We start from the raw sequence: 57,671 nt of genomic DNA, 5'->3' as shown, positions 1-57,671 counted from the left end.
TACGCTCGACGCGCATCGGCACTGGCATTCGGCAAACGTAGCTCCAGCATTCGTGCGCAGGCGTTTTCGATTTGCAAGCGCAAATCCGGATTATTCAATCGATAGGTACCCTCGAGCGGGTAAATCATTGAAATCAGGTCCCGGTGCCGCTCGCTGTATTGCAGGATCGGAAGGATTAATCGAGCGATAACGTCCGCTGCGCTCTCCTTGATCCAGACACTGTCATCGACGGTCCCCAGTGCTTCGGTAATGACGACCAACGCTTGGATATGGCGCTCGGCCAAGGCATCCAGAACGCTCTGCTTGTCAGGAAAGAAATGGTAAAGCGAGCCGATCGATGTGCCCGCGTCTCGGGCCAAGCCGTGCATAGTCACCCGAGCCGCCCCTTCGACCACAATCAAGCGAGCACACGCGTCTAGTATGGCGGTTACTCGCTCGCGGCCGCGGGCTTGCTGAGGCGTGCGCGGAGAAGAAGAGGAATTCTTGTCGGTCATGGGGGGGCAGTACGCATTCGGTCGTCCATCAGGATTCATTTATACTCCGGCAAATGAACTAATACTAGACTAAATCGTCTAGTACCCTGCAAGCTACCCCGTTGAACCCTTAATTTTTATAGAGATCATTGCGCTTGGCTGAGTATCTTGAACCGACGCCCAAATGGGAAGCCCATGAGCGGCCATCCATGCCCGGTTCTCCTTCCACACCTGCTCACACTCCACTCGTGCGAACAGCCTATGCGCTGGTCGCCATATTGCTGGGGATCACTGGCGGGTTGGGCAATGCGCTTATCAGTGCCAACCTTGGCAATATTCAAGGGTATCTAGGCTTGACGCCTACCGAAGGCGCCTGGTTACCGGCTGCCTATCTGATGGTCAACATGTCGACCGCTCTGCTGTTGATCAAATTTCGCCAGCAGTATGGCTTGCGTCGCTTCGCTGAAATCGGGCTGACTGTCTATGCCGTACTGACGGTTGCCCATGTGTTCGTCAATGGCTTCACCATGGCCGTATTTGTGAGGGCAGCCAGTGGTTTCGCAGGAGCCACTGTCAGCACGCTGGCTATCTTATATATGCTGCAGGCCTTCAAGAAGGCTGACATGGGCAAGGGCTTGGTCCTTGGAATCGGCATATCTCAGCTGGCCACGCCGCTGGCATGGTTGATTTCCCCCGCCTTGCTAGACATGGGCGAGTGGCATCGCTTGTATGTCTTTGAGGCCGGTCTGGCGCTTTGCTGCCTGGCCGCCGTGGTAGTACTCAAACTGCCTCCTGGAGAGCGAATCAAGGCTTTCGAGCCATTGGACTTTCTGACCTTCGCTCTACTCGCCCCTGCGCTAGGCTTGTTCGCCGCAGTGTTGACCCAAGGCCGCGTACAATGGTGGAACACCCAAAACTGGATAGGTTATGCGCTGCTCGTGGCCGTTGTATTGCTAACGGTAGCCATCCTGATCGAGTATTCGCGCAAGAATCCGTTACTGCAAACGCGTTGGCTGGCCTCTTTGGAAACGGTACGCTTTGCCTTGGGCGCCCTGATGTTGCGCTTTATCCTTTCCGAACAAACCTATGGCGCAGTTGGCCTGCTGCAGAACCTGGGCATGGCCGCCGAGCAACTGCAGCCCTTGTATGCAGTCATGCTTGCAGGGTTGTTAGCGGGAATCCTCACCAGCGCGCTGACCTTCAGCGAGAAAGCGGTGATACCGCAAATTCTGGTGTCTATCATACTGGTCGCAGTAGGTAGCTTCATGGATGCCGACGCCACCAACCTGACCCGTCCGCACAACATGTTTTTCAGCCAGTTTCTATTGTCGGTGGCTGCCGGGATGTTTATGGGGCCGCTGTTGCTTATCGGCGTCATGGCTGCGCTCAAGAATGGCCCCAGTTATCTGGTCAGCTTCGCAGTACTTTTTTCTCTGACTCAAAGTATCGGCGGCCTGGCAGGCCCAGCAGCTTTGGGCTCGTTTCAGGTGGTGCGGGAAAAGTTTCACTCGAGCCAGATTAACGAACATATCGACCCCACGGATTCGGTGGTCGCGCAGCGCCTGCAGATTCAAGGCCAAATTTACGCCAGCACTCAAACTGACCCCGCGCTACGCAATGCTCAGGGCATGTCGCAGTTAAGTCAGGCCGCTACGCGAGAGGCCAACGTATTAGCGTTCAATGACGTCTTTCGGGTGCTGGGCATTCTAACGATCAGCTTCCTGTGCTGGTCATTGGTGCATACCGTGCGAGCCGCTCGCGTGGCTCGCAAGACCGCGCCACCCGCCCCTCCTTCTTCCGCAGCCTTGTGACCCTATGAGCCAGACTGATCCAAGCGACCCGAAAAAAACCGCAGCAACCGCAACCTCCTCCGGCGAAGTAGCGGATGCCGGCGACTCCTCTGAGGGCCCGCCGAAGATTATCAAGCCTCGGCGCAGGACCGTCTTGCTGATGGCAGTGGTGGCTGGCGCCGCTATTGTGCTTATCCTCTATGCCTGGCAATTCTGGCCATTTAACAGTGCCATCGAAACCACTGAAAACGCTTATGTTCGCGGACAAATCACCGTTATGGCGCCGCAGGTCAACGGTTATGTAGCCCAAGTGTTGGTGCGTGATTTCGAGACGGTCAAGCAGGGACAGATATTGTTGCAGATTGACGATCGTATTTACCAGCAACGGGTCGAACAAGCGGCGGCGGACCTGGACGCGGGCGAGGCGGACCTGGAAAACTCCCTGCAAACTCAAGCCTCGGACCGGGCCACCCTCGCGTCGAGACAGGCGGAACTGTTTTCGGCCGAGGCAGAGCTTGATCGCGCGCGTGCCGACGAAGCCAGGGTCAATGAACTCGCCTCCCGAGGTTCGGTATCTATCCGCGAACGTGACCAGATCCGCGCGACGGCACGCGCAGCAGACGCGAACGTAAAGAAAGCCCGAGCCGCGATCGACATTGCCAAAGAAACGCTGAAGTCAACCCAGGTTTCCCGAGGCGTGCTGCAAGCCGCAGTCAGAAAATCACGGGCAGCCCTGCACCTGGCGCAGATCGATCTCGAAAACACGCGCATTCGGGCCCCGCGCGATGGGGTGCTCAGTGAAGTATCGGTGCGTCTTGGGCAATACGTCAGTGCCGGCTCGCAACTGCTTTACCTGGTCCCCGACCAGGTCTGGGTGACCGCCAATTACAAAGAAACCCAGGTTCATGCCATGCTGGTCGGCCAAACCGTTTCCCTTGACGTCGATGCTCTGGACGGTATGCGACTCACTGGACGGGTCGAGCGTTTCGCGCCGGCCACAGGTTCAGAATTCAGTGTTTTGCGTCCCGATAATGCCACTGGCAACTTCACCAAAGTCGCACAGCGTATTCCCGTGAGAATTGCCTTGGACGCCGATCAGCCTGATCTCCGACGGCTGCGACCAGGTATGTCGGTGGTGACGCATGTCGATACCGCCGGGCCGGGCGACGAGCGTAGCGCGCCATGAGTCGATCAACCTGCTGCACGTTGCGGTGCCTTTGGTTCATAGCATTGGCCACATTGGCAGGTTGCATGCCAGCCAAGGCACCCATGCCTGTGGAATCCAAGGTTTTTCCGCCTTCGCAATGGCGTGGGCAAACCGAGGTGCCGGGGCCGATCTCCGCGTCTTGGTGGCAAGCCTTCAACGACCCTGTCCTGAATGATTTGGTCGGTGCGGCCATGACGCATAACACCGATATTCTGACGTCAATCGCAAGGGTCGAAGAAGCTCGCCAGCAGACCGGCCTGACCCATTCAGCGCTGTTACCTACGCTTAACGGCTCGCTGGGTGCGCAGACGACACGCAACCTTGGTCCGGTCGGCATTGCCCACAGCCAATCGGTGCAACCCCAAATTCAGATGGCCTACGAATTGGATTTGTGGGGGCGGCTGCGCAACCTCGACCAGGCGGCGCAGTTGCAGTACCAGGCGAGCCGGACAGACTTGGACAATATTCATCTGTCAGTCGCAAGCACAGTTGCACGCGCCTACATTACCTTGTTGTCGCTAGACACGCAGCTCAAGGTCACCCGCGATACCGCCGCCTCGCGACGCGATGCGCTGATCGTAGCGCAGGACCGCGCAAACGAGGGCTATACCTCACAGTTGGAACTGACCCAGGCGCAATCCGAGTATGAGTCCGCCCAACAGATGATTCCGGAACTGGAACAAACGATCCGTCAGCAGGAAAATGCCATCAGCCTGCTCGCAGGAACCCTGCCAGGTTATGTATCGCGTGGCCGCCAATTCCAGCAAATCACACCGCCACGAGTACCCGGAGCGCTCCCTGCCGAGTTGCTGCGGCGCCGCCCCGATATCCAGCAAGCGGAGCTTCTGCTGGCGGCCTCGGATCTGAGTCTGGAGGCACGTCGCGACGAGTACCTGCCTCAGGTGCAACTGTCGGGGGGCATCGGCGGGCTCTATGTCAACTCGCTCAATTTCGACCCAGTCAAGGTATGGGATCTCGGGGCGAGCGTGCTCGCGCCGCTCTACAGTGGCGGTAGACTTGAAGCACAGGTTGGCGTCGCCACGGCGCAACGTGACCAAGCTGCCTACAACTATCGCGCCGTTGCACTCCGGGCATTTGGTGAAGTAGAAAACTCTTTGTCGGGTGTCAAGCGTTTCGAAGAGCAGATCGAACGCACACGCAGCAGAATCCAAACGCTCCGGCGCTCACTGGACATCGCCTTGGACCGCTATCAAGGCGGCTATTCTTCTTATCTGGAAGTCCTGGACGCTCAACGTAATCTGTTCAATACCGAGTTGACCGCTATCCAAGTCAGAGAAAGCCAACTGAACAACGTGGTTTCGCTGTACCAAGCATTGGGTGGAGGCTGGACCGGTATCTAACACAACGTATCAGCTCATCAGGGGTCTGGTTTCTCCAGAGCAGAAAATGGATCGTCCAGGTAGTGATGACCGGCTGTTACTGCATGGCATCTTGTCGATTCTGTGTTCCGGCGCTGCCTGGCATGATCTGCCGGAACACCTTGGCCTTTGGTCCACGGTTTATCAGCGTTTCCGTGACTGGCGCGACGACGGCACGTTTGATCAGGTGCTGGAACGTCTCCACATCCGATTGAATCAGGAGGGGCTGGTCGATCTGGACACCTGGATGATCGACTCCACCGCGAGACGTGAAACCCGGGCCTCTTCAGGCGCCGCGGAAAAGAGGTCTGAAGAAAAGAACCGCTAGGTCATGCCCTGGGGCGCAGCCGAGGCGGCCTGACCACCAAGGTCCACATGATTTGCGATGCCAACGGCGTGCCATTGCGCTTCATGCTTCGCGGCCTACCTCGATTGTTTGATCGGCCGAAGTACCGACAGCGCGACATCATTGAGCGAATGTTGGGCTGGCTGAAAGAGAACCTTCGAATCGGTACCCACTACGACAAGCTGGCTAGAAGTTTCGCTGCCATACTTGCGCTCGCCTGCACGCTGCGTTGCGTGCGGCAATACTTTTCGTACAAAACCAAGTTACCGTTTGTCGCGTCCGCAGGACTACTGTAGCGCTCAGCCGTCCACTGTTGACAACCCTTGGAGGCAGACCATGAACAAAAAACATCTAATAACCCTGGCTTGCGCAGGACTGCTTATGAATGCCCCTTTATCGGCATTCTCTGATTCGGCCAACACCGATCCTGGCAGTAATACGTCTGCGCCAAATGCCACGGGCACTGGGGTCGGTACCAATCCTGGCAACGAATCGGCACTTCCCCCAGGGACGAGCTCCGAAAAGGATGCGAACGGCAGTACGACGGACCCTTCTGCAGACGATTCGCCTGTCGGCACAGATAATCACGACTCCGCCGAAGGTGGGTCAAGTGGCGACGGATCTAGCACTGCCCCTGGCGGCTCTCCCGCGCCAAGCAAGACTCGACCGGCCCAATGAGCTAGGACGGGCCTGAAAAACGGCGGCCTGCTCGATGCAACTGTGCTGCCCGCCCCGCCTCATACGCCAGGGCTGAAACAGCCGGAGACCGTCAATAGCAATCACGGCAGGTGTAACAAAAGGTGCCCATCCAGGGCAAGGAACTATATACTTACCAGGTAGCACCCTAACTGTTAGCTGGCTAAGAGTTTGTTTTCAACAAACTTAGGTATTGAACATGAAAACCAAGAAAGTGGCGTACACCACGGTGTGCGGGTTTGCAGTAGCTGTGGCGCTGCCTGCTCACGCAGAATTTTTCTCACCCCATTCCCGCTGGATGACAGGTGATTGGGGGGGTGTGCGCACTGAGCTGCTCGAGAAAGGCTATGACTTTCAATTCAGCTATCAGTCGGAGAGCGCTGCGAACCTGTCGGGAGGATACGATCACGACCATACTGCGCGCTATACCGACCAGTTCAATCTGGGTGGCGCTTTCGATCTTGAGAAGATCCTGGGGTGGCGCAAGGCAAATTTGCAATTGTTGATCACCGAGCGCAGTGGTCGTGACATCACCAATGATCGCCTGACGGATCCCCGCACGGGGACGATTGCATCTTCGGTGCAGGAAAATTACGGCCGTGGTCAAACTTGGCGCTTGACGACGCTAGCCTACCAGCAAAAATTCTTTGACGACGTGCTCGATATCAAAGTAGGTCGACTGCCGTTGGGCAGCGATTTCGACTCGACCGGTTGCGTCTTCCAGAACAACTCTTTGTGCGGCGGTCTCGTAGGCCATGCCTCGACCGTTTGGTACAACTCGCCTGTTAGCCAGTGGGGTGGGCGTATCAAGGTCAACTTCACCCCCGAAGTCTACGGTCAAGTGGGAGTCTACGAATACAACCCGAGCCTGCTGGAGAGCAACAATGGCTTCAAGCTCAATACCTCGGGCCGGGAAGGAACTACCTACATCACGGAGCTTGGCTGGACGCCGGCCGTGGGCGAGGCTGGCATGCCTGGCAAGTACATGGTGGGCGGTTACTGGAACAGCGCGACGGCCAATGATGTCCTGGAAGACCGCAACGGTAATGTCGCGCAGGCTTCCGGCAATTCGCCCGATCGCCTTGATGGACGATATGGCATGTATGCCTACGCTCGCCAACAGATCACCACAGTCGATGGCGATGTCAAACGCGGCTTGAGCGTGTTTGCGCATTGGGCGCAATACGACAAGCGCAGCAGCACGCTGGATTGGCAAGCGCAGGTGGGCGCAATTTATGCAGGCCCCTTCGACGCTCGTCCACAGGATGCCGTCGCAATCGGCTTCAGTGAGTTACACGTCAACCCGGCACTGTCGAAAAACCAGCGACTGCATAATGAGCTCAACGGCCTGGTCGATTATGACGATCGCGCCTTTCAACCCGTCCAGCGCGCGGAATATGCGGCGGAGATTCATTATGACTTCAAATTGACGCCATGGCTGATGATACGTCCCAATATTCAATATCTTGCAAATCCCGGCGGTGTCTATGAAGTGGACAATGCGACAGTGGTGGGCTTGACCGTCAACACCGTATTCTGATTGCAACGGCCAACAGTGTGGACATGTTGTAGTAACACCCTGGACCTCAAAATAGGTGAATTATGATACTTAGAATTACTGCCATAGTCCTGGCGCTTATAGGGTTTGCAACCTTATATATGGGAGGGCAGCTCGTTGCTGCTGGCGGCTCGCCAGCCTATGCCCTCATTGCCGTCTCCCTGCTGCTGACCGCCGCGCTGCTCTGGGCTCGCAAACGAGTAGCGTTGATATTCTATGCGGCCGTCATGTGGGCCATATTGATATGGATCATATGGGAGGTAGGATTCGACAAGTGGCAGTGGATCCCGCGCGGCAATATCTTCGCGCTGATTGGCCTCTGGCTGGCGCTGCCGTGGGTGACGCGCTCGTTGTACGCGGGCGAGAGCAAGTCCTTCCATCCGGTCTTGGGTGGGACGGTAGCGGTCATGCTCGCGTTGGTGATCGGGGTTATGTTTTATGACCCGTACCCGCAGGAAGGGGTTATGCCTAATGCCGCGACCAGCCAAAAGAGCGATGCGCCGTCCGATGACTGGGTTGCCTATGGTGGCACCAATGAAGGACAGCGGTACTCGAAACTGGACAAGGTAAACGCCAAGAACGTCGAGGATCTGGAGGTTGCCTGGGAATATCACACCGGTGATCTTCGGGATTCGGATAAAGACGCCAGCGAATACACTTTCGAGGCCACGCCGCTCAAGGTCAACAACCTTCTCTATCTGTGCACTGCACACAATGAAGTTCATGCCCTTGACCCAGTGTCGGGCAAGTTGAAGTGGAAATTCGAGCCGGAAAAAGAGCGCTCGTACCTGCAGCAACATCAGACCTGCCGCGGCGTCAGTTATTATTCGGCGGCCAGCAATGAAGCGTCTGCGTCTGCCGGCCAATGCCAAAAGCGTATTATCACCGCAACCGCAAATTCCAAGCTGATCGCCCTCGATGCCGACAGTGGCCAGCGTTGCGCCGATTTCGGCCAGGACGGTGTGGTCGATCTAACCGCTAACATGGGGCCGATTCGACCGCATGCACTGATGCAGACGGCGGCTCCCCTCGTAGCTGGCAACCTGGTGGTGGTCGGCGGCTCGGTGATGGATAACGGCTATCACAGCGGCAACCCGCCCGGCGTGATTCGTGCCTACAACGTCATCACCGGTGAGCTGGTCTGGAACTTTGATCCTGCCACTCCTGATCAAACGGCTCCCATAGACCCGGCTGGCCAGTATCAGCAAGATACCCCCGTCGCTTGGGGCACCCTCAGCGCTGATCTCAAGAACAACCTGGTCTACGTGCCCTTTGGCAATGCCTCTCCTGATGAACTGGGGCTGCAACGCACCGAAGGCAGCAACGTCGAGCGGTTCCGCGATGCGCTGGTCGCATTGGACCTCACGACTGGGGCTTTGAAATGGGAGTTCCAGACCTCCAATAACGATCTCTGGGACCGAGATAACCCGTCGCAACCTTCGATCATGGATCTCGGTCCGCAAGGGCAGCAGCAGCCGGCGATTCTTCTGCCGACGAAGGTAGGCAACATCTTCGTGCTCAATCGCCTGACGGGCGAGCCTATCGTACCTGTGGATCAGGTGAACGTTTCTGACAAGGGGGGCGTACCGGGTGAACGATTCGCGAAAACCCAGCCGGTTTCCCGTCTCAACTTCATTCCGCAGACACTGAAAGAAAGCGCCATGTGGGGCCTGACCCCTTTCGATCAGATGGCTTGCCGAATCGCCTATAACAAGTTGAATTACACGGGTGATCCATGGACCCCGTCCAGTGAAAAAGGCTCCCTTATTTTCCCTGGCAACATAGGCTCCTTCAACTGGGGTTCGATCGCAGTCGATCCCGAGCGCCAGATTGCCGTAGGTGCGCCGGTTCGCCTGGCCTACCAGTACACCCTGATCAAGCGCGAGGCCGACACTCAGCTCAAGCGCCTGTTCACCAAGGAAGACACGCCCTACTGGAACGAAAACTTCGAAGGCGATTACGCCATCCATATCCAGCAATTTGCATCCAGCCTCGGCATTCCTTGCCTCGCGCCACCATGGGGACGCATGGTAGGCGTTGACCTGCTGACCGGTAAGACACAGTGGATGCGACGCATCGGTACGAGCAAGAACTTGAAGACTTCTTTCCTGCCTATGCCGTTTCCTGTCGGTTTCCCAATGGGCATGGTCGCTCATGGCGGCCCGCTCCTGACAGCAGGAGGCCTCGTGTTCCATGGAGCGACTGCCGACAACTTCATCCGGGCCTATGACGTCAACACCGGGGAACAGCTGTGGCAATATGAACTTCCTGCCGGTGGACAAGCGACTCCGTCGACCTATTTGGGTGAGGATGGCAGCCAGTATATTGTCATTTCTGCCGGTGGCCATGGTTCATTGGGAACGACATTGGGCGACAGCGTCATCGCCTTCAAATTGAAATAAGCCAAGAGGAGGCCCTGCGCGGCAGGGTCTCCATAACGCCAAGGCGGGTCTAGCGCTACCGCAGCCTGTCGCTCGACGCTACGAGAACCAGAGACCTTTCCAGACTTCTTGCTCTCGAAACTGGCTTGTTGTAGCCGCCAAAATCATTACAGACCAGCTTGCCCGTCCAGTCTTTCAGGAAGTTGCGAGCATGCTCTCCGGCCCGGCTGGGGCTGAGGTCGTAAACCACCGCTGTCAAGTCCGATAAGTGGCTGTTGGTGTAGACCAAAACATAGGAACGACGGGTTTTCTTCGAGCCTCAAGCAAACATCTGCTCTTATGCGAAAGTCTCTTGGGAATCCTGGCTGTGAGGGAACCAGGCCTTTGCCAGCAAACGCAGCGATTGCTGACGGTCGGCCGGATCGTAGGTATAGGTCACGGTGATCAGTTCATCGGCGCCGGTCTCGTCGACGAAGGCTTGCAACTGGCGGACGGCGGTTTCCGGACTGCCGACCGCCTTGATGCGCAGGAAAGAGTCGGCGAAAGCGTGCTGCGCCGGAGACAACTGCGTGGGGTCGGTCGGTGGCTGCAGCGCCTGGCGGTTACCGCTGCGTACGCCGATGATCATGCGCTGGGCTGTGGTCCACTGGCGCTGCGCCTCGGCATCGGTAGGCGCCAGCACGACATTGATTCCTGCCATCACGTAGGGCCGCTCGATCTGCGCGGTCGGTGCGTTCGGGTTGAACGAAGATCGATAGACCCTGAGCACCTGCTCTACATCGTCAGGGGCGAAATGCGAAGCCACCGCGAGCGGCAGGCCAAGCTGACCGGCGATCGAGGCGCCCTCGACGCTGGAGCCTAAGATCCACATCGGCACGTGCGTGCCGGCGGCGACACCAGCCGAGACCGGAGCACTCTTGCCCATGCCGTCATCGCCGAACCAGCCAGTCAGGTCCAAGATGCTGCGTGAGATGGACTGCGAGTCTGAGCCGGAGCGACCCAGTAGCGACGCGGTCAATCCGTCCGTCCCAGGCGCACGACCGATACCTAGGTCGATCCGCCCCGGGAAGAAGCGCGCCAAGGTACCGAACTCTTCCGCAACCATCAGCGGCGCATGGTTAGGCAGCATGATGCCGCCCGAACCCAGCCGGATGCGCTGGGTCCGCTCGGCCGCCCTGGCGATCAGCAGAGCCGTTGCGCTGGCACCTAAAAGTGGCGTGTTGTGGTGCTCGGCGTACCAAAAGCGTTTGTAGCCCAATGCGTCAGCCAGCTTCGCACTGGCGATCGAGGCGTCGAGCGCCTGATCCAGGCTGTGGCCTTCACTGACACTTACCAGATCCAGGACATTGAGAGGGACACGTGCAGACATGTTCGAATCCTTGCGCTATAGAGGGCGCGGCCAGTTGGGAATGGATGGCATGGGTTGGGCGTTCATGTCCAATATGTAACATTGCCTAGGCAATGGTTGCAAGCGCATGGAAAATTTGAACATCGACATCAGCAAAACAGAGTTGATCGCGATAACGCCCAGTGTCGGGCACAGCTGCCCATGCCAATGCTTTGGCCGGTATCAGCAACGGGGAGGTCCTTGGCGAGCTCTAGCCGTCCGGCACAAGGTGCCGGACGGCATATAGGGTGGTTAAGAATGGACTTGCCTACCGGAGGCAGTGCGCGCTCACTGGCAGGTTTGATTCTTCGCAGATGGAACGGTAAGGAACGTGATACTGCCAGGCTCGAAAGCGAGTTCTCCTGCAGCAGTCGCGGAGCCTTCCATCGCTGGAAGCGCATCGTTGGCACCCAGCCGTAAGGGCGTACCATTCAGCGAGACAGCTTTATCTGTCAGGTTGGCTGCGGCCAACGTGTAGCGGTTTGACGCGACAGGGAGGTTAAGCGAGCGGGTCTTTTGGCGGTCCGTATTCAGGACGAGCATCCCTACACCACCGGGCACGTCGCGCAAACAATGCGCATAAACGTGCATGCCCGCCCGGTTAACAAATCCCGTGTCCAGCACCGTCGTCCCCATCAGGCGGCGCCAGAGCAGCGCACCCCAAAAGTTGGGCTTGGGCTCAAAAGTGTTTTCGTCCAGGAGTCCGTAATCGCTGGCGACCAGTGTGTTATGGAAGATGACATCCACTTCCTGACGGGCGAGTCGACCGAGCTGGTCCAGGTAGCGGAAGGTGTCCAGGAAGGTACCGCCCCAAGGATTGCCACCGCATGCTGCGTCTGCCGTTTCCGTGTTCCAGAAGGGCTTGCCGGGCATGCTCTTGTCGCGCACGCCCCGATAGTAGGCGAGCGTCTGGTCGGTGCGGCCCAGCCAGTCCTCGGATAGCGCCTGATCGGCGCTGGTCTGATGACCCATAGCGGTGCAGCGTTGAGATGCAGCGCCATAGTGGTGATAGGAGAATGCATCGGCCTCCCCTGTCGAAACAGCAAGCTCGGCCGCTGGCAGCACCTTCTGATTTCCGTACCCGCCCATTGCGACGGCCCAGTCAGCATTCGCTTCTCCGACAGAGCCTGGAGCAAGGAGCTTCGTGTCCGGATATTCTTTGCGCATGAATGCGTCGAATACCCGGTAGTCACGGCCAAACGCCGCCGCATCATAGCCTTCGGGGGCGCCGCCCATTGAAGCCATCGTGGGCTCATTCATATATTCGACTGCGGCGACGGTTCCACCATGCGCCTTGGTGAACGCGAGCCAACGGCGGGCTTGGTCGGGCTTCCAGACACCATCCGCCCCACGCGTGCCGACGCCTGTTGGCATCGAAGTGACAATAGGTGCGTCTACTGCCCGTGAAAAATCAATTCCCGCCAGCCACTGCTGACGTGTAAGCACACCACCATAGCCTTGGGGTGGATCCTTGGGCGGCGTGTCTGTGTCGGCGAAGTAGGTCGTGTTGGCCCATGTCCCGCTGATCCGCATGTAGGCCGGCCCAAGGGCCTGAGCCATTGCGCGCAACCGTTTGTTAGTGAGGTCAAGCGGGGGGCGGTACTGATAGAGGCCGGGATCCATTCCAGTAGGTGCATCGTCGTTCTGGATTTCACTGCTCGAAGCAGCGGAAGCTTGTCCAGCCTTCGTTCCAATTTCCTTGTACGGTTTCCAGAATTTGCCGCCGGTCACCTCTAACATCTCGACATTGTATGACTGATAGCGTTCGTCAATCGTGCCAACGCGCTTCATGGCGCCTGGGGTGAGTGGTTGAGCCGAAAGATCCTGCGCCGCCTGCGTCACCTGGGGCATGGCCACCATGGCAGCGAGCACAGCGCTCGTCACAGATGTCTTCAAAAACGGAATCATAAATTTACCTCTGGTGACGGACTCGAAAATTCAAGTGTGGGTGTGACACAGGATCGGCCGTCTCGTTCGCACAAACGATTCCTGAACCTAGGACCTAACTGGTGCTGTAGAGCGCGCGAATTGCGTATGGCGCATAGAAGAGGTCCAGAGCGAAGAGGTGTTTTCACCATAGCACGCCCCCTCCGGAAGACAGTGTTCCCTCGCTACTGAGACTGAACGAAAAACGCACATTTAATTGCTTAAGCAACGATTGCTCTCTAAACTCAATAACCTTTTCCCCTGACCACACTCTGCACGAACACTTTGAACAGGAAAAATACATTGCCGCATTCAGCCGCAGCTCTTTACGCATTGACCAACGCTCTACAGCCCGTCAGGCGCGCCTGGCAACAGGCCGCTGTGGTAGCTCTCGCTGACTCCGGACTTTCAGTATCGCTGGCTACAGCGGTGCTGCTGGTCCATCGCCTCGGCGACGGGGTGCAGCAAAAGGTGCTGGCTGAAGAGATAGGGGTTAATCCGGGGGCTATGGTGCGCACTCTCGATCAAGCAGAAGCAGCCACCTTGCTCCAACGCCGCGAAATACCAGGAAACCGTCGGGTCCGAGCGGTTCACATCCTCCCTGAAGGACGCCGCCTGGCGGTGAAAATGGAGCAAGCACTTGCCGATATGCGTGCCGCCGTGCTCGGAGACATTCCTGCACAGGATATCGAAACCACTACACGTGTTCTGCGACAGTTCGAAGAGCGGGCCTACGAACACCTGAAACAGTCATGGGCCAAACTTCCGTGACTATGGCTCCAGGAGCACTGCTGTTTTCGATAAAGTTGTTTATCGCAGCCATGCTTTCTTTTGTCATTGCCGTAAAAATCGGGCTGCCCCAGCCTTACTGGGCGGTAGTGACCTGTTGCGTGGTCATGAACCCCATGACGGGGGCGATTCGATCCAAGGCGGTGTATCGCTTTAGCGGCACGCTCTGTGCCGGTGTGGTAACCCTCGCCATGGTCGGACTTTTCGCCAGTACGCCACTGCTCCTTATTGTAGCCTCCGGCCTGGTGGCGACCGCCGCCTTCGGCTGTGCTTTTCTCGACCGAACGCCGCGCAGCTATGGGTTTCAACTGTTTGCCATCACCTTGATGTTGGTTGCGGTGGCCGGAGTCGATCATCCAGAAACGATGTTTGACACAGTAATCGCCCGGATCTGTGAGATTTGTATTGGCATCACATTAAGCACCTTGGTGGACAGCCTTATTGCCCCTCGCTCGCTGGCAAATACGTTACGCAGCAACCTGCATCGCTGGCTGGCCGACGTCGAGAGCTGGATCGTCGATGTGCTGGAAGGAAAAACCGGCGACAGCGCCAGCACTGTCGCCCATCATCGGCTACAGACCGTCCGCGACATCACCTCCCTGTCGCTGATGCTCACCCAATTGCACTACGACCCCACGGTCCCACGCCAGGACATCCAATACGCGCTGGCCATCCAACAGCGCCTGTTGCGCCTCGTTCCTCTGTTATCGGCAATCGAAACCCGTATCACTGCCCTCGGCGCTGACGAAGCCTCGGCGCTCGCGCCCTCCCTCGCCGAAGCCCTGAATGCCATTCGAGCGGGCGACACGGCAGCGAAAAACCTGTCCGAGAACATTTACGCGCTTCCCTTGATGGCAGATGAGCAACAGCCTTGGCAGTTGCTTGTTCATGAAAACCTGGCAGAGTTGCTCACCCAATTGCTGGCTATCTGGAGCGAGGTGCGAACTATCGACGCCGCACTGGACGGTGCTCGGACGCTCGATCCGGCGCTGCAAAGGCAGGTCGGCAATACCATTGCTTTTGCGCTAGCCCCGGACAAGGACTTGGCATTGCGCATTGCCGCCGCCATTCTCACCACGTATGTTTTACTGTGCAGCCTCTGGGCGGCGACCGGCTGGCATCAAGGTCCCAATACAGTGTTGTTGGGCACCGTCGCCCTGGCTTTTTTCGGCGGCGGCGACGAGCCTGGACGCGCCATCAGTATGTTCGGACGTTTTGGCCTGCTTTCGCTCACGCTCGTTGGCTTCCTTTGCTACGGGTTGTTGCCGCTGGCCCATGACTTTCCCACCTTCGTGTTGATGATGGGGATTTTCATGCTGCCTCTCGGCGTATGGGCGGCCACCAATCCCATGGCAATTCTGATACTCGCTCTGGGACTTAGCTCGATCAATCTACAGGGCCAGTACACGCCCCTCGATTTCGCCAGTTTTCTGGAATCCGTATTTGCCAATTTGCTCGGGATCTATACGGCGTTTCTCTGTTCCGGCCTGTTCCGCACCCTGGGCGCGAAACATGCGCTATCACGCTTTGTACGGATGGAAACCCTGGAAATCAGCCAACTGACTCAGAAAGCCAGCCAGAAAAAACGCGATGCCTATCTGGCTCGCACCCTTGATCGCATTTCATCCATTACCGCCCGTCTCGCGGCGGCGGGGCAAATTGATCGCAGCGTGAGGTTGCTGACACGCCTGAGCGTAGGTGTGCATGTAGCTGAGCTGAACATGGCCTCCCCCGCACTGAATAGCCGCCTGCGAATCTCCATTGAGCACCTACTTGACCGCGTCCGCATGGAAATCGACCGTCCACAGCCATCGAACGAACTGCTTGCTCTCATCGATGGCACGCTCACACTCTTCTGGCACCAACGGCCAACACTCGAGTGTTCAAACGCGACTCAGGCACTGGTCGGTCTGAGAGTCTCCCTGTTTGCTCAATCTCCCGCCTGGGTACCTGCGCCATGATTGGAGAAATCAACATCGCCGGCGTGTTCATTTCGCCGCTACTTCTATGCTTGGTTGCAGCCTTTTTCGGCCGGCTGATCGTTTCGAAATTACTGGAAGCAATTGGACTCTACCGTCACATTTATCAGCGCGCGATATTCGATACCTCTCTTTTCCTTCTGCTCATCGGTGTGGCATTCATCACGCTACGCGCACTCACGTCACCTTGAAAATCAGTCGGTAACTATGAACCGAGAAAAACTTCTATCGCTTCTGAAAACCACCTTGACGGTGTTCATCGCTCTTCTGGCGGCCCTGGTCCTATGGTATCTCTACAGTTACTACACATACGCGCCGCAAACCCGCGATGGGAAGATACGCGCCGATGTCGTGTCGCTGGCCGCCGATGTATCGGGCCGAGTCGAGGCCGTTTATGTCCGGGACAATCAAAGGGTGCGGCGCGGCGATCTGCTGTTTACCGTCGATAAGGTTCGCCTGAGCAATGCCGTGGAACAAGCGCAAGCCGCCGTTGCCACCGCGCAAGCCACCCTCAACGCCGCAGAACGCGAAAACCGACGGTATATGGCATTGGGAAATGCCGGCTCTAAACAGCAGCGTGACGAACGGCGAACCAAAGCGGAAGAATCTCGGGCCCAAAGTGCTCAAGCCATTGCAGACCTGAACCTGGCCCGCATCAATCTGGATAGAGCTGAAGTACAGGCTCCGGTCAATGGCATCGTCACCAACTTTTCCCTCAGACCCGGCGCCTACGCGACAGCCGGCCAGCCGCTGATGGCATTGGTCGACAGCGACAGCTTTTATGTGGCCGGTTACTTTGAAGAAACAAAGCTGGCACGCATCCAGCCGGGCGCCCACGCGACCGTTCATGTCATGGGTGAGGACCGGTCTTTATTCGGACATGTCGAGAGTACTTCCGCAGGCATTGAGGATCGAGAGCGCACCTCCACCTCGAACACCCTGCTGGCCAACATCAATCCAACCTTCAGTTGGGTCCGCCTGGCGCAGCGCGTACCCGTGCGGATCGCCATTGACGAGGTGCCCCAGGGCTTTGAACTGATTTCAGGACGAACAGTAACCGTGACCCTGGACGGAGCGGATGAGGTAATTGGCCTGGGGCGGAAATTTTGAGGTAGGTTTCGCAATGACGAGTGCGCTCCACCAACGTGCCTACAGACGAGGTGTCGGCCTTGCCCTTGATCAGGCCGCCTTCCCAATGCCCCGGCATCAGCCAGTCCTCGATCTCCGGCGGGGACATATGAATGCTGTCCCTCTCGAGAACCTGGCCGCGTCGACCCACGCCGCCAGGTCGCGATCTGCGCATCGTCTTGCTTTGGCGCAGGCATAGGAGCAGCTCCTTGCGCAGTTCACCGGCCGCCAAGGCATAAAGTAAAAATCGATGCTGTGGCTGATGGCAACGCTAGAGATGGTTGTTCCGGGTTGCAGGAATTCCTGAACCACTTGAACAGCGAGGGCACGCTATTCGTCTCGAACACTGCTGCTCGATCTGGCGGTATCTCGGAGCTCGTCCCTAGGCGCTACTATCGAAAGCAACAGGTCTGGGCTAGAGTCAATGAACCGTTATAAGCCTGAAGCGGAGTGACTTATGAGCGAACCACTTTCTCCTGCAACCATCGCCATTATCAAATCTACAGCGCCGGCGCTGCAGAAACATGGAGTTGAGATCACTACTCGGATGTATGAGCGTCTGTTCATTGATCCGGAAATCAAGGCGCTGTTCGACGAGGCGGCGCACAAATCCGGCGAACAACCCAAGCGTCTGGCGGCAGCAATCCTCGCCTTCGCGAACAATGTGGATAGGCTCGAGGCCATTGACAGTGCCGTAAATAATATCTGTGCCCGCCACGTGGCTACCCATATCAAAGCAGAGCATTATCCAGCCGTCGCTAACGCTCTGTTGCCGGCAATCAAGGATGTGCTGGGTGACGCAGCTACTGATGAGGTTCTAAACGCCTGGGGCCAAGCGTACTGGTTCCTTGCTGACCTTATGATCAGTCGTGAAAAAGCCCTCTATCAAGACGTTTCAGAATAACCGTCCGGCAAAGTCATCTACCCGTTCCCCCTAAGTGTGATGGTGTTCACTTAAAAATAGGTGGACTCCATTGCCTGATCTCTTTGCACAACTTCTCAACCCTACCCTCTCTCCGTCGATCATTTTCTGTTGGGCGGTGGGATGAATAACCAGCGATGGCTGCAGCCAGACACATCCATGAATCTAATAATGGGTTCGCAGTTTTATTCCGGACGCGGATAGAAAGCCTTCATCCCACTAACCCGGGCCGCCGGAGTGAGCATCGCCTTGCTCGATTTACTTACGTCCATAATGTACTTACTACCCGATGAGTTGCTCCCCCCGCTCTGCAGAATGCTACCCGCTAGCTATCTTGCGATTGATCGATGGTGAATACAGCCGAGCAGAGATAGTAGGTTGAGTTAAACAGCACGTCTGCTTCGCCGGACAAGCCAGAACCACCCTATGGGTGGTTCCTCTGCTCAGATCCATTCTCACCCAGGAATGCTTTCGGCCAAAGCGGACGGAGTAACCCGCGCGAGTCCTGTTCATGTGCACGGCCAACAGCTGCCGCAGCATCCTGTCCGAAGCCAGGGACGAATGTTGCCGCGCAGCCTTTGCACGTTGCAGCAAGTCGGTGTCTCGCCGAGGCCCTGTCAGCCTTCGGGCAGGCGCCGATGATTGCTTCGATTCGGGTAAGGCATCAACGCCCAGTCAGCACCGCCTGCCCGGTATCGTTCAAGGGTTGCTCATCAATCTGCGCCATGGTTAGGCGCGAGGTTTCCTTGAGCATCAGCGAGCATATCGCGACCAAGAGCAACGCCCCGGCGCCATATATCGCCACGCCTATGGGGTTGTTGTCAGTGAGGATCAAAATCGCCGTGGCAATGCTCGAAGCCGTACCTCCGCCCAAGGCAGCGCCGACCTGGTAGCTGGCTGAAATCCCTGAGTAGCGCATGCTGCGCGGGAACTGCTCACCCAGGAATGCCGGGATCGGCCCCTGTGTCGCGCCCATGAGGGCACCGGTCAGGCTGTAAGCGAACAGGGCGATGGCAAAGCTCCTCATCTCAACGAGCGCGAAGAAAGCGAACAGGCCAAGGGCCATGATCAAGGCGCCGAATACCATCACTGTACGCCGTCCCAGACGGTCCGACAGATGACCGAACAGTGGTGCCGACAGCACGATAGCGACCGATAACGTCAAATCGAACATCAGCGCCTGGGTGCTGCCATAGCCAACCTGGGTGGCGTAGGTCAGGAAGAAGGTGCTGCCAATGTACGCGATGGTGCAATAGCCGAAGGCAATCCCGGTGCACAACAGCAATTGCCGCGGCCGTTGACGCAACGCCTCGGCCAGCGGTGCGCGTACGGGCTTGGATGTCGGCGTTGCATCTAGCGCTGGAGCCTTGAGTCGAGCATACAGACCGATCAGCACCAGGCTACCGCCCAACCAGAACGGAATGCGCCAGGCGAAGTCCACCAGGTTATCGTTGGCGGCCGCACTGACGATGGCGAACACCGCCGCGCCAAGAATACCGCCGACCCCGATACCCATGCTGGTGAAGCTGCCCCATAACCCCCGCCTGCCAAACGGCGCGGACTCGAGACCAAACAGCGCGGCGCCGCCCCACTCACCACCAGCGGCGAAGCCTTGGACAAGACGCAGCAGCACCAGCAGTATCGGCGCGGCCACGCCGATACTGGCGTGACTCGGCAGGCAACCGATGAGGAACGTGCTCAAGCCCATGAGCAGCAAGGTGGTCACCAGGACTTTCTGGCGGCCGATGCGGTCGCCGTAGTGGCCGAACACCAGGCCGCCGAGGGGCCGTGCGAAAAAGCCGGCTCCGAAGGCGCTGAAAGCCACCAGGGTGGCCGTCAGGTGATCCATGTCGGGGAAGAACACCTGTGGAAAAACCAGAGCGGCTGCGGTGCCGTAGATGATGAAGTCGTAAAACTCCAAAGCCGTGCCGAGGCCGGATACGCAGAAGGTCCGAAACGCAGACCGGAAAGAAGCAGGGTTGGCGGGTTGCGCATGCATTGTTGTTGTTCTCGTTGTTCGGATGCCGCCCCGCACAGGCAGCGGCACCGGGTGGGCTCAGAAACGTTCGAAGCCAGCCTTGGCCAGTTGCAGCGGCGTGCCCGCCACGTACTCCAGACGGCAGTGCTCGGTGTCGATGCCGACGCTGAGCAAGGTCTGCCAACGCTCGGTGTCGGGCATGGTCATGTCCGGGTGGAAGCAGATCGGCGCGCTATCGCCGTCCGCACCGCACATGGCTTCGGCACGGGCGCGCAGATCGGTACTGTCCATCTGGCCAATCACCTGCTCCAAATGGCCCAGACGGCACTGGGTTTCGGCGCGGTCGGCGACCTGCTCACCCAGGCTCAGGCGCGGGTCGAGGAAGTGGTTGGTGTGCAGTAGCCAGCCATCCTCACGCGGCAGCACCAGCTCTGTGCGTGCAGGACTGAGCTCGATACTCGCAGCCCGCGGACTGCTGTCCTCGCGAGAGAACACCGTCAGTACCGTAGAGGCACTGACCCTCGCCGAGCGCGCGAGCTCGATGGCCTCATCGACACTGCTGGCCTCTTCAAGCAGACGCCGGGCGATAGCATGCACCGGCACCCCGCCGCCATCGTTGTCGCTGATGTGGTGGAGGATGTTGAAGTGCAGACCGAGGCCGGCACTGTTGACGCCGAGTTTGGCCAGCATGCCGAATTCGCAGAACAGCTTGACGTGCATGCCGCGCGCGGTATGCAGCGCCAGCATCAGGCCATGTGGGCAAAGGCTGTCATGCCAGTCCCAGGTCTGCAGGGTCTGCGGCGCGCGCGGACCGCGTGGGGCATGCACGGTGGTGGAGCACTCGCTGTGACGGGCGCGCGCCGCCAGCACTTCGGTACGGGCGTTCAAGCTCGCCAGTTGCCACTGCGGCAGGTCCGCGGCGCAGGCCATGGCGATCACTTCGCTGGCCAGGTCCGGGCTCCAGGCCTCCAGCGCTGCCAGACTGTTCTCTCCGATACGCTGTGCCTCGCGCACGGTGACACCTACTCGTGGGAAGAAGTCCAGGTACAGATTGGTGGTGTGACGGATCTGCTCGGCGAAGCGCTCGCCGATCTGGCGGCCGCGCTCGAGCGGGCTGCGGGTCTCGGTGACGAGTGTATGGATCTTCACTGCGGGGGCTCCTGATACAGCGGGCTGTAGTTAGCGACCAGAGCAAGCCTAACCAGTCCCACTCAGCCAATCATCGCCACCCGCCGCACAACTTTTGTGCCTGGGCGGAACAATTGTGTCTCGCGTCCTCGCTCACAGACCCTGACTACGCAGGTGCTCATGCAATAGCGCGATAAACGTCTGCACCTTGCGAGTGCTGCGGCGATGCGGCAGGTACAGCACATGGACCCAGGGTCCAAACGCACTCAACGCCCGCCAGTAATCCGGCATTACCTCCACCAGCTGTCCCTTGGCCAGGTAGGGTATCGCGCACCAGGTGGGAATGAACTGCAGCCCCTGGCCATCGAGCAAGCAGGCCAGCAGGAAGTCGAAGTTGTCGCTGACGAGCTTGGGTGTGGGCTGGCGCACGCGCAGTGTCTGGCCATCGCGTTCGACCCACCAAAAACTGCGGTTGAGCAGCGGATGGCGCAGCAGCAGCCAGTCGTGCTGAGCGTAATTCTCCAAGGTAATCGAGTCACCACGCGGGGCAAGATATTCGGGGCTGGCGCAAAGGATCACGCGGTTTTCGATCAGGGGTTGGGCGATGAGCTCGGGTTGGTCGGTGGGACCGTCACGCAGCGATAGGTCGTAGCCGCCATCGATCAGGTCATCGTTGGCATCGTTGAGGTTCACCTCCAGCCGTACCTGCGGGTGCTCGCGCATAAACCGGCAACAGACCTGATTGAGAAAGGCCGGACCGAACGACGGTGGCGCCGTAATGCGCAGCGTGCCGCGTAGCTCATGCTGCAGTTGCTCCACCTCTTCGGTGACCCGTTGCAAGTGCATCAGCGCCTGGCGGGCGCCCTCAAGATACAAGCTGCCAGCTTCGGTGAGAGCCATACGCCGCGTGGTGCGCTCAAACAGGCGCACGCCCAGTTCGGCTTCCAGATGCGCAACCGCCTTGGTGATGGCCGACGGCGTTTTGCCCAGCTGTTCGGCTGCGCGGCTGAAACTGCCTTGCTCGGCCGCAGCGACGAAGATGGTCAGCGCTGTCATTTTGTCCATGGTGTCTTCCTGTTCGGCACACATTCGAGCCTGCGAGAGGGCGGTGAGTATCGGCGCCTTTTCATCAAGCTGGCAAATCATGAGGATATGAATAGGTGCAGTCCGGACAGACGCTTGCGTCATTGCAATCTTGGATAACGCATTTGTTCCAGAGGGCAAAAAAAGTTGTGCCTGTCTTCGCATTTAATCGCCCTTGCGCCTTCGCTAGGCTGCCGATGAATCACAACAAGAACGAGGCACCGAATGAAGCAGCTGTTGAAAATTGCAATCAGCGCCGGGGTGGCATTCACGTCGCTTCCCGGCATGGCAGCGGTAGATCTGATCTTGCACAACGCCAAGGTCTATACCGCCGAGCCAGGTCAGCCGTTGCAGCAGGCCGTTGCCGTCGAAGGCGAGAAGATCGTCGCAGTCGGTTCCGACCAGGCGGTGCTGCGTCTGAAGGCCGAGGGGACGCGAGTCATCAACCTGGGTGGCAAGGTGTTGATGCCGGGCATGCTCGATTCCCACTCCCACGCCATCAAGGGCGGCCTGCAGATGGAGCTGGCCAACCTGGCCGGCGAGGAGATCCCCCTCGACGAACTGGAACAGCGCCTGCGCCAGTGGCGCGACGATGGCAAGGCACGCCGCGGCGAGTTTCTCAGCATCGGCGGCCTGCCTTCGACCTATTGGAATGACATCCCTGCCCTGGAACAGCGCTTCAACCACGGCGAATGGGCCGAGCAACCGATGCTCTTCGCTGCCTATGACATGCACACCGGCTGGGCCAACCAGGCCATGCTCAAGCGCGCTGGGGTCGATGCCAGGACGATCGCGGCGCTGCCAGTCGAAGCACGCAACACCATCGGCCAGCACAAGGACGGCACCCCCAACGGCTTCCTCGTCGATGCCAGTTACTACCCGGTGAGCGACTTGCTGCCGCCACTGCTCCACGACACACTGATGAGCGCTGGGCGCATGGCTCTGGAACACTCCAAGCAGTTAGGCATCACCGGTTGGATGGACCCCTTGAGCAATGAGTTGCCAGGGGCCGATGTGAAGAACAACTCGCTGGGCGTACTGCCAATCTACAAGGAGCTCTCCGACAAGGGCGAATTGACCGCCCACGTCGCCGCCCTGCTGATGGCTGACTCCAAGGCCCGCCCTGCCGACCTGGACGAACTGGACAAAGTGCGCCAGCAGTTCCTCGGCGTGCACAACCTCACCCTGCCAGGCATCAAGGTGTTCGCCGACGGTGTCGCCGAGATCCCGGCGCAGAGCGCTGCGATGCTCGAGCCCTACAAGAACTCCGGGCAACGCGGCGAGCTGCTGCTGGACCCGAAACATTTTGGCGAGCTGGTCAGCGCCGCCGATGCCCGTGGCTGGCTGGTACATGTGCACGCCATCGGCGACCGCGCGGTGCGCGAGACGCTCAACGGCATCGAACAGGCCCGGCATGACCGCAACAGCGGTATCCCCCACTCCATCACCCATCTACAGATGGTCAATCCGAAGGAGTACGCACGCTTCAAGGGCCTCGACGTGATCGCCTCGATGCAGCTGTACTGGGCCAGCGCCGATGCGTCCAACATAGACCTGGTCAAGCCGTACGTGGACGCGATGGCCTTCATGCACACCTTCCCGGCCCACTCGCTGCTCAAGCACGGCGCGATCATCGCCGGCGCCAGCGATTGGCCGATCACCACCCCGGACCCGTGGAAGGCGATCTACCAGGCCGTCAGCCGCAAGGGCCCCAAAGGCGTGCTCAACCCGAACGAAGCCATCGACCGCAAGGACATGTTCCAGGCCTATACCCTCAATGCCGCCCGGGCTATGCGCCTGGAGCAGAAGGTCGGCTCGCTGAAGGTCGGCAAACAGGCCGACATGATCGTCCTCGACCGCGATGTGCTCAGCGTCGATCCCGAGGCACTGCGCGAGACACAGGTGGTGCAGACCTGGTTCGCTGGCAAGCAGATCTACGCTCGCTAAGTTACCGGAACCGCGCAGCCCTTTTCGCGAGCAAGCCCTCGCCAGCTTGCCTGCGAAAGAAGCTGGCACCGACTGAACACAGCCAGCCGCCCTGATTGATTCGGAAAGCACACTTTCGGAGTCGGCTTTGCGCCACGAGCACGCCAGCACTCCTCCACCTCACCTAAAACAACAATAAACGGAACGTCTCCATGACCCCACGCAACCTCATCGCAGGCGGCCTTCTTTTCTGTGCGCCGCTGGCCCACGCCATCGACCTCGGCGAGCACTTCATCCTCGAGGCCAAGGCCGGTCTCTTCAGTGACTACCGTACTCGCGGCATCTCCCAGACCCAGAACGATCCCGCGCTGCAGGGCTCGCTGACTCTGCTTCATTCAAGCGGCCTGTATGTCGGTCTGTGGAGTTCCAACGTTGATTTCGGGTTCGGGAGCCGCACTCGCCAGGAGCAGGACTACTATGCCGGCCATTTTTGGCAGATCAGCGACGACGTCACCCTCGATACCTCGTACATCAAGTACGTCTACCCGCGACAGAGCGCTCTGAACTACGGCGAATACCATATGGAATTGCGTGCCTGGGGCGTGCTACTCGGTGGCAACTACTCGGACGACTTCAACCGTGACCAGTCGATGCTCTACAGCTACATCGGCTATGTTACGCAACTGCCCTACGACACCGGCCTGCAGGTGCGCTACGGCCGCAACGACTACAAGGACCCCAGCTGGTTCTCCGGCGACGGCGGCAGCCGTGGAGCCTACCAAGAGTGGGAGGTGAAGTTCAGCCGTACAATGCTGTCACTTGACTGGTCGCTGAGCTACATCGACACCGACCTGTCCCAGGCTGAGTGCGCCAACTACATGGGCTTCGAGGATGTCTGCACCGCCACCGTGGTGATGTCGATCGGCAAGGCGTTCTGACCGTCCTTCATACATCAAGTGCAAGGGCTGCCCGTATCACCTCGGCTGCCAACCGCACGACACGGTCGGCCCTCATCTTCTCTTTCCATGATGATTAGTGGCTTCCAGTATTCCGAGGATAGGTCACCCTCATTCCACTAACCCGAGCAGCCGGAGTGAGCACCGCCTTGCTCGATTTATCCACGTCCATTATATGGACGACTCCGACTCCTCGGATCAGCCAGTAATCAGCAATGATCCTTGCAAAGTTTTGAGCGAATGAACAAAAAGTCTGAATCAGTCGCGATAACCCGGCGCCACTCGGTCCAGCAATCTCAACAAAGCCGCCCAAGCCAAATGCATGCCATCCAGGTCACTCAACTCCCCCTCCTTCAACGGCCGCGTCGGTGCATTGAACTGTCGCTCCGTATGCACGCATACCTCATGGGGCGGCAGGATTACCTGCCCGGCCTGCTGCGCTGCAAGCTGTATCTCGCAGGCTTTTTCCAGGTAGTACATGCGCAGGAAGGCCTCGGCCACTGTACTGCCGACAGTCAGCAAGCCATGGTTGCGCAGGATCATCACCGAATTTTCGCCTAGGTCCGCCACCAACCGCTGCTGCTCGTCCATGTCCAAGGCGATGCCTTCATAAGCGTGGTAGCCGACCCTGCCGTAGAACTCCATGGAGATCTGGTTGAGGGGCAGCAGCCCGCAGTCCAGGGCCGCCACCGCACAGCCGGCACGGGTGTGGGTATGCAGCACACAGTGGGCGTCCTCACGGGCGCCGTGGATGGCACTGTGGATGACGAAGCCGGCCGGGTTGACCGGGTACGGGGCCGGCTCCACCGGGTTGCCGCGCAGGTCGATCTTTACCACCGTGGAGGCGGTGATCTCATCGAACATCAAGCCGTAGGGGTTGATCAGGAAGTGATGCTCCGGGCCAGGCAGGCGTACGGAAATGTGGGTGAAAATCAGGTCGCTCATGCCAAAGTGCGCGATCAGCCGGTAGCAGGCGGCCAGTTCCTGACGTAGGTTCCATTCGGCGGGGCTCATCGTTGGTGTCCTGGCTGAGGTAGGTTGGGGGCGCCATGCGCCCCAGGGAAGATCCATATCACCTGCTAGCCCAGGCGTTGAAGCGCTGCTCCAGCTCTTCACCATGATCCACCCAGAATTCCACGTTCATCGCCAGCGCGCCCTCAAGATTCTGAGGCGAAGTTGGCACCCAGCTAGCCAAGGTCGTATCAAGCTTCGCCGCGGCCTGGGTATTGGTCGGTCCATAAGGAATCTGCTCGACATAGCGCACCTGGGTGTCCGGACGGTTGGCATAGGCGATCAGTCGCTGTGCCTGCTCGGCATGCCTGGACCCTTTGATGATCGCCCAGTAATCCATGCCATACAGACTCCCTGGCCATACCACTGCCAGCGGACTGCCCTGCAGAGCGGCGACGGCAATGCGGCCGCTGTAGGTGGAAGTCATTACCACGTCACCCGCGGCCAGCCATTGGGCTGGCTGGGCACCGGCATCCCACCACTGGATGTAGGGCTTGAGTTCGGTGAGTTTGGCGAAGGCACGCTCTACCCCCGACGGCGTGGACAACACCTTGTACACCTCATCCACCTTGACCCCGTCGGCCAGCAGCGCGAATTCCAGGTTGTACACCGCGCGCTTGCGCAGGCCGCGCTTGCCTGGGTACTTTTTCACGTCCCAGAAGTCGGTCCAGGAGGTCGGTGCCTGGGCTAGCTTGGCGCGGTCGTAGGCGATCGCCACGCTCCACACCAGTGCCGCCGATCCACAGTCCTGGGCGGCATCGGGGACCAGCTCGTCGGCATGGTCAAGCTGCTGCCAGTCCAGGCGCTCGTAGATGCCCTCCTCGCACCCGCGCATCAGGTCCGGCCCTTCGATCTGCACTACGTCCCAATCGACATTGCCGGTATCGGCCATCACCTGGATCCGCGCCATCTCGCCGTTGTATTCGCTCTGGATCAACTTGCTGCCGTCCTGGGCGCTGAAAGGCTGGAAAATCGCCGCGTCCTGGGCTTTCTGGCCGGCACCGCCATAGCCAACCACGACCATCTGGGGCGCCGCCTGCGCGCCGCCCAGGCCAAGGGCCAAAAGCACTGCGCACAAACCGGTCCTGCGAGGAAATGCTTGCATCGGTGGTTCCTCCTGCGGTGCCTGCACAGGTGCGGCGCAGGCCCGTTTTCTTGTTGTTGTGAGGTCTCGCCCCTGGCTCAGGGGGTGAATTCAACGCTAGTCGGGCGCCAGTAAAAAAACAAGTTGATTTTTTACTGTGGCTACACTTTGATGAGTAAAACAACAGCGATAACCGACCGGAGCTGCACGCATGTCATCTGCCTTTACCCACCTGTTCGAACCGCTGCAGATCCGTGGCAAACGCCTGAAGAACCGCATCATGTCCGCCGGGCATGACACCTGCTTGCCCACCGACAACCTGGTCAATGACGAGCTGATTGCCTATCAGCTCGCTCGCGCCCAAGGCGGTGCCGGCCTGATCGTGCTGCAGGTGGCGGGTGTGCATGACAGTGCCCGCTACACCTCCCATGTGCTGATGGCCACTGACGATAGCTGCATCGACGGCTATAGACGCCTGGCCGAAGCCTGCCATGCCCACGACACGGTGCTGCTATCGCAACTGTTCCATCCCGGGCGAGAGATCATGGAGACGGCCGATGGCCTGCTAGCAGTGGCCTATTCGGCCTCGGCGGTGCCCAACGAGCGCTTCCGGGTCATGCCTCGGGCGTTGGATCAGGCCATGATCGACGAGATCGTCCAGGGCTACGCCAGCGCCGCCCGCCGCCTGTACCAGGCCGGGCTGGACGGTGTGGAGGTCGTGGCTAGCCACGGTTACCTGCCGGCGCAGTTCCTCAACCCACGCGTCAACCGCCGCACCGACGGCTACAACGGCGGCCTTGAGCAACGCCTGCGCTTCTTACACGAAGTGCTGGCGGCGGTGCGCGCGGCCACCGACGAGCAATTCATCGTTGGCCTGCGCATCAGTGCCGACGAGCGTGATCCTGAGGGGCTGACCGAGGACGAATCCCTGGTCGCCGCCGAGGTCCTGCAACGCGAGATCGACTACCTGCACATCGTCGCTGGCACCTCCGCGTCGCTGGGGGGCGCGGTGCACATCGTCCCGCCCATGGCCATCGAAGCGGCCTACCTGACCCGCGAAGCTGGCACCTTCAAGGCGCGCCTGGATATCCCGCTGTTCGTCACCGGACGCATCAACCAACCCCAGGAAGCCGAACTGATCCTCGCCCGCGGCCAGGCCGACGTCTGCGGCATGACGCGTGCGCTGATCTGCGATCCGCAAATGCCGGGTAAGACCGAACGTGGTCAGGTCGAGAACGTGCGCGCCTGCATCGCCTGTAACCAGGCGTGCATTGGCCATTTCCACCGCGGCCTGCCGATCTCTTGCATCCAGCACCCAGAAACTGGCCGTGAGCTGCAGTACGGCAAGCTCACCCTCACCCTTGCCCCCAAGCGCATCATGATCGCCGGCGGCGGCCCGGCCGGCATGAAGGCTGCGGCTGTCGCTGCGGCGCGGGGCCACGATGTCACCCTCTACGAGGCCAGTCCACAGCTGGGCGGCCAGGTGCTGCTGGCCCAACTGCTGCCCCGGCGCAGCGAGTTCGGTGGCACCAGCACCAACCTGCAGCGGGAGATGGAACTGGCTGGCGTGCGCGTGGTACGCAACACCCGGGTCGATCGTGCCTTGGTCGAACGCGAGCGTCCCGACCTGGTGATCGCCGCCACCGGCGCGACGCCTTACTGGCCGGATTTCGAACGCAGCGGCCAGATGCAGGTGGTGGATGCCTGGCAGGTCCTTCGCAACCAGGCCACCCTGGGCCGCTCGGTGCTGGTGGTGGACTGGCGCAGCGACTGGATCGGCCCAGGCATCGCCGAGCGCCTGGTGCGCGACGGCCATCAGGTGCAACTGGCGGTCAACGGCACCCACTGCGGGGAGAACCTGCCGCTGTACGTGCGCGACCAGCTGGCCGGCGAGCTGCACCGTCTGCGCATCCCGATCACCCCCTATGCCCGGCTCTACGGCTGTGACGACAACACCGTCTACCTGCTGCACACCGCCAGCGGCGAACCGATGATCTTCGAGGGCATCGACACCCTGGTGCTGTGCCTGGGCCACCAGCCCGAAGACACCCTGGCCGAGGAGCTGGCAGGTCTGGTCGAGATACGTCGCATCGGCGACTGTCTGGCGCCGCGCACCGTTGAGGAGGCGATCCATGACGGCCTGACTGTTGCCTGGGCGCTCTGAGGCTGGTCATACTGCCGCTTTCCCGATGGACCGACGCACATGAGCCAGCCCCCCCCAACGCCGCCCGCTACCGAAGACGGGGGCGCGGCACCGCAGTTTCTCGGCACCCGTATCCGCGGCCTGCGTAAGCGCCACGGCATGACCCTGGCGGAGTTGGCCAAGCAGAGCGAGCTTAGCGCCGGCTACATCAGCCAACTGGAGCGTAACCTTTCCTATCCGTCGATCCCGGCGCTGTTCAATATCGCCCGCAGCCTGGGCGTGACCATCCAATGGTTCTTCGCCAGCGAAACCTGCACCGCTGCGGAAGACAGCGGCTACGTGGTACGCAAGAACAGCCGCCTGAGCGTGTATTACGAAGACGGCATCGTCGATCAGCTGCTCACGCCGCAGCCCAACCGCCACTTGGAAATCCTCCACTCGCGCTTCCCGCCGGGCACTTATAGCCAGCAGAGTTACAGCCACGACGGCGAGGAAGCGGGTTACCTACTGGCCGGCAATTTCGAGCTGTGGGTTGGCGAGCGGTATTTTCAGTTGAGCGAAGGCGACAGCTTCAGCTTCTCCAGCCAGGAGCCGCACCGTTACGGCAACCCTGGCGAAGTGGATGCGGTGGTGATCTGGGTGATCACCCCGCCGACATTCTGAGACCTATCCAGGAACCGAACGCATTCGCCGTGATGCGCTTCCCCCTATTCTCGCGACGCCTCACAGCGGACGGCGATCGGAATGGCGTATCGACTCCCCTCCTCCAGCCAGAAATCTGGTAGCTGGCGCGACGAAACGGAGTCGAAGGCGAGCGGCTTCCAGAAACACCGTTGCTCCTCTCGCAACTTCAATTCCATCCACCGCTGCTCTGCCGAATCGAGGGGTAACCACGCAGCGCTTACCGGCACGAGTCGTAGCTTTTCGAGTCGAGCCAGACGTGGTGAGCAGGGTGTAGCCAGAATGACGGCCAGCACTCGATCACCCCCTCGCCACGCATCCACAACGAAAGGATTTTCGCTGAGCGCCTTTTGCCATTCTGCCGAGAGACAGGAAAATGCTGGTATTCCATCAAAGTCAGTCAGCGCAAGCCTGTGGTCGCTGGCTTGCTCTCGTGTTTCACTCCACGCCGCCAGCGGCACGATCGCGATAAATGGACGGGAAGCTTCCAGTGCCTTGAGGGCTTTCGCACGATTGGAGCGCTTCTGTTCCTTTACCCCAGGCGTCCCCACCAGCAGGTAATCCACCAATGGGAAACGCTCCAGATAGATGTCCCGCGCGGCCTCCAGCAGCCGGTCGTTGACATCTCGCACGGTACGCCAGGACTGAGCCTCTGGCGACCAGGCGTTGAGGCCTGCAATCGTCCAGACGAAGTCGAACAAGGCCCGCAGCGAGAACATCGTGGAACTGGCGGAACTGGCCTGCTTAAAACCCTCTAGCGGGCTGGTGATCACCGGGCCTACCTCCAGACACCATTCACCTGGCGTGTCTGCCGCACGAACACCGACTTTGTAGCTAGACATGCCTGACTGGCTCCTGGGAGGGAAGTAGAAAACACACGCAGGCGCATGTTCGAAGCCCTTTCCTGGCTCGCGAACCAGGCGCCCGGCGGTGAATCGCAAGCGTTTATCACCCTGTCTCGGACATTCACAGCTCAAGTGGGCGCCAGTCGTCCACGCACGCTCAAGCGCCAGCATCCAGCGATCACGATCTTCATTGCTTCGTGCCTGGCTCAAATCACAAATGCAGGTGTTTCCGGCCACCTGCATCCGGATGGGAAATTCGCAATCCCTCATGCTCTGGCTCCAGCTATCACAGCGCTACTTCCACGGGCTCTTTGTCCTGTACAGACGCGCTGCCAGGCATTGGATAAGCCCCCTTGCGACCCACCACCAGCCATTTCATCAGCACGTAGTACACCAACCCTGTGAACAGCATGGTGGGTATGCCCGCGCCCAGGTACATAAAGGCGGGTTCGGTACGCAGTGAAATAGGGTTGTACATCCACAGGTAGAAGGTGATCGAGGCGAAGGTGGTCAGCACCGCTACCCAGTTCACGCCACCGGTGAACCAGTACTTACCGCGTGGCGTTGAATGAAACAGATGTCGAACGTCCAGTTGCTCGCGCCGCAGAATCAGGTAGTCCACGAACATGACGCTGGCGATCCCCATAGACAGCAGACCGATGTAGCTGACGAACGCCATCACCTCATCGAGCATCCATTGCGTATTGAATGCCACATAAAGGCCGGGAAGCATGAACAGACCGATCAGCGCAGACCAGCGCAAGCGAGCGAATGCCCGGATCTGCTGTACCGACACGCCGGCCAGGTAGAGCATGATGACCATGGACGGAATGTTCGCCAGCAGTACGAAGACCATGATGGCGCAACCCAGGTAAGGGCCACCCAGCTTGATCATCCATACCGTCGGGTCTGCGGTGCCAGCGCTGACGGCGGCCAGTGCCGCGATGGCGGATATGAACGCCGCGCCCAGCACAGCCAGTCCCCAAATGGCTGGCCCGGCCAGGTGCTTGCGCTGTTTGGCCAGCCTGGTCAGCCCACCCACCATCGGCCACCATGAGAGCGAAGCGGACACACCGAACTCAATGGCATAGATGAAACCGGTGAGCTTGTCCTGGGTATAGGCTTTCTCTGGTGCCACGTTGGTGTCGAGCAGCTCGAAGAAACCGAAGTGGCTGCACAGCAAGCCCAGCATGATCAGCGTGACGATCAGATGACCAGGTGCCACGTAGCGACTGATCCTTTCAAACAGCCAAGGTCCATAAATGGTCATCGCCCATCCGAGCAGCAGGGTCAGGATGGCAATTGCGATCACTACATACTCTGACACTGGCCCGCCGCTTATCTCTTGATAAACATTGGCCGCTCCCCGCGACGTGAGCGCGACCAGCAGGTAACTCCAGCTCAGGTTCACCACCAGCAACACAAACATCGGAAGTATGGAGCCCCTTACCCCGAACGCAGATTTCGTGGCATCAATCGGATCGACACCATATCGGAATGAGGGAAGTCCGCCCGACAGGATCACCGGCACCAGGCCGATGATCGTTCCGATGAAATAGCCAAGGATGCCCAGCTTGGTATCGCCGGTAAATGGCAATATGCCGCCAATCAGAAACGCCCAGGTAGCCGCTGCGAATGCCGTACAGGTCCACAGGAAGGAGAAATAGCCAGTATAGATGCGCTCGCTGCCGGTCAGGGGAAGGCGCCCGGAAACCGATTCCTTGGCAATGTTGTTCAGCGTATCGAAGCTCATGTTGTCAGTCATTTTAGCCGCCTCAGGCAAATACAACGAAGAGTCCGCCGATCCAGAGGATCGCTGCCGCTACCAGCCAGATTGCGCATTCTCGAAAGATCACTGCGGAAGAGCCGTTGCAATCGCAGGCCAGATGCTCGACGTCGCGGATGCGGGCGATCTTCACTGCCAGAGCGATGTTGTACGGGGAATCATCCTTGGCCTGTACTCCATTGTGGAGTTGTCCTCGTAGCGTTTGTGGATGGTTCATGTCGACTACCTTTGTCTTGTCATTGTTGGTCGAGCTTGCATCAGACGGCATGGCTGTAGACCACGCCAGGGTTCAATTGCAGAGGGACGTAGAGCGGTGCCAGGGGCGTTCGGCCGAGGATGAGGTCTGCCGCCTTTTCCGCGATCATGATGGTCGGAGCATTGAGATTGACGCCGGTGATGCGCGGCATGACCGAGGCATCCACCACACGCAACCCTTGCACCCCGTGTACTTTCAGGTCTGCTCCGACGACCGCCTGCCCATCGTTACCCATGCGGCAAGTGCAGGCGGGGTGATAGTCAGTGATGGCGTTCTCACGCACGAAACGCAGCAGTGCGGTGTCATCGCGGCAGGCCGCACTTGCAGAAATTTCCGCACCACGGTAACCATCGAATACCGGCTGGGAAACGATCTCCCGCGTGAGTCTGATCCCCTCGACCATCTCACGGCTGTCTGCCGAGGTATCGAGCAGATTTATATCGATTCGAGGTGGCGCCATCGGGTCAGCGCTACGCAGACGAATCGATCCTCGGCTTTGCGGTCTTGCTTGGCTGATATGGATCTGGAAGCCTTGCTTGAGAACCGTTCGGCTTTCTTCGTAATCGATGGCTACCGGGATGAACTGCAATTCAAAGTTTCCGTAGGGCACCTCGGCATTGCTACGCACGAGTCCCCCCGCCTCCCAGAAGTTCGAGGCGGCCGGCCCTCTCTTGTGCAGCAGCCACTCTGCTCCCGCAGCAGCCATGCGTAGCGGCGAGCCGATGCGGTCCAGGGTCACGGGCTGAGTGCATGCCCATTGCAACGCAATGTCGGCATGGTCTTGAAGGTTTGCTCCGACGCCCGGTAAATCCACTTGCGGCGTGATGCCCAGTCGGCGCAGCTCATCTGCGGGGCCGATGCCAGAAAGCAGCAAGATTTGCGGGGAGTTGATCGCTCCACCGCTGAGGATGACCTCCTTTGTGCACACAGCGTGTCGCACCTTGCCACCTTTGCGGAAGGTCACGCCAACAGCGCGACTGTCGCACAGCTCGATGCGCTGTACATGCGCCTGCGCCTCAAGGTGAAGATTGCTGCGGGACAACGCCGGATGCAGGTACGCGTCTGCAGCTGAACAACGTCGTCCCTCCCACTTGGTCGCATCGAAACGTGCAAGGCCTTCGGCCTGATAGCCATTGAGGTCATCGGAAATCCCCACGCCGCTGCCTTTGCCAGCCTCGACGAATACGTCATACAGGGGGTTGTCGCTGGTGCCACGAGACACGCCCAACGGGCCACTTCCACCACGCCACAGGTTCTCTCCACGGTCACTGCGCTCAGCCTTGCGGAAGTACGGTAGACAATGGGCATAGTCCCAGGAAGGCAGGTCGAAGTCGCGCGCCCAGCCATCGAAGTCCAGCGGGTGGCCGCGCATGTAGACCATTGCATTGATGGTCGAAGAACCACCGACGACACGACCTCTGGGAATCGGGATGCAGCGATCATTCATCCCCTTGGCGGGCTCACTGACATAATTCCAGTTCAGCCCAGGATTGTTGTAGATGCGATGGACCCCTGCCGGGACCTGAATGAAGAAATTCCTGTCCATCGGCCCCGCCTCCAACACCAGCACACTGATGTCCGGGCTCTCGGATAATCGGTTGGCCAGCACACAGCCCGCAGAGCCGGCGCCGATGATGATGTAGTCGTACTCGACCGGATGTTCCATGACTGCTGCACCTCATCTTGTTTTTGTTTGCACTTCGTCAACGCAACACACGATCAACCGTGGCCAAGCATCGCCTTTATCTCGAGGAATTCGTTCAGACCGTATTCCGCGTATTCACGCCCGTTGCCAGATTGTTTGTAGCCGCCGAAAGGCGCCGTCAGATCCCATTCCGGATCGTTGATGTAGACGGTTCCCGCACGCAGGCGCCGGGCCACATGGCGGGCGGTGTCGAGACAGGAGGACTGGACATAGGCAGCGAGGCCGAACTCGCTGTCGTTAGCCATTGCAATGGCTTCATCGATGTCGTCGTACGCCATCAACACCAGTACGGGGCCGAAGACCTCTTCTCGCGCCAGGGTCATCTGCGGGGTCACATTGGCGAAAACAGTCGGTTGCACGTACCAGCCTTGGTCCAGGCCTTCTGGACGCCCTGGGCCACCGGCAACCAGTTGGCCACCCTCCTCGATGCCTAGATTGATCAACCGCTGAATGCTGTCGAACTGCCGACGGCTAACGACCGGTCCGATGACGCTCTCCGGGTCTCGAGGGTCGGCAGCACGGACGGCGTTGGCAGCGGCTTGAGCGCCTTCGATGGCCTCCTGCATGCGCTGACGGGGGACAAGCATGCGGGTCGGCGCGTCGCAGGTCTGCCCTGAGTTTGCAAAGCAGGCCAACGCCCCACGGCGAGCCGCATCGGCTATGTGCACATCTGGCAAGAGAATGTTTGCCGACTTTCCGCCAAGCTCCTGACAGACCCGCTTGACCCCCTCCGCTGCAAGCTTGGCTACAGCAATCCCCGCTCGCGTAGAACCGGTGAACGAAACCATGTCCACCAATGGGTGACTGACGAGAGCGGCGCCTACTTCGGCACCCTCTCCATTGACCAGATTGAAGACGCCGCGTGGTACACCGGCCGCCTGCAGTATCTGGGCAAACAGCAGCGCGCTTAGGGGCGTTTCTTCGCTGGGTTTGAGTACCATGGTGCACCCAGCAGCTAACGCCGGCAGCACCTTGCAAACGATCTGGTTGATCGGCCAGTTCCAAGGCGTGATGAGTGCGGCCACACCAATGGCTTCACGAATGATTCGAGTGCTACCTTTCTGAGTTTCGAACTCATAAGCGCCCAGCGTCTTGATGTACTGCAGAATTTGAGCTTCTGCGCTGGCTACCTGAACGGTGCGGGAAAAAAAGAGGGGCGCACCCAACTCTCGAGAAATGACATGCGCCATCTGCTCGGCGCGCTCACGAAAACAGCACAGGATGCGTTCGAACAGCGCCAGGCGCTCCTCGCGAGAAGTCTGGGAGAAGCTGGGAAACGCGGCGGCTGCGGCGCGGACGGCATGATCGACGTCAGCAGTAGAGCCGAAGGCTATTTGAGCGAAAGGCATTTCGCGAGCGGGGTCGTAGACGGGAAATACCCGCAGTGTGGCTGGAGCGACCCAGCTGCCATCGATGAAAAACGAAAGAGAATGGCTCATTACGATGTACCTGGTCGTATACAGCACCTGATCCGAAAAACGGACAGGCGCGGTCGGGGCGTAGGCTGCCAAAGGCAGTGCCAAGGAACTTCCCGTACAACACGCCCCGAAACGACCGTGTACGGCATCAAGTGCTATCCGCCAAATGGGATAGCGAGATTACGGTATACCAGAATTTCGAATTGCACAATCACCCGGATGTGCCGCTTGTCCCCCGTGTAGCGGTGCAGCGAACCAGGGTAGAACCAGGCTTCTTTGCATCACTCGGACGGCCCCATTTTTTTTCCATGCAGTGCGAGGTCAGTCATCGCGGCTGGATGACGAGGTTACCTGGGGCCGCACAGGCGGCCCTTTGCAACAGCCATTCAGGCAACGGCCGCACTTATCGCGCCACTGATAATGCTCGTCAGCTGGTCGACTTCATCCCTGGACGATGAAGGGGCCTCGCCGCTGTCCCAGAAGTGCAAGCCTTGCAGCATGCCAATGATTGCCCCAATCAAAAGGTCGGAGCGGTGATTGACAGTCGGCCCCTTGGCGGACTGGCCGGCGATCACCGACTTCAGGCAGCGGGCATACTCTTCCACTAGGGACTTGATATGTTCTTGCTGCTCGGTGGAGAGATTGATCATCTCGCGATTGATCAGGGTCATGCGCTTGCGCTCACGCCTCTGGAAATCCAGCGACGCTTGGACGAACAGCCGTAAACGCTCATCACGAGTATTGCCCTGTTTGACACTGGTGCGTGTGTTGACCAGCAGGTCGTCCAGCGCCTCTTCCATCAGCTCGTAGAGCAGCGACTGCTTGTTTTCCATGTGGTTGTACAACGATCCCGCTTGCATCCCCAGGTAGGATGCCAGGTCGCGCAGGCTGGTTGATTGATATCCCTTCTGGGTGAACAGTTCAAGCGCGGCCTGGCGCACGCGCTCGTGAGTTTCGGCGTTGCCATGTGATGAGGTAACTCGAGACATTTGGTTTTCTCCGCTCGCAGCTGGCTGTACGCATGTCGGTTTGAGTTACCTGCGCCCAGCCCTACCGGCCTGTGTGGTGAAGGCAACAGCACCCTGTACATCACCAGTGCCTGTCAGGCTGAAACACGAGGTGTTCCAAGCGCTCCGAATTCGAGATGCCTGTTGCAACTAGAGACGAAGATGACCGCACAAGCGACGGAAAAATTGCGCAGTGGGTAGCGCCTACAGTAGAGAACCCGACTTGCATCTAGGGAGAGCAATCGCTGGAACGTGGAGATCGACCACAAGGTTGTCGATAAGCCGCGTCTTGCCAAGACGAGCCGCGCCCAGAATCACCCATTGGTCGTCATCGTGTGTCGCCGGCTGCAAGCTCCGGGCGTTTCTGACTTCCAGGTACTCAAGCTCAAAACCCGCCGCCTCTAACCGCTCTCGACAGCCATTCAATGGAGGGCCGATCGCCTGCCCCCGCTGGAGCACTGCGGCCAGATCAACCAGGCACGTGTGCAGCCACGGCGCGATCGAACGTTGCTTCTCGCTCAGATAGCCATTTCGCGAAGACAACGCCAGGCCGTCCGGGGCACGCACCGTCGGGGCACCCACAATCAGCGTCGCCATGTTGAGGTCTCGCACCATTGCACGAATGACCGCAAGCTGCTGGTAATCCTTTTCACCGAAGATCGCCACGTCTGGCTGAACACTATTCAACAGCTTGATGACCACCGTTGCCATGCCATCGAAGTGGCCGGGGCGCGAGGCGCCACACAGCCCCTGCGACACCCGCGGCACCCTGACGAGGGTAATTTCCTGCATTCCATCCGGATACATCTGTTCGACGGCGGGCGCGAACAGCACATCGCACCCTGCGGCAGCCAAGCGCTCCTTGTCGACTTGCAGCGTCCTGGGGTAACTGGCCAGATCTTCGCCAGGGCCGAACTGAAGGGGGTTGACGAAGATGCTGGCCACCACGATGTCGGCCTTCTGCCTGGCCAGTTCGACCAGGGCCATGTGCCCGTCGTGCAAGTTGCCCATGGTCGCCACCAGCGCGATCGTGCCGTGCTCGGCACGCACGCGGCCAAGGTATGTGCGAAGCGCCGTTACCGTGTCGACCGTCAGCATCGATTCATGCCCCGCTGGCCAGCTGAGCGTCGATTGCCTCCAGCAGCCGTGGGTCGTCGGCCGCCACATCGGGCGCGAAACGGGCGACGACCTGCCCCCTCCGGTCGACCAGGAATTTCTCGAAGTTCCACAGCACGTCCGTGCGGTTGTCGGACGCGATGCCATAGCCCTTGAGCCGTTCCCTGAAGGGGCCTTCACCAATCGTCTCGGGCTGCGCGGCCGTGAGCTCGGCGTAGAGCGGGTGGCGATCCTCGCCGTTGACCGACAGCTTCGAGAACAGCGGAAACTGGATGCCGTAGTTCAACGAGCAGAACTCGGCGATTTCGGTATCGCTGCCCGGTTCCTGTTCCTTGAAGTTGTTGGCGGGGAAGCCCAGCACCTGAAGCCCTTGGTCTTTCTTGTGCTGGTAGAGCTTTTCCAGCCCTTCATACTGCGGGGTAAGCCCGCATTTCGACGCCACATTGACCAGCAGCAGTACTTTGCCGCGATAGCGGCCAAGGTTGCTGGCGGTGCCATCGATCTGCTGCAAGGGAATATCGTAAAGGGAATTGCTCATGGACCTGCCTCTCTTGCAAGGTTGAATTCAACGGTGGAAAGAATTGGATTTCCAACACAGATAAAGAACCAATACCCCGGCGCTCACTGATATCAGTGCAGACCAGAGGAACACCCAAGCGTAGCCGTAGCCTGCGGCAACCAGCCCCAGCATCGGCCCCGCCAACCCGACCGCGACGTCGAAAAACAATGAAAGCGCGCTCAGTGCCGAGGTTCGGTTGGCCGCCGGAATCACCGCCAGGGTTTCCATGCCGAGCCCCGGGTAGACCCACGACACGCCGATACCAGTCAGGGCCCCGCCAGCGACCACCAGCACCGGCGAGGGTGCCAGCCCGATCAGCAGCAGGCCCGCCGTCTGCACAAGCAAGCACACGGCAACCACGTTGTAGCCCCGGAACCGATGCAGAATGCCCGGCGATGCTAGTCGCGCAACAATGAAACCTGCGCCAAAGCCGCTCAGGCAAAAAGCCGCGCCACTCCAGCCCAGGCTGTCGAAATAAAGCGCCACAAATGCCGTCAGCCCGCCGTACCCCACCGAGCTGCACGCTAGCACAAGGCCGTTGGGCAGCACCGTAAGCAGCACCCGATGAAAGGCCAGCCGAGCACCGGCCACCACCGGCGCCGGGCACTTGCCGAGGGCCACAACCAGAAATACCAGGCCCAGCAGTGCAGTACACAGGCCCACGCTGGCGAGGCCGAACCTATCGCTCAACAGCACCCCCAACGGTGCGCCAACCGCCGTACCGCCATAGGCGGCTATGCCGTTCCACGACATGACCTTTGCAGTGCTGGACGCACCGCTCAAGCCAATGGCCCAGGTACAACTGGGCGTGGAGATCATTGCGGTACCGAGCCCCAGGATGATCCTGGCCAGCACCAGCGGCACCAGGCAAAGCCACAAGGGGGCCTGGAACATGACCGCAAGCCAAGTCAGCATACCGCTCGCGATCAAGCCGCCGAGCCCGCAAACCACCGAGCACCTGGCCCCAAAGCGATCTGCCATAGCCCCTGCCAGCGGTCGCGCCAGCAGTGTCGCAAGGTACTGCACACCGATCACTGCGCCGGCAACAACCGATGTCAGGCCAAGGTCATGCAGCACGAAACCCGGCAGCACGGCCAGCGGTAAGCCGCTGCACACGTAACCGACGAAGTTGAAACAGATGATAGAAAGGATCTGCGCATCGGGGTGCGCCAGCTTACGGTTGTCGGCGCCCACCACTCGGCTATCGCTCATCGATGACGTCGCCCCTGCCAAACGCGCGCCGGCCTATTGATCACTGTAGCAACCCACCGCAACCACATAGCCGTTCACCCGTTGCAAAAAGGTTTTCTTGAACTCGTTCTGCCCCGTGATGGGGTTGCGCCACAGGTAGTCGAGCTCGCCAGTCTCATGGTTTGCCATCTGCCGCAGAATATCCTTGCCAATCGGCTTGCCATCAGAGGAACGCAGCGACTTGAAGTCCGTACCGATCAGGCGCGGCAAGAACCCGTGGGCAATGAAGCGCTGGGTCTTGAGGTCCACCACGAAGGCATAGAGGTCATCCTGGGTGAGCCCCTTGTCGTGCTGGTTGATGAGCACGAAGGTCGCCTTCGGGTCCTTGCTCACCTGCTCGGCGATTTGCCGCATCAGCGCGCGGGCCTGTTCAGGGCTGGAGCGCGGCATGTAATAGCCGACGGAGATCACCCGATCCCCCACCCGCTGATAGAACACACGCTTGCGCTCCACCTTGGCGTGCTGCCAATTCCACCAGCGGTACTCTGCGCTGCGAACGGTGCCGTCGGCAGGCTCCTCGATGGCCTGCCGGAACGCGGCCTTGAGGTCGTCGTCCAGCACACTTACCACCGGTTTTCCGACCAGGGATACCGACGGCCCGCCGCTGGCCAGCATCACACCCGAGGTATCGACCACGTAGATGTACAGCTCGTCATCGACGAAGTCGCCCTGCCGACTGAATTCGGCCAGGGCACTGTCGCCCCTGGCCTGGTAGTGGGCGACGGCTTTGGCCAGCAATGTTCTGGCGCGCTGGCTTTCAGCGTCATAGGCATCCGTCGAGGGCTCTTGGGCCATCGCGAAAGCGGAGGCAAGGCACAGGCAAAAAACCGCGAAAGCTCGATAAAGGCTCATTGTTGTTTTTCCTCTGGTAATCCTTCGGGTGCCACTGTCCCGCCCTGCTTGCCGGCCCCTAGAGCGTGCGGCCAATGATCTCTTTCATGATTTCCGAGGTGCCGCCATAGATCCTCGCAACGCGCGCATCGACCCAGGCCCGGCTGATCTTGTACTCGCTCATGAACCCGTAGCCGCCATGCAGCTGCAAGAACTCATCGAGCAGCTTGCCCTGCATTTCCGAGCCCAGCAGCTTGGCCATGGCCGCCACATCCGCGGGCAGCTCGCCGCGCATGACCTTGGCCAGGCAATCATCGACAAACACCCTCAGCATGGTGAACTGCGCCTTTGCTTCGGCGAGCTTGAAGCGGGTGTTCTGGAAATCCAGCACCGGCTTGCCGAACACTTTCCGCTCGCGGGTGTATTCGATGGTCTCTTCCAGCAGCGTCTGGATCGACTGTGCGGCGCGGATCGCGATGATCAGGCGCTCCCACGCCAATTGGTGAGTCAGGTACTTGAAGCCCTGCCCCTCCTCGCCGAGCCGGTTGCCGGCAGGCACCCGCACATCGTCGAAGAACAATTCGGCGGTGTCCTGGCCCTTCAGGCCGATCTTTTCCAGCAACCGCCCCTTGGAGAACCCCTGGCGGTCTTCTTCGACGCAAATCAGGGTGAGCTCCTTGGCGCTGAGGTCGAGCTTGGTTGCGGTCACCATCAAGCCAGCGTTACCCCCGTTGGTGATGAAGGTCTTCTGCCCGGAAACGATGTAGTCATCGCCCTCCCGGCGCGCCAAGGTCCGCATCGAGCGCAGGTCGCTGCCGATACCCGGCTCGCTCATGGCGATCACGCCAATCAGCTCGCCGCTGACCATCCGCGGCAGCCAACGCTGTTTCTGCTCTTCGCTGCCATAGGCGACAATGTAAGGGGCAACGATCTCGGAGTGGGTAGTAAACCCCACCGCGGTGGCATTGGCCCGCGCCAACTCCTCGATCATCACCGCCGAGTGGCCGAAGTCCCCGCCAGGGCCGCCGTACTCCTCGGGCACGGTAGAACACAAAAGACCGGTCTCTCCCGCCTTGAGCCAGACCTCCTTGGGCACTATGCCGTTCTTTTCCCACTCATGCAGGTAGGGCACGATCTCGCGATCGACAAACCGGCGCGCTTGTTCGCGGAACATGTTGTGGTCTTCACGGAAAACGCCACGCATCTTCAATACTCCAAAATTCCGTCGGTTGTGCCTTTATGCGGTCACCGGTCGAGGTAGTCGGGGTTTCGCTTTTCGACAAACGCCGAAACGGCTTCCTGATGGTCTTCAGTGTGGTGGGCCAGCGATTGATAAGCCGCCGACAGCTCGAGCAGTGAGTCCAGGCGCATGTGCTGCCCTTCGCGCAGCAAGCGCTTGCACAGGCGCAGCGAGTGCCCCGGGTTGCTGGCGATGCGCTCGGCCAGCGAACGCGCTTCGGCCATCAGCGTCTCGTGCGAGCACACCTGTTCCACCAGCCCCCATTCCAGCGCCTTGACCGCATTGATGGTGTCCCCGGTAAAGGACATCAGACTCGCCTTGGGAACGCCGATGATCCGCGGCAGCAACCAGGCGCCGCCGTCGCCCGGCACGATACCCAGGCGTACGAAGCTCTCGGCGAATACCGCCGAGGTGGATGCCAGGCGGATGTCGCACATGCAGGCAAGGTCCAGGCCCGCGCCGATCGCGGGCCCGTTGACGGCGGCGATAACCGGAATGTCCAGGTCGTACAGCGCCATCGGAATGCGCTGAATGCCGTCACGGTAGGTATTGCGCAGCTCATAGGGCGAGCCTGCGAAGATGCCGGCACGCTCGTGCATATCCTTGACATTGCCGCCGGCGCAAAAGGCGCTGCCATTGCCGGTCAGCACCATGACCCTGGCGGACTTGTCGCGACGCAACGCGGCACACAGATCGACAAACTCCTGAATCTGTTCCGGTGTGGTCAGGGCATTGCGGGTGTCCGGGTGGTTCATGCGCACGGTGACGATACCGCCCTCGCGCTCGATCTGAAGAAACGGGTTCATAGTCGATTGCTCGCGAGGCCGGTCAAGGGTTGCTTGCCGTGGTGGGTCAGCAACGGCCAGTACCCGTCGCTGCCACCCTGGCAGATTTGTGCGCCCAGGCGTTGGCTCCAGAGGCTGGCCGAGCCAAATTCGCTACGCCATGCCCACAGCCTTCGGCTGAGCAGGTGAAGGGGGTATTCCTCGGTAAAGCCGATGGCGCCGTGTACCGAATGGGCGATGCTGGCGCCGACACTCGCGGCGTCGGCGGTACTGATTTTCGCTACGGCGATGGTCAAAGCCGCGAGCCCGTCGTCGGACTCGCAAAAGGCCGCTTCAGCGGCAATGCTGGCAGCGGCCGTCTGCTCGGCCAGTACCGCCAGCTGCTGCTGGATCGCCTGGAACGACCCGATGGCCTTGCCGAACTGCTTGCGCTCTCGCGCATAGTTGGCGGTCATGTCCAGCAACGCATGCAGCGCCCCGGCGGTCTGCGCCGAGCGCAGCATCGCGCCCCCAAGTTCCAGGACATCGACGCCGAGCCCGTCTGGCAGGTGCGCGTGGGCAACGACCCGCGCGCCACGGAAGACCAGGTCATCGCGCGGCTCTCCCGCCACGTTGAGGCTGGGGGTGAGTTCGCAGGCCGCGCTGCGTTGCAGCAACACCACCTGCGGTGTGCCCGCATCGGTCGTGGCGACGGCCACCAGGGCTTCTACATTGCGCCCCCAGGGTACGGCGCGGGCGATGCCGCTGACGTGTCCATCGGCCAGGGTCAAATCGGCACAGGCGGCGATGCTCAAGGTGCCCCCGCGCCCTTCAAGGCCGGCCTTGCCCAGCAGCCAGTTGGCCAGCAACGCCTCGCCCAGCGGTGCCGGCACCGAATGGCGCCCGGCGGCGCGGACCATCACATAGATATCCGCCCAGCTGGCTCCCGCGCCGCCCAGCGCTTCGGTGGTGCCCGCCAGGGTGAAGCCTGACTCATCGAGCGCAGACCAGAGCTCGGCTGGCCACTCGCCCCCCTCGCAGCCGAGCACATAGGCCGGGGTGGCCAGGTCGGCAAACAGGCGTTCGATCATCGTCTCAAATAGTTTGCGCATTATCGCAACTCCAGGCCGCGGGCAATGATGCCGCGCAGAATCTCGCGCGTACCGCCACGCAGTGAAAAGGACGGCGCCATCTGTGTCAGGTAGGCCAGCACCCGCGCGTACTCGCCGCCACCCGCCTGACGAGGCTCGACGTCAAGCAGCAGTTGCGCCACTTCCGGCAGTTCCTGTTCAAACACATTGCCCAGGTCTTTCACGCAAGAAGCGGCCCAGGCAGGATGTTCGCCCGCGGCCAGTTGCGCGGTGACGGACAGCGACATATTGCGCAATGTGAGCAGCCTGGCCGACAGGCGTCCCACCTCCCGTGCCTGCAAGGCATCAGGCGCCTTGCCGAGTGCGTCGATCAGGGCGGTGAGCAGCGCCATGCAACTGAGAAAGCGCTCGGGGCCGCTACGCTCGAACGCCAGTTCGGCGGTCACCTGATCCCAGCCCTTGCCTTCGTTGCCGATCAACGCCTCGGCCGGCAGGCGCACATTGTCGAAGAACACTTCGTTGAAATGTTCGCCGCCGGCCAGGTCGCGGATCGGCCGGATGGTGATGCCGGGCAGGGTCAGGTCGACGATGAATTGCGACATGCCCTCGTGGCGCGCGGCCTGCTTTTCGCCGGTGCGCACCAGGGCAATCATGTACTGCGAATGGTGGGCGTTGGTGGTCCAGACTTTCTGCCCGTTGAGCAGCCAGCTGTCCCCCTCACGTACTGCGTTGCTCTTGATGGACGCAAGATCAGAGCCGGAATTGGGCTCGCTCATGCCGATGCAGAAGTAGCTTTCACCTCGGCAGATGGCAGGCAAGTAGCGCTGCTTCTGCTGTTCCGTGCCGAACCGGTTGATCAGCGGCCCGCTTTGCCGGTCGGCAATCCAATGGGCCGACACCGGCGCACCGGCAGCCAGCAGTTCCTCAATGATCACATAGCGGGCAAACGGCCCCGCCGCAGCGCCGCCGTAGGCTTTGGGCAACGCCATGCCGACCCAGCCGCGGGCGCCCAGCTTCTTGCTGAACTCGGCGTCGAAACCCATCCATGAATGGGCACGCAGGGTCGGCGGGTAATCGGCCAGATGGGCCTGGATGAACTCCCGGACTTCGGCACGAAGCGCCTCGGCCTCGGGAGGAATGGAGCTGTAGCTGAATTGACTGATGGCCATATGCGCTCTCTAACTGAACACAGGCGCAATCGCCCCGCTTGAGGCGACCACAGAACCGTCCCCTTGCTTCAGCCGCCGATGCGCGACGCCTGAAGCAAGGTGAGCGACTTACAACGCGGTTTGCGCGTCAGCCTGAGCGAACATCGCGTTGATGTCGCCGGAGGTGACCGGCTTGTTGTCATCGCGTCCATGGTCGGCGCCGCCCAAGCCCAAGGCAGGCTCGATGCTGACGTGTGTGGCCTGGGCTCGCAGCGCGCCCACCGTGCAGTTTTCGCGGCCGTGGATGGAGAATGGGTCGAAGGAAAACTCGCGCATCGCATTCAGGTGGGTGACCTTGTCGATGACGTCCTTGGAGAGGTGCTGCAGCCCTTCCCAGGCGGTTTCCGGCGAGTTGGGCCACGTGCAGTCGGAGTGCGGGTAATCGCTCTCCCAGGTGACCATGTCGGCGTTGAGGAAATCCAGGTTCTTGAGGCCGAAATTGTCTTCGATGAAGCAGGTGATGAAGTGCTTGTTGAAGATATCGCTAGGCATCTTCCCGTCGAAGTTGGAGTTGGTCCAGGCGTTGTGATGGCGGTGAGTGAAGTCTGCACGCTCCAGCAGATAAGGCACCCAGCCAATGCCCCCTTCGGACAGGGCCATGCGCAGGTCGGGGAATTTCTTCCACATTGGCGCCCAGATCCAGTCGGCCGCCGAATTGGCGATAGAGATCGGCATGGACGTGATCCAGGCATCGATAGGCGACATGTCAGACGCGTGGTCCGCTTTCACGCCGGTGCCGATATGGCAGCAGATGACCACTTTGTTGTCGCTGCACGCCTTCCACAGCGGGTCCCAGTAGTCGCTGTGAATCGACGGGTAACCATGGATGGCCGGGTTGTCCGACAGCGAAATGGCATGCACACCCTGCCGTGCCAGGCGCTCGACCTCGGCGGCGGCAGCCTTCATGTCCCACCACGGTACGATCATCAGCGGGATGAAGCGACCCGGTGCGGCGTTGCACCAGTCGTGCAGGTGCCAATCGTTGTAGGCCTGGATCGCGGCCAGCGACACGTCGCGGTCACCGTGGACCTGGAAGCGCTGCCCGGCAAAGCCCGGGAAGGTTGGAAAGCACAAGGAGCCAAGCACGCCGTTGGCGTTCATGTCATCGACGCGGTCCTTGATGCTCCAGGTCCCACGACGCATCTGGTCGTAGCCCAGCGGCTCCATGCCGTATTCCTCTTTCGGCCGGCCGACCACGGAGTTCAGGCCCATGTAACCAGTGGCCTGCTCTTCGAACACCCAGACATCGCGCTCGCCTTTCTTGACGACATGCGGCTCGCGCCCTTTGAAGCGTGCCGGCATGTGGCGGGCAAAGGCATTGGGCGGCTCGATCGCGTGGTCATCGACGCTGACGAGAATCAGATCTTCAACTTTCATGGCTATCCCCTTCGCATTCGGGCTTGTTGTTGTGAATGAAGCATAGTGCAGATTCGACGTTAATTAAACACTTTTTTTGTTTGTGTTCAATTTATATCGTTTCACGTGGCCGTCAGGGCGGCCAGGACCTGCTTCAATCCCACAGCACATGCAGGTAATGCGGGCCGCGCAGCTGCGCGCCGACAATCTGCGGGCCGGGTTTGTCCGGGTCCAGGCGGATGTTGGGCATCAGATCGAGAATCGCGTTGAGCGCGCAGTTGATCTCGGTCTTGGCGACGAACTGGCCGATGCACATGTGCGGGCCGAAACCGAAGCCGAAGGAGGGTTTGGGCTTGCGGTCGATATCGAACGTGTCGGCATGTTCGAAGGCGTCTTCGTCCCGGTTGGCGGAGGTGACAATGCACTGCACCATCGCCCCTTGCGGAATGGCCACACCGCGGATCTGCAGGTCTTTGGCGGCCTGGCGCACCTTGAAGGTGGCCACCGGCTCGAAGCGCACTGCTTCATCGATGGCCTTGTTCACCAGGCTGCGATCATTGCGCACCCGCTCCAGTACATCGGGGTGCTGCAGCAGCAGCGACATCAGGGTGCCGAAGGTGCGGGTGGTGGTTTCACTGGCCGCCGGCAGCAGCGACCGTACGAAGGTGGCTATTTCATGATCATCCAGCGACCGGCCCTGGTATTCGGCCTGGATCAGGCGGCTGATCAGGTCATCGCCCGTACCGCCCTGCGCGCGTCGCTCGGCTACCACGACCTTGACCACGTCATACAGCGCTTGTGCGGCCTGCATCGCCGCGCCACGCGCCGCGGCGGCCTTTTCCGGGTCCACCTGAGGGCCCGCCAGGATCGCCAGGGCCCAGGCCGCATACTGCTCGATCTGCTCGGGGCGGTCTTCAGGGAACCCGATCAGCGAATAGATCACGCGAATGGGGAAATACAACGCGAAATCCATCAGGTCGGCCGACTTGGCCGGCACCATCGGTTTGAGGTACTCCTCGCGAATCACCCGGTCGATCTTGGTTTCCTTCCAGCGGTTGACGGTATCGGGCATGAACACCGGCTGCAGCAGGCTGCGGATGTTCTTGTGCGCCTCGCCATCCATCGCGGTCAGGATCAAGCCATCGAAAAACGCGCCTAGGCCCTCGGCGATAAAGCCGCTGGTGTAGTTGCCGGCATCACGCATCACGGCCATCACGTCGTCATACTTGAACAAGGTGAAGGTGGGCCGTGTGGCATCCAGCCCGGCGATGGTCGGCACCCCGAGGCGTGCCATGAAGTTGTCTTGAAGGACGGGGGAATTGGCGCGCATGTCACGGTAGGTCGCATGCAGGTCGATGTCGCTGGTGCCCCGGTAATTGCTGGCTACATCGGTGAATGCCTTGGTCAGATCGCTTTGTGCCGGTGTGGACATGATCATCTCCGGTTTTATTGTCATTATTTTTTATCAGGCCGCAGCAGAGACCCTTTACACGGGGTAATGGTAGGCCCTATTCAACTATAACTAAACAAATATGATTTTTATGATCATATAATTTGATGCGTGACAGTTTTCAATAGGCCTGCTGTACCAACGTCATGCGCCCGCCTGCCAGCATCAGCGCGCAGTACATGCCCAACTCGGCTATCTGGGCGACAGAAAAATAGGCTTCGAGCCGACTGAAATGCTGGTCGTCGATCGCCAGATAATCGCTGGCGAACAACTCGGCGTAGCGCAGCGCCGCCCTTTCCTCAGGGCTGAACCGAGCGCTGTCGCTGGTCATGCAGGCGATGTCCTGTTCTGTGACGGTGTCCGACTTGCGCGCCAGCTGGCAGGCCTGGCAGGTGGTGATGCTGGCGATCTTCAGGCGCATCAACTCGCGCAAGCGCTCGGGCAGCAGGCTGTCGCTGTGCAAGCTTTCCATCAGCTCCAGCCAGGCCAAAGCGGCCGCTGGACGGTGCGCCCAGACCTGTACCGGGGTGACGGAACTGAGCATGCGGCTGCGCTGCCCACGCTCGACCGCGTCCTGCAACGCGGGCGGCATGTCGTCGAGGGCAACCAGAGGCAGGCGGGCCACCTCAATCAAGCCGTTCGATAAGGGTGGCGGTGCCCATGCCACCGGCACAGCAAATGGCCTGCAGGCCGAAGCGGCCTCCCCGGCGCTCGAGCTCGTTGAGCAAGGTGGTCATCAGGCGCGCACCGCTGGCACCCAGCGGATGCCCCAGGGCGATGGCCCCACCGTTGACGTTCAACTTCTCGTGGGGTACGCCCGTCTCCAGCATCCACGCCAGCGGTACCGAGGCGAATGCTTCATTGACCTCGAACAGGTCGATGTCATTGATGTTCAACCCGGCCTTGGCCAGCACCTTGCGGGTGGCGGCAATCGGCCCGGTCAGCATCAAGGTCGGGTCGGAGCCGACCGTGGTGAAGGCGCGAATGCGCGCGCGCGCCTTGAGCCCAAGTTTTTTCGCCGTGTCGGCATTCATCAGCAGCAGCGCGGCAGCACCATCGGAGATCTGCGACGAGTTGCCTGCGGTGATGCGCCCGGCCTCGGGGCGGAAGCTGGTCTTGAGCGTCGCCAGCTTTTCCCGCGAGGTATCCCTGCGAATGGTTTCATCGCGACGCAACACGCCAGCGGGCTCGGTCAGCGCTTGCTCCTTCAGGTCATCGACCACGACCTGCACGATCTCGTTGTCGAAATACCCCGCGTCGCAAGCGGCCGCAGCGCGCTGATGACTGGCAAAGGCGAAGTCATCCAGGGCTTCGCGGCTGAGCGACCATTGGTCGACGATCCGCTCGGCCGCCTCGCCTTGGCTGGTCAATTCATAGCGTTGCGCCGCCAACCAGCCGAACGCCTCGCCGTGAAGGTCCCGATTACTGCCCATCGGAACGCGGCTCATGTTTTCCGCGCCACCAGCCACTACGACATCCATCGCGCCACTGGCGATCGCGCCAGCGGCCAGGTGCACAGCGACTTCACCCGAGCCGCATTTACGGTCGATGGTCAACCCGGGAATGCTGACCGGCCAGCCTGCACCCAACAATGCGGTACGGGCGATATTGGCGGACTGCTCACCGATCTGCGTCACGCAGCCGAAGATCACGTCTTCGACCCTTTCAGGGGCCACATCGACGCGCTCCAGCAAGCGGTTGATCACCAGCGAACCCAGATGATCGGCCCGCACCCCTGCAAGGCTGCCACGAAACCTGCCGATGGGCGTGCGCACCGCATCAACGATCACGACCTCGTTCATAGTGCACTCGCCTTGAGCCCGGACCCCGGAACCTGCTTGCCATCGGCATAGCGATACACGCCCTGCCCTGTCTTGCGCCCCAGGCGTCCGGCTGCAACCATCTTGATGATCAGTGGGCAGGGGCGAAACTTCTCGCCCAGGGTCTGATGCAGGTAGCGCAGCACCGACAGTCGCGTATCCCAGCCGGTCAGGTCACCCAGCTCCAACGGCCCCATCGGATGATTGAAGCCCAGGCGCAGTGCGGTATCGATGTCTTCGGCGGTCGCGGTGCCTTCCTGGAGCATCCACATCGCTTCGTTACCCAGCAACGCAGACATGCGACTGGTGGTGAGCCCTGGCGACTCATTGACGATGATGGAGGTCTTGCCGATCTGCTCGCACAGCGCGCGCGTGCGAACCACCACCTCGTCGCTGGTGGCCAGGCCACGCACCAGTTCCACCAGCTTCATCTTGTGCACTGGGTTGAAAAAATGCATGCCGATGACCCGGTCGGCATTGTCCACCGACGCGGCAATTTCGGTCACACTCAGGGCCGAAGTGTTGGTGGCGATGATCGCGTCGGCGGCCAGCAGCGGGGCTGCCTGGCTGATGACTGCCTTCTTCACCGCCAGTTGCTCGGAGACGGTTTCCACCAGCCAGTTCGCCCCGCTGGCGGCTTCGTTCAGGTCACTGGTGGTCAGCAAATTGGCCAGTGATTGCTGCGCCTGCTCCTCGCTGACCTTGCCCAGACGTACGCCATCGCCAAGGATCTTTTCGATGCTGACCCGCGCGTGGGTCAACGAGGCGGGATTGGTATCGACCACGACGGTGACGAACCCGGAGCTGGCGAAAGCATGCGCAATGCCGGTGCCCATCAAACCGGCACCCACGACCACTACTTTTTCTTTATTGTTGGTGTTCATGTCTGGCTCTCGATTGGCTGCGGTTTTTTACCGACTACATTTCGCAATGTGCCGATGCCTTCGATGCTGGCTTCAACCACGTCGCCCTCTTTTAGGAACAGGCCGGTCCCCATGCCGACACCAGCCGGGGACCCAGTGAACAGCACATCACCCGTGGCAAAGCTGGAGCGTTGCTGCACGAAGCTGATCAATTGCCCCACGTCCCAGGTCATCTCGGCGGTGGAGCCGTCCTGACGCACCTCGCCATTCACCTTCAAGGTCAGACGCACCCTGGGAGAGCCCTGGTCGAACTCATCCTTGGTGACAATCCACGGGCCCAGGCCCGTGGTCTGGTCCTGGCTCTTGGCGGCAAACAGGTCCATGCCGATGCCGGGCGGCCCGCTGCGCTGCAGGTCGCGCGCACTCACGTCGTTGCCGACGGTGTAGCCCAGTACGCAGGCCAGCGGGTTTTCGACGTCGATCTCGCCCGTACCGATCACCGCCACCAGCTCAACCTCGTGGTCGAGTTCCTCGGTCAAGGGCGGAAAGCGTATCGGGTCTCTGGCGCCGATCAACGCGCCGTAGGCCTTGAGGAATGCCACCGGCTGCGCCGGTGCATTCAATCCGAACTCCACCAGGTGCTTGGCATAGTTGGCACCCGCCACCACCACCCGATTGATCGGCTCGATCGGTGGCAGCAAGCGCACTTTCGACAGCGCCAGCGCCGGACCGCAGAGCCGGACGGAGCTGATGCCCCGCCCCGCCGCCACGCCCGGCGCCCAGTCCCTGAAGTTGCCGGAAATGGGGGTTACCTGGTCCTGGGCGACATCGACCACGGCCCAGAAAATACCGACCGCAGGGTGCTCACAGCGTGCCAGCTTCATCAGGCACCTACCTTGCCTAGCTTGGTGGGATCCAGATGCAGCAGGCGGCAGGCGTTCTCATAGCGGATCTTGCGCAGATCGGCATCCGAAAGCTTCAAGCCATGGGTCAGGTCATGGCGCACCGCATCGCTGCCGCCGAAGTTGCTGCCGTACAGCACATGGTCGGCACCGATGATATCGACCAACGCCTGGCGCATCGGCACTTCATGCAGTTCGACGTCGAAGTAGAAGTTCTTCATGTAGTCGAGCAGCGGCTTCTTGTTGTATTTGACGTCCAGGTTTTCGTTGGTCTTGGCCAGGCGCCCGAGCTGATACGGCACGTAGCCGCCGCCATGGGTGATGTACACCTTGAGGTCGGGGAAGCGGTCCAGTACGCCACCGCAGATCAGGTTCCAGAAGCAGCGGCTCTCGTCGTACTGCATGCCGACGATGGCGGTGGTTTCGTAACGGTCGTCGTTGGCGTTCTTGCCCCAGGTGACCGACTGGTTGTAGCCATGAATGAACATTGGCAGGTCCAGGTCGCAGAGGGTCCTCCAGACCACATCCAGCTCCGGCGAATCGAATTCCAGCCCACCGAAGTTGGCGCCGCCGGCGACCATGCCCTTGGCACCCAGTTCGGTGCAGGCATAACGCAGTTCAGCGGCGGCCGCCTCAGGTGCGTTCAACGGCACGTGAGCCCAGAACATCAGGCGGTCCGGGGCTGCCGAGCAGTACTCGGCCAGCGTGGTGTTGACGGTACGCGCAAACGGCACGGCGAACTCGGCTTCGGTCCAGTACATGTAGCAGTGCGACGGCACCGAAACTACCTGCAGGTTCTGCCCTGCCGCATCCATGCCGGCCAGACGGACTTTCGGGTCTGCCCAGCGCGCGAAATATTCCTCAAGCTTGGGGCCGTTGCCCGAACGCACGGCAGCCTTACGCTCAGGCGACCCGAGCCCCAGAATCCATTCCCCCACGCGCAGCTTGATATCGCCATCGGCGTGCTGTTCGAAGAACGGCCCCCAGTGCGGGTGCTGGTTGTAGTAACCCGGATGGGGCGCATGAGCGTGCAGATCGATAAGCATGTGCAGGTACCTCGAAGTTGGCACTTTTTTGTTGGTTTTCAGCGCGGTGCCTTTGCGTGGTCACGATCAACCGACGCGGGAAGGGGAACAGGAAGGCTCGCTACTAAGACCAGAGCTTAAAATTAATTTGAGCAGAAATCAAAATTCTGTTCATATTATTTTCAGGCCACGCTGAAACCCTTGAGACAGAGCCCTCTACCTGTCTCGGTGGCAGTGCTTGCCAATGGGCAGCAAGAGGGCGAGCGAGGAAGAGGATTTTCGACAGGCCACAAAAAAGCCCCCGATTGGCGGGGGCTTTGGGTGTACAGAACTGCGAGAGAACGTGTCAGCGGCGGGTGCGCGAGGTGGACCCCATGATCAACGCACCCAACAGCTTTTTCACGCGCACCGGGAAGAGTCGGCGCCCTGCGGCTTCCGGCACCAGGATTTCGCTCAACACATAGCGAATGATCATCTCGCAGATCAGTTCCCGGTCCAGGCGCACGCCCAGACGGTCGTCCCAGTCATCGAAGACGATGCCCAAACCATCCTGAAAGCGCACGATCGAGTCGTGGAAAATCCGCCGGAAAAAGCCCAGCGCATAGTCTGGCGCCACCACCAGCAGGCGCCGCGCGCGGCTTTGCTCAAGGTAGTTGTCGAGGTAGGAGAACAATGCGTTCAAGCGGGCTTCCGGATCCTCGATGTGGCCCAGCGCTTGCGAGAGCGAGGTGTGGAAGCTTTCGCGCTTGTGCCGCGAGAACGTGTCCAGCAGGTCTTCCTGGGAAGAGAAGTAGCGATAGAAGGTACCGCGCGAGACACCCGCGACCTGGCACACGTCGAGAATGGAAATGCGGTCAGCCCCCGACATCAGCACCACTTCCTCCGTCGCCTTGAGGATGTTGGCGATGGTTTCTTCCGAGCGGCGGTTCGGCTTGACCTTGTTACCTGCCGCCGTCGGACCGTTGCGCCGCTCAACGGTCTTGACTGCCTTGGCTCCGCTCGCAGGGGCGTCAGGTGTAGCTTTTTTCCTGGATTTGGCAGCGGCCTTAGGCGCTTCTGCCAGCTGGGTAGCGTTTTTCGGCATGGAATTGCAGGCTCGTCGAAAGTAAGGAATAAAACCACGGTATCACAGAATCTGTGCATAAATAACCGTATATGTTCAACTCAATGCTAAAGACAATTTAAGATTTTACATTTAGAATCCAATTCTCCCTTCAAAATAAAAACCAGGCAGACCAGCACTCGCGGGCGCATAAACGGAGAAAATTCATGGGTAGCAGTGGAAATCCAGAGACTTGGGCAGTAGGAGAACGAGACACGGTCATCGATGCGCTAGACCGTGCGGTGGCAAGTAATCCAGACAGAATACTGCTGGATTTCAGCGGGGAGTTATACACATACTCGCAGGTTGACTCACTTTCGACCAAAATGGCCAATGCTCTGGCTACGCTCGGCGTCAGGCCGGGTGAAACGGTGCTGACGATGCTCGATAACAACATCGATGCGGTCATCACCTGGCTGGCCATCAACAAGTTGCGTGCGGTGAGCGTGCCGATCAATACCGCACTCAAGGGCGAATTTCTGCGGCATCAGATCGCCGACACCGGCACCTCGCTGGTGATCTGCGAAGCAGCCTACCTGCAGCGCATCACACCGCTGGCAGAACAGCTGCAAGACGTGCACCACATTCTGCACCGCGGCACGCTCGACACCATGCCCGACTGCCCGATTCGCATCACGACACTGGACAGCTTCCGCGGGCAGGACGCCACTCCGCTCGCCAGCAAGCCGCAGCCTTCCGACCTCGCCTGCCTGATCTACACCTCGGGCACTACAGGCCCATCCAAAGGCTGCATGATCAGCTACAACTTCATGTGCAACCTGGCCCGCCTGCAACTGCGCGCCGGCCCTGCCAGCGCCGACGACGTCACCATCACGCCGCTGCCGCTGTTCCACATGAATGCCCTGTGCGTGTCGATCATCGCCAGCATCCTCGTGGGTGCCCGCGCCGCCATCCTGCCGCGTTTTTCGGTGTCCGGCTTCTGGCAGGAGGTAGAGCGCTCGGGCGCCACCATCGCCTCGATTCTCGGCGGGATGGGAGGGTTGCTCGCCCAGGCGCCGGACAACGAGGCCATGTTGCGCTGCGTGGGGCAGATCCACACCGCTCGCGGCAACCCCTATACCGAAGAGACCAAAAGGATCTGGCGCGAACGCTTCGGCACGCCCCTGGTGGGCGGCAACGGCTATGGCCTGACGGAAGCCTGCGTGATCACCTCGCTGGCAGCCGGCGAATACGCGGCGCCCGGCTCCTCGGGCAAACGCATTGCCGACTTCGATGTACGCATCGTCGACGACCTGGACCAGGAAGTGCCACCCGACACCGCCGGTGAAATCGTGGTACGCCCGCTGCGCCCGGACATCATGTTCCAGGGCTACTGGCGCCGACCGGAGGACACCCAGAAGCTGATGCGCAACATGTGGTTCCACACCGGCGACATCGGCAAGTTCGATAATGACGGCTTCTTCTACTTTGTCGACCGCAAAAAGGACTACCTGCGCCGCCGCGGCGAGAACATCTCCAGCTTCGAGATGGAGGCCGCCTTCGGCGTACACCCTGCCCTGGCCGAAGTGGCGGTACACGCCGTACCGTCCGACAAGGGCGAAGATGACGTGAAGGTCACCGCGGTACTGCATGAAGGCGCCATGCTGCAACCCGAAGACCTGTTCCATTGGGCCGTGGATGCGGTGCCCTACTACGCCCTGCCCCGCTATATCGAGTTTCGCGGCAGCTTGCCGAAGAACCCACAAGGGCGTGTATTGAAATACTTGCTGCGCGACGAAGGCAAAACCCCCACCACCTGGGACCTGGAAACCACTTCGATCAGCGTTGCCAAGAAGTAGCCGCTTCACCCAGCAAGCAAAAAGCGCGGTACTGGCCGTAATGCTTGTCAGTTAAGGGCAATGGGCTGCTTCGTTCCCCTTCGCGGGCAAGCCCGCTCCCACAAGAAGTGCGCAGTTCCTGAATTCAGCGCTCAATTTGTGGGAGCGGGCTTGCCCGCGAAGGGGGTGAAGCAGCCCCAATTGCAGATTGTGGGGCTTAACTGACTGGCATTAGGCACTGGCCGCGCTTTTCATTTGCCGCCTTCAGTACTCGCGCACAGGGATGCCTTTGGGGCGAGAGTTGTAGCCGGGCAGGTGCAGGCCGCCGTCGACGTGAATGGTTTCGCCGGTAATGAAGCGCGACATCTCGCTGGCCAGGAAAACCACCACCGGGCCGATATCGGCTTCAGGCTCGCCGCAACGCCCCAGCGGGCGCATGGAAGCGGACATTTCAGCGAACCCCGGGTTTTCTGCCGCCAGCTTGTGGAAGGTGGCACCCATCGCGGTGGGCGCGATGGCGTTGGTGCGAATGTTGAAGCGTCCCCACTCGGAGGCAGCACTGCGGGTCAGTCCCACGATCGCCGACTTTGCTGTGTTGTAGTCGCCATGCAGCCAGGCACCGATCTCGATATCGATAGAGTAGAAGTTGATGATCTTGCCGCCGCCACGCACCTTCATGTGCGGGAGCGCGGCCTTCATCGCCCACCAGGCCGCCCAGACGGTCGAGCCCAGGGTCTGCTCCAGCATGGCGTCGGTCTTTTCTTCCAGAAGCACGTTGGGCGTGGGCGCGAACGCGTTGTTGACCAGTATGTCCAGACCACCGAATTCGTCGACGGCCAGTTGCACTGCGGCTTCGATATCGGCTTTGCTGCAGACGTCTGTGCGGATGAACACCGCCTTGGCGCCAAGCGCCTTGAGCTCCGCCACCACAGCTTCCCCGCTGGCCTCATCCAGTTCGGCAACCACCACCGCAGCACCCTCCCTGGCAAAGTTCAGCGCGATACCTCGACCGATCCCGCCACCTGCGCCGGTAATCAGCGCGACCTGTTCGTTCAGCAGGGCCATAACCGCTCCTTTTCTTGTTTTTAGTGAACATTATATTGTTTAGTGTTCAAATATAGCTGATTTCAGCGACCTCTCACACCCCTTGCACAAGGACTCCAGGATGACTGTATTTCGACGCCGCATAGATATCATTGCCAACGCAGATCACGTTCGTGCGGCCCTGGAGGATGACTTTCACCACTTTCGCGTGTGGGCCAGCCACCGTGCAGGCAAGGTCACGGCCATCGGTGGCGAAGCGCTGCGCTACCCCTATTCTCTGTGCCCGCAGGCATGCGATCAACTGCAAGCGCTGGTGGGCATGCCACTGGCACGGATTGCGCACTCGGTCACCCGGCAAACCGACGCCAGCCATCAATGCACCCACCTGCTCGACCTTGCCGGCCTGGCCATTGCGACCGCTGCCCGCGGCACCTGCCAGCGACACTACGAGATCCAGGTAGGGGCGCGAATCGACGGCCGTACCCGTGCGATCGTGACACGTGACGACGGGCAGGCCCTGAGCTGGGAAGTGAAGGGCACGATGATCGAAGGCCCGCCGCCCTATGCCGGCGTCAACCTTCGCGAAGGCATGGCACGCTGGGCGCTCAACACCCTCAATGAAGAGACCGCCGAAGCGGCGCTGCTTCTACGTCGCTGCACCCTTATCTCGATGGGCCGCGCCTACAACCTCGACGAGCAGGTCCACGCCGTCAGCAGCGGTCGCTGCTACAGCCAGCAACCGGAACGCGCCGAACAGGCAGCGCGCATGAAGGGCTCGACCCTGGATTTCAGCGACGAGCCGCAGGCCTTGTGCGCCCAGGACCAGGCATGGCTGCATGCCTGGCCCGGCAGCCATACGGCGTGACACGCCGCATGGCCCCACACACGCAACCCTAGAGGAAGATAGCCAGGTTGGGGGTACCCAGCACCGCCTGGTCGAGAATGACTTCACGCCTTGCCAGCTTGAACCCGGTTTCGCCAAGGCGCAGCACATCGCGACGCTCGCCGCTGATGATGTCGACGTGGTGGTCCTTGAAACGGCTTCGTGTCAGCAACAGGTAACTGGTCACCACGAACTCGTCGGATTTCTCCGTCTCTTCCACGAATACGTTGGTCACCAGTCGGCGCGTACGCGAAGGCGGGTCTTCTGCCCAGGCGCTCTTGCCGGACAAGCGCAGGATGCGCCCCATCATCGAGCGGTAGTCGTCGTGGTAGTGCTGCACACTGCGCACAATGGTGGTTTTCAATTCCGAGGCCAGGCGCGTCTGGCGCAGCGGCACGGTGTACACCAGGTCGGTGTCCA

48 protein-coding genes and 4 pseudogenes (2 of these 52 cut by a window edge) are annotated in these 57,671 nt (G+C 60.2%); 18 read left to right on the top strand and 34 right to left on the bottom strand.

Translation table 11 applies throughout. The annotated features are described in order from the left end of the window. A protein-coding gene (locus G7009_RS22020) for a TetR/AcrR family transcriptional regulator (protein ID WP_181132211.1) crosses the window boundary here: on the bottom strand, positions 1–494 show its 5' portion. Its footprint begins 151 nt before the window's first position; 494 of the gene's 645 nt are visible here — the first part of the coding sequence; its start codon is at positions 492–494; its stop codon lies beyond the left edge, outside the window. A 188-nt stretch (positions 495–682) separates the two neighbouring features. On the opposite strand from G7009_RS22020, the gene G7009_RS22015 reads away from it, so the two are divergent. The 6 genes and pseudogenes from G7009_RS22015 (at position 683) to G7009_RS21990 (ending at position 9,851) form a co-directional block, all read left to right on the top strand. Further along, positions 683–2,284 (top strand): MFS transporter, encoded by a 1,602-nt coding sequence (locus G7009_RS22015; RefSeq protein ID WP_181132210.1) that lies wholly within the window; start codon positions 683–685, stop codon positions 2,282–2,284. Positions 2,285–2,288: 4 nt separating this feature from the next. Further along, complete coding sequence (locus G7009_RS22010) at positions 2,289–3,449, top strand: HlyD family secretion protein (RefSeq protein WP_181132209.1); 1,161 nt, start codon at positions 2,289–2,291, stop codon at positions 3,447–3,449. 65 nt (positions 3,450–3,514) lie between these two features. Then, complete coding sequence (locus G7009_RS22005) at positions 3,515–4,831, top strand: efflux transporter outer membrane subunit (RefSeq protein WP_258198025.1); 1,317 nt, start codon at positions 3,515–3,517, stop codon at positions 4,829–4,831. Continuing rightward, positions 4,809–5,491 (top strand): annotated as a pseudogene (locus tag G7009_RS22000) (IS5 family transposase). Before G7009_RS22005 ends, G7009_RS22000 begins: the two are co-directional and overlap by 23 nt. Positions 5,492–6,090: 599 nt before the next feature. Further along, positions 6,091–7,431 (top strand): carbohydrate porin, encoded by a 1,341-nt coding sequence (locus G7009_RS21995; protein ID WP_181132207.1) that lies wholly within the window; start codon positions 6,091–6,093, stop codon positions 7,429–7,431. Positions 7,432–7,493: 62 nt separating this feature from the next. Then, on the top strand, positions 7,494–9,851 hold the full coding sequence (locus G7009_RS21990; protein WP_181132206.1) for a membrane-bound PQQ-dependent dehydrogenase, glucose/quinate/shikimate family: 2,358 nt from the start codon (positions 7,494–7,496) through the stop codon (positions 9,849–9,851). Between the two features lie 130 nt (positions 9,852–9,981). Here G7009_RS21990 and G7009_RS21985 read toward each other — a convergent pair. From G7009_RS21985 to G7009_RS21975, 3 genes and pseudogenes are all read right to left on the bottom strand, one after another. Next, positions 9,982–10,149 (bottom strand): annotated as a pseudogene (locus G7009_RS21985) (IS66 family transposase); the annotation flags it as partial. Positions 10,150–10,167: 18 nt separating this feature from the next. Next, complete coding sequence (locus G7009_RS21980; protein ID WP_181132205.1) at positions 10,168–11,199, bottom strand: LLM class flavin-dependent oxidoreductase; 1,032 nt, start codon at positions 11,197–11,199, stop codon at positions 10,168–10,170. 306 nt (positions 11,200–11,505) lie between these two features. After that, entirely contained in the window at positions 11,506–13,125 is a 1,620-nt protein-coding gene (locus G7009_RS21975) for a hypothetical protein (RefSeq protein WP_181132204.1), read from the bottom strand. 321 nt (positions 13,126–13,446) lie between these two features. On the opposite strand from G7009_RS21975, the gene G7009_RS21970 reads away from it, so the two are divergent. Genes G7009_RS21970 through G7009_RS21955 form a run of 4 tightly spaced genes read left to right on the top strand, consistent with a single transcriptional unit; the run spans position 13,447 to position 17,021 of the window. After that, positions 13,447–13,914 (top strand): MarR family winged helix-turn-helix transcriptional regulator, encoded by a 468-nt coding sequence (locus tag G7009_RS21970; RefSeq protein ID WP_181132203.1) that lies wholly within the window; start codon positions 13,447–13,449, stop codon positions 13,912–13,914. Further along, positions 13,896–15,893: an FUSC family protein gene (locus G7009_RS21965; protein WP_181132202.1), complete on the top strand. Its 1,998-nt coding sequence runs from the start codon at positions 13,896–13,898 to the stop codon at positions 15,891–15,893. Before G7009_RS21970 ends, G7009_RS21965 begins: the two co-directional genes overlap by 19 nt. Then, complete coding sequence (locus G7009_RS21960) at positions 15,890–16,102, top strand: DUF1656 domain-containing protein (protein ID WP_181132201.1); 213 nt, start codon at positions 15,890–15,892, stop codon at positions 16,100–16,102. The genes G7009_RS21965 and G7009_RS21960 overlap by 4 nt, the downstream gene beginning before the upstream one ends. 16 nt (positions 16,103–16,118) lie before the next feature. Further along, positions 16,119–17,021: an efflux RND transporter periplasmic adaptor subunit gene (locus G7009_RS21955; protein ID WP_181132200.1), complete on the top strand. Its 903-nt coding sequence runs from the start codon at positions 16,119–16,121 to the stop codon at positions 17,019–17,021. 19 nt (positions 17,022–17,040) lie between these two features. On the opposite strand, the pseudogene G7009_RS21950 reads toward G7009_RS21955, so the two are convergent. Then, a pseudogene (locus G7009_RS21950) lies at positions 17,041–17,280 on the bottom strand (IS30 family transposase); the annotation flags it as partial. A 216-nt stretch (positions 17,281–17,496) separates the two neighbouring features. On the opposite strand from G7009_RS21950, the gene G7009_RS21945 reads away from it, so the two are divergent. Together G7009_RS21945 and G7009_RS21940 are read left to right on the top strand one after the other, a co-directional pair. Then, a complete protein-coding gene (locus G7009_RS21945) occupies positions 17,497–17,943 on the top strand; it encodes a globin domain-containing protein (protein ID WP_181132199.1) in 447 nt (148 codons plus the stop codon). 529 nt (positions 17,944–18,472) lie between these two features. After that, positions 18,473–18,567: pseudogene (locus G7009_RS21940) on the top strand (arsenate reductase ArsC); the annotation flags it as partial. Between the two features lie 58 nt (positions 18,568–18,625). On the opposite strand, the gene G7009_RS21935 reads toward G7009_RS21940, so the two are convergent. The 3 genes from G7009_RS21935 to G7009_RS21925 form a co-directional block, all read right to left on the bottom strand. Then, positions 18,626–19,960 (bottom strand): MFS transporter, encoded by a 1,335-nt coding sequence (locus tag G7009_RS21935; RefSeq protein WP_181132198.1) that lies wholly within the window; start codon positions 19,958–19,960, stop codon positions 18,626–18,628. 57 nt (positions 19,961–20,017) lie between these two features. Beyond that, positions 20,018–21,088, bottom strand: a complete 1,071-nt coding sequence (locus G7009_RS21930) for a C45 family autoproteolytic acyltransferase/hydolase (protein WP_181132197.1) — start codon at positions 21,086–21,088, stop codon at positions 20,018–20,020. Positions 21,089–21,220: 132 nt separating this feature from the next. After that, positions 21,221–22,132 carry a LysR family transcriptional regulator gene (locus G7009_RS21925; protein WP_181132196.1) on the bottom strand — a complete coding sequence of 304 codons (912 nt, stop codon included), beginning with the start codon at positions 22,130–22,132 and terminating at the stop codon, positions 21,221–21,223. 243 nt (positions 22,133–22,375) lie between these two features. Between G7009_RS21925 and G7009_RS21920 the strand changes: the two genes are divergently transcribed. Together G7009_RS21920 and G7009_RS21915 are read left to right on the top strand one after the other, a co-directional pair. Further along, positions 22,376–24,097: an amidohydrolase gene (locus G7009_RS21920; RefSeq protein WP_181132195.1), complete on the top strand. Its 1,722-nt coding sequence runs from the start codon at positions 22,376–22,378 to the stop codon at positions 24,095–24,097. 191 nt (positions 24,098–24,288) lie between these two features. Next, a complete protein-coding gene (locus G7009_RS21915) occupies positions 24,289–25,014 on the top strand; it encodes a TorF family putative porin (RefSeq protein ID WP_181132194.1) in 726 nt (241 codons plus the stop codon). A 276-nt stretch (positions 25,015–25,290) separates the two neighbouring features. Here the strand turns inward: G7009_RS21915 and G7009_RS21910 are convergent, their stop codons facing one another. Further along, positions 25,291–26,103 (bottom strand): class II aldolase/adducin family protein, encoded by an 813-nt coding sequence (locus G7009_RS21910; RefSeq protein ID WP_258198024.1) that lies wholly within the window; start codon positions 26,101–26,103, stop codon positions 25,291–25,293. A 1-nt stretch (position 26,104) separates the two neighbouring features. Continuing rightward, a complete protein-coding gene (locus G7009_RS21905; RefSeq protein ID WP_181132192.1) occupies positions 26,105–27,148 on the bottom strand; it encodes an ABC transporter substrate-binding protein in 1,044 nt (347 codons plus the stop codon). Between the two features lie 190 nt (positions 27,149–27,338). Here G7009_RS21905 and G7009_RS21900 point away from each other — a divergent pair, with 190 nt between their 5' ends. Both G7009_RS21900 and G7009_RS21895 read left to right on the top strand, forming a co-directional pair. Then, on the top strand, positions 27,339–29,291 hold the full coding sequence (locus G7009_RS21900; protein ID WP_181132191.1) for an oxidoreductase: 1,953 nt from the start codon (positions 27,339–27,341) through the stop codon (positions 29,289–29,291). A gap of 39 nt (positions 29,292–29,330) precedes the next feature. Beyond that, a complete protein-coding gene (locus G7009_RS21895; protein WP_181132190.1) occupies positions 29,331–29,933 on the top strand; it encodes a helix-turn-helix domain-containing protein in 603 nt (200 codons plus the stop codon). Between the two features lie 44 nt (positions 29,934–29,977). Here the strand turns inward: G7009_RS21895 and G7009_RS21890 are convergent, their stop codons facing one another. The 22 genes from G7009_RS21890 to G7009_RS21785 form a co-directional block, all read right to left on the bottom strand. Continuing rightward, positions 29,978–31,039 (bottom strand): DUF1173 domain-containing protein, encoded by a 1,062-nt coding sequence (locus G7009_RS21890; RefSeq protein ID WP_258198028.1) that lies wholly within the window; start codon positions 31,037–31,039, stop codon positions 29,978–29,980. A gap of 43 nt (positions 31,040–31,082) precedes the next feature. Continuing rightward, on the bottom strand, positions 31,083–32,561 hold the full coding sequence (locus G7009_RS21885) for a cytosine permease (protein ID WP_219856718.1): 1,479 nt from the start codon (positions 32,559–32,561) through the stop codon (positions 31,083–31,085). Positions 32,562–32,571: 10 nt separating this feature from the next. After that, positions 32,572–32,799: a hypothetical protein gene (locus tag G7009_RS21880; RefSeq protein WP_181132188.1), complete on the bottom strand. Its 228-nt coding sequence runs from the start codon at positions 32,797–32,799 to the stop codon at positions 32,572–32,574. A 40-nt stretch (positions 32,800–32,839) separates the two neighbouring features. Continuing rightward, on the bottom strand, positions 32,840–34,504 hold the full coding sequence (locus G7009_RS21875) for a choline dehydrogenase (RefSeq protein ID WP_181132187.1): 1,665 nt from the start codon (positions 34,502–34,504) through the stop codon (positions 32,840–32,842). A gap of 53 nt (positions 34,505–34,557) precedes the next feature. Next, positions 34,558–35,982, bottom strand: a complete 1,425-nt coding sequence (locus tag G7009_RS21870) for an aldehyde dehydrogenase family protein (RefSeq protein ID WP_181132221.1) — start codon at positions 35,980–35,982, stop codon at positions 34,558–34,560. Between the two features lie 365 nt (positions 35,983–36,347). Beyond that, the gene (locus G7009_RS21865; protein WP_181132186.1) at positions 36,348–36,950 is read right to left on the bottom strand and encodes a TetR/AcrR family transcriptional regulator; all 603 of its coding nucleotides are present in this window, start codon (positions 36,948–36,950) and stop codon (positions 36,348–36,350) included. A gap of 222 nt (positions 36,951–37,172) precedes the next feature. Further along, on the bottom strand, positions 37,173–38,066 hold the full coding sequence (gene panC, locus G7009_RS21860; RefSeq protein WP_181132185.1) for a pantoate--beta-alanine ligase: 894 nt from the start codon (positions 38,064–38,066) through the stop codon (positions 37,173–37,175). A 4-nt stretch (positions 38,067–38,070) separates the two neighbouring features. Further along, positions 38,071–38,622 (bottom strand): glutathione peroxidase, encoded by a 552-nt coding sequence (locus G7009_RS21855; protein ID WP_181132184.1) that lies wholly within the window; start codon positions 38,620–38,622, stop codon positions 38,071–38,073. A gap of 27 nt (positions 38,623–38,649) precedes the next feature. Further along, the gene (locus tag G7009_RS21850; RefSeq protein WP_181132183.1) at positions 38,650–39,855 is read right to left on the bottom strand and encodes an MFS transporter; all 1,206 of its coding nucleotides are present in this window, start codon (positions 39,853–39,855) and stop codon (positions 38,650–38,652) included. 33 nt (positions 39,856–39,888) lie between these two features. Beyond that, entirely contained in the window at positions 39,889–40,746 is an 858-nt protein-coding gene (locus tag G7009_RS21845) for a cache domain-containing protein (protein ID WP_181132182.1), read from the bottom strand. 58 nt (positions 40,747–40,804) lie between these two features. Continuing rightward, positions 40,805–41,929, bottom strand: coding sequence for an acyl-CoA dehydrogenase family protein (locus G7009_RS21840; RefSeq protein WP_181132181.1), 1,125 nt, complete (start codon positions 41,927–41,929; stop codon positions 40,805–40,807). Positions 41,930–41,970: 41 nt separating this feature from the next. Next, positions 41,971–42,771 (bottom strand): crotonase/enoyl-CoA hydratase family protein, encoded by an 801-nt coding sequence (locus tag G7009_RS21835; RefSeq protein WP_181132180.1) that lies wholly within the window; start codon positions 42,769–42,771, stop codon positions 41,971–41,973. Then, positions 42,768–43,841, bottom strand: coding sequence for an acyl-CoA dehydrogenase family protein (locus tag G7009_RS21830; RefSeq protein ID WP_181132179.1), 1,074 nt, complete (start codon positions 43,839–43,841; stop codon positions 42,768–42,770). Before G7009_RS21830 ends, G7009_RS21835 begins: the two co-directional genes overlap by 4 nt. Beyond that, a complete protein-coding gene (locus G7009_RS21825) occupies positions 43,841–44,989 on the bottom strand; it encodes an acyl-CoA dehydrogenase family protein (RefSeq protein WP_181132178.1) in 1,149 nt (382 codons plus the stop codon). The genes G7009_RS21830 and G7009_RS21825 overlap by 1 nt, the downstream gene beginning before the upstream one ends. Before the next feature lie 108 nt (positions 44,990–45,097). After that, the gene (locus G7009_RS21820) at positions 45,098–46,405 is read right to left on the bottom strand and encodes an amidohydrolase family protein (protein WP_181132177.1); all 1,308 of its coding nucleotides are present in this window, start codon (positions 46,403–46,405) and stop codon (positions 45,098–45,100) included. A gap of 133 nt (positions 46,406–46,538) precedes the next feature. Beyond that, positions 46,539–47,816 carry a cytochrome P450 gene (locus tag G7009_RS21815; RefSeq protein ID WP_181132176.1) on the bottom strand — a complete coding sequence of 426 codons (1,278 nt, stop codon included), beginning with the start codon at positions 47,814–47,816 and terminating at the stop codon, positions 46,539–46,541. A 139-nt stretch (positions 47,817–47,955) separates the two neighbouring features. Further along, entirely contained in the window at positions 47,956–48,459 is a 504-nt protein-coding gene (locus tag G7009_RS21810; protein WP_181132175.1) for a carboxymuconolactone decarboxylase family protein, read from the bottom strand. A 1-nt stretch (position 48,460) separates the two neighbouring features. Continuing rightward, positions 48,461–49,636 carry a thiolase family protein gene (locus G7009_RS21805; RefSeq protein ID WP_181132174.1) on the bottom strand — a complete coding sequence of 392 codons (1,176 nt, stop codon included), beginning with the start codon at positions 49,634–49,636 and terminating at the stop codon, positions 48,461–48,463. Next, positions 49,633–50,538: a 3-hydroxyacyl-CoA dehydrogenase gene (locus tag G7009_RS21800; protein ID WP_181132173.1), complete on the bottom strand. Its 906-nt coding sequence runs from the start codon at positions 50,536–50,538 to the stop codon at positions 49,633–49,635. Before G7009_RS21800 ends, G7009_RS21805 begins: the two co-directional genes overlap by 4 nt. Further along, complete coding sequence (locus tag G7009_RS21795; RefSeq protein WP_181132172.1) at positions 50,535–51,401, bottom strand: fumarylacetoacetate hydrolase family protein; 867 nt, start codon at positions 51,399–51,401, stop codon at positions 50,535–50,537. The genes G7009_RS21800 and G7009_RS21795 overlap by 4 nt, the downstream gene beginning before the upstream one ends. Next, positions 51,401–52,465: an amidohydrolase family protein gene (locus tag G7009_RS21790; protein WP_181132171.1), complete on the bottom strand. Its 1,065-nt coding sequence runs from the start codon at positions 52,463–52,465 to the stop codon at positions 51,401–51,403. The genes G7009_RS21795 and G7009_RS21790 overlap by 1 nt, the downstream gene beginning before the upstream one ends. A 325-nt stretch (positions 52,466–52,790) precedes the next feature. Beyond that, positions 52,791–53,528 carry a TetR/AcrR family transcriptional regulator gene (locus G7009_RS21785; protein WP_181132170.1) on the bottom strand — a complete coding sequence of 246 codons (738 nt, stop codon included), beginning with the start codon at positions 53,526–53,528 and terminating at the stop codon, positions 52,791–52,793. 185 nt (positions 53,529–53,713) lie between these two features. Between G7009_RS21785 and G7009_RS21780 the strand changes: the two genes are divergently transcribed. Continuing rightward, positions 53,714–55,345: an ATP-dependent acyl-CoA ligase gene (locus tag G7009_RS21780; RefSeq protein ID WP_181132169.1), complete on the top strand. Its 1,632-nt coding sequence runs from the start codon at positions 53,714–53,716 to the stop codon at positions 55,343–55,345. A 243-nt stretch (positions 55,346–55,588) separates the two neighbouring features. Here G7009_RS21780 and G7009_RS21775 read toward each other — a convergent pair whose 3' ends face one another. Then, positions 55,589–56,389, bottom strand: a complete 801-nt coding sequence (locus G7009_RS21775) for an SDR family NAD(P)-dependent oxidoreductase (RefSeq protein WP_181132168.1) — start codon at positions 56,387–56,389, stop codon at positions 55,589–55,591. 100 nt (positions 56,390–56,489) lie between these two features. Between G7009_RS21775 and G7009_RS21770 the strand changes: the two genes are divergently transcribed. Then, positions 56,490–57,233 (top strand): DUF2889 domain-containing protein, encoded by a 744-nt coding sequence (locus G7009_RS21770; protein ID WP_181132167.1) that lies wholly within the window; start codon positions 56,490–56,492, stop codon positions 57,231–57,233. A gap of 28 nt (positions 57,234–57,261) precedes the next feature. Here G7009_RS21770 and G7009_RS21765 read toward each other — a convergent pair whose 3' ends face one another. Further along, a protein-coding gene (locus tag G7009_RS21765) for an aromatic-ring-hydroxylating dioxygenase subunit beta (RefSeq protein WP_181132166.1) crosses the window boundary here: on the bottom strand, positions 57,262–57,671 show its 3' portion. Its footprint extends 166 nt past the window's final position; only the last 410 of its 576 coding nucleotides appear in the window; the start codon falls outside the window, past its right edge; its stop codon occupies positions 57,262–57,264.

It is taken from the genome of Pseudomonas capeferrum (assembly GCF_013523055.1).
Taxonomy (GTDB): domain Bacteria; phylum Pseudomonadota; class Gammaproteobacteria; order Pseudomonadales; family Pseudomonadaceae; genus Aquipseudomonas; species Aquipseudomonas capeferrum_A.
Note: the sequence above shows the minus strand (reverse complement) of the source record. Positions and strands in the feature narration are given on the sequence as shown.

Excerpts from the sequence above, each read along its gene's own strand:
- G7009_RS22015 (WP_181132210.1), top strand. The coding sequence starts at position 683 with ATGCCCGGTTCTCCTTCCACACCTGCTCACACTCCACTCGTGCGAACA.
- G7009_RS22010 (WP_181132209.1), top strand. The coding sequence starts at position 2,289 with ATGAGCCAGACTGATCCAAGCGACCCGAAAAAAACCGCAGCAACCGCA.
- G7009_RS22005 (WP_258198025.1), top strand. The coding sequence starts at position 3,515 with ATGCCAGCCAAGGCACCCATGCCTGTGGAATCCAAGGTTTTTCCGCCT.
- G7009_RS21995 (WP_181132207.1), top strand. The coding sequence starts at position 6,091 with ATGAAAACCAAGAAAGTGGCGTACACCACGGTGTGCGGGTTTGCAGTA.
- G7009_RS21990 (WP_181132206.1), top strand. The coding sequence starts at position 7,494 with ATGATACTTAGAATTACTGCCATAGTCCTGGCGCTTATAGGGTTTGCA.
- G7009_RS21980 (WP_181132205.1), bottom strand. The coding sequence starts at position 11,199 with ATGTCTGCACGTGTCCCTCTCAATGTCCTGGATCTGGTAAGTGTCAGT.
- G7009_RS21975 (WP_181132204.1), bottom strand. The coding sequence starts at position 13,125 with ATGATTCCGTTTTTGAAGACATCTGTGACGAGCGCTGTGCTCGCTGCC.
- G7009_RS21965 (WP_181132202.1), top strand. The coding sequence starts at position 13,896 with ATGGGCCAAACTTCCGTGACTATGGCTCCAGGAGCACTGCTGTTTTCG.
- G7009_RS21960 (WP_181132201.1), top strand. The coding sequence starts at position 15,890 with ATGATTGGAGAAATCAACATCGCCGGCGTGTTCATTTCGCCGCTACTT.
- G7009_RS21955 (WP_181132200.1), top strand. The coding sequence starts at position 16,119 with ATGAACCGAGAAAAACTTCTATCGCTTCTGAAAACCACCTTGACGGTG.
- G7009_RS21945 (WP_181132199.1), top strand. The coding sequence starts at position 17,497 with ATGAGCGAACCACTTTCTCCTGCAACCATCGCCATTATCAAATCTACA.
- G7009_RS21935 (WP_181132198.1), bottom strand. The coding sequence starts at position 19,960 with ATGCATGCGCAACCCGCCAACCCTGCTTCTTTCCGGTCTGCGTTTCGG.
- G7009_RS21925 (WP_181132196.1), bottom strand. The coding sequence starts at position 22,132 with ATGGACAAAATGACAGCGCTGACCATCTTCGTCGCTGCGGCCGAGCAA.
- G7009_RS21920 (WP_181132195.1), top strand. The coding sequence starts at position 22,376 with ATGAAGCAGCTGTTGAAAATTGCAATCAGCGCCGGGGTGGCATTCACG.
- G7009_RS21915 (WP_181132194.1), top strand. The coding sequence starts at position 24,289 with ATGACCCCACGCAACCTCATCGCAGGCGGCCTTCTTTTCTGTGCGCCG.
- G7009_RS21910 (WP_258198024.1), bottom strand. The coding sequence starts at position 26,103 with ATGGATCTTCCCTGGGGCGCATGGCGCCCCCAACCTACCTCAGCCAGG.
- G7009_RS21905 (WP_181132192.1), bottom strand. The coding sequence starts at position 27,148 with ATGCAAGCATTTCCTCGCAGGACCGGTTTGTGCGCAGTGCTTTTGGCC.
- G7009_RS21900 (WP_181132191.1), top strand. The coding sequence starts at position 27,339 with ATGTCATCTGCCTTTACCCACCTGTTCGAACCGCTGCAGATCCGTGGC.
- G7009_RS21895 (WP_181132190.1), top strand. The coding sequence starts at position 29,331 with ATGAGCCAGCCCCCCCCAACGCCGCCCGCTACCGAAGACGGGGGCGCG.
- G7009_RS21890 (WP_258198028.1), bottom strand. The coding sequence starts at position 31,039 with ATGCAGGTGGCCGGAAACACCTGCATTTGTGATTTGAGCCAGGCACGA.
- G7009_RS21885 (WP_219856718.1), bottom strand. The coding sequence starts at position 32,561 with ATGACTGACAACATGAGCTTCGATACGCTGAACAACATTGCCAAGGAA.
- G7009_RS21880 (WP_181132188.1), bottom strand. The coding sequence starts at position 32,799 with ATGAACCATCCACAAACGCTACGAGGACAACTCCACAATGGAGTACAG.
- G7009_RS21875 (WP_181132187.1), bottom strand. The coding sequence starts at position 34,504 with ATGGAACATCCGGTCGAGTACGACTACATCATCATCGGCGCCGGCTCT.
- G7009_RS21870 (WP_181132221.1), bottom strand. The coding sequence starts at position 35,982 with ATGAGCCATTCTCTTTCGTTTTTCATCGATGGCAGCTGGGTCGCTCCA.
- G7009_RS21865 (WP_181132186.1), bottom strand. The coding sequence starts at position 36,950 with ATGTCTCGAGTTACCTCATCACATGGCAACGCCGAAACTCACGAGCGC.
- panC (WP_181132185.1), bottom strand. The coding sequence starts at position 38,066 with ATGCTGACGGTCGACACGGTAACGGCGCTTCGCACATACCTTGGCCGC.
- G7009_RS21855 (WP_181132184.1), bottom strand. The coding sequence starts at position 38,622 with ATGAGCAATTCCCTTTACGATATTCCCTTGCAGCAGATCGATGGCACC.
- G7009_RS21850 (WP_181132183.1), bottom strand. The coding sequence starts at position 39,855 with ATGAGCGATAGCCGAGTGGTGGGCGCCGACAACCGTAAGCTGGCGCAC.
- G7009_RS21845 (WP_181132182.1), bottom strand. The coding sequence starts at position 40,746 with ATGAGCCTTTATCGAGCTTTCGCGGTTTTTTGCCTGTGCCTTGCCTCC.
- G7009_RS21840 (WP_181132181.1), bottom strand. The coding sequence starts at position 41,929 with ATGCGTGGCGTTTTCCGTGAAGACCACAACATGTTCCGCGAACAAGCG.
- G7009_RS21835 (WP_181132180.1), bottom strand. The coding sequence starts at position 42,771 with ATGAACCCGTTTCTTCAGATCGAGCGCGAGGGCGGTATCGTCACCGTG.
- G7009_RS21830 (WP_181132179.1), bottom strand. The coding sequence starts at position 43,841 with ATGCGCAAACTATTTGAGACGATGATCGAACGCCTGTTTGCCGACCTG.
- G7009_RS21825 (WP_181132178.1), bottom strand. The coding sequence starts at position 44,989 with ATGGCCATCAGTCAATTCAGCTACAGCTCCATTCCTCCCGAGGCCGAG.
- G7009_RS21820 (WP_181132177.1), bottom strand. The coding sequence starts at position 46,405 with ATGAAAGTTGAAGATCTGATTCTCGTCAGCGTCGATGACCACGCGATC.
- G7009_RS21815 (WP_181132176.1), bottom strand. The coding sequence starts at position 47,816 with ATGTCCACACCGGCACAAAGCGATCTGACCAAGGCATTCACCGATGTA.
- G7009_RS21805 (WP_181132174.1), bottom strand. The coding sequence starts at position 49,636 with ATGAACGAGGTCGTGATCGTTGATGCGGTGCGCACGCCCATCGGCAGG.
- G7009_RS21800 (WP_181132173.1), bottom strand. The coding sequence starts at position 50,538 with ATGAACACCAACAATAAAGAAAAAGTAGTGGTCGTGGGTGCCGGTTTG.
- G7009_RS21795 (WP_181132172.1), bottom strand. The coding sequence starts at position 51,401 with ATGAAGCTGGCACGCTGTGAGCACCCTGCGGTCGGTATTTTCTGGGCC.
- G7009_RS21790 (WP_181132171.1), bottom strand. The coding sequence starts at position 52,465 with ATGCTTATCGATCTGCACGCTCATGCGCCCCATCCGGGTTACTACAAC.
- G7009_RS21785 (WP_181132170.1), bottom strand. The coding sequence starts at position 53,528 with ATGCCGAAAAACGCTACCCAGCTGGCAGAAGCGCCTAAGGCCGCTGCC.
- G7009_RS21780 (WP_181132169.1), top strand. The coding sequence starts at position 53,714 with ATGGGTAGCAGTGGAAATCCAGAGACTTGGGCAGTAGGAGAACGAGAC.
- G7009_RS21775 (WP_181132168.1), bottom strand. The coding sequence starts at position 56,389 with ATGGCCCTGCTGAACGAACAGGTCGCGCTGATTACCGGCGCAGGTGGC.
- G7009_RS21770 (WP_181132167.1), top strand. The coding sequence starts at position 56,490 with ATGACTGTATTTCGACGCCGCATAGATATCATTGCCAACGCAGATCAC.